General features: G+C 66.4%; 50 protein-coding genes, 4 tRNA genes and 1 pseudogene (2 of these 55 only partly in view). 35 read left to right on the top strand and 20 right to left on the bottom strand.

All coding sequences use genetic code 11. The features are described from left to right. Nucleotides 1-1,212, top strand: the final stretch of a protein-coding gene (locus tag H7A87_RS10815; RefSeq protein WP_115676950.1) for an efflux RND transporter permease subunit. The gene continues 1,875 nt to the left of window position 1, outside the view; the window shows 1,212 of its 3,087 coding nt (coding positions 1,876-3,087); the start codon falls outside the window, past its left edge; its stop codon occupies nt 1,210-1,212. 611 nt (nt 1,213-1,823) lie between these two features. On the opposite strand, the gene H7A87_RS10810 is transcribed toward H7A87_RS10815, so the two are convergent. The 5 genes from H7A87_RS10810 to zwf form a co-directional block, all read right to left on the bottom strand. After that, nucleotides 1,824-2,483, bottom strand: a complete 660-nt coding sequence (locus H7A87_RS10810) for a bifunctional 4-hydroxy-2-oxoglutarate aldolase/2-dehydro-3-deoxy-phosphogluconate aldolase (protein WP_104650443.1) — start codon at nt 2,481-2,483, stop codon at nt 1,824-1,826. A gap of 52 nt (nt 2,484-2,535) precedes the next feature. Next, nucleotides 2,536-4,452 carry a phosphogluconate dehydratase gene (gene edd, locus H7A87_RS10805; RefSeq protein WP_104650444.1) on the bottom strand — a complete coding sequence of 639 codons (1,917 nt, stop codon included), beginning with the start codon at nt 4,450-4,452 and terminating at the stop codon, nt 2,536-2,538. A gap of 197 nt (nt 4,453-4,649) precedes the next feature. Beyond that, on the bottom strand, nt 4,650-5,369 hold the full coding sequence (gene pgl, locus H7A87_RS10800; RefSeq protein WP_104582556.1) for a 6-phosphogluconolactonase: 720 nt from the start codon (nt 5,367-5,369) through the stop codon (nt 4,650-4,652). Beyond that, the gene (glk, locus tag H7A87_RS10795; RefSeq protein WP_104533472.1) at nt 5,366-6,373 is read right to left on the bottom strand and encodes a glucokinase; all 1,008 of its coding nucleotides are present in this window, start codon (nt 6,371-6,373) and stop codon (nt 5,366-5,368) included. Before glk ends, pgl begins: the two co-directional genes overlap by 4 nt. Further along, nucleotides 6,370-7,800, bottom strand: a complete 1,431-nt coding sequence (gene zwf, locus H7A87_RS10790) for a glucose-6-phosphate dehydrogenase (protein ID WP_104582557.1) — start codon at nt 7,798-7,800, stop codon at nt 6,370-6,372. Before zwf ends, glk begins: the two co-directional genes overlap by 4 nt. A 421-nt stretch (nt 7,801-8,221) precedes the next feature. Here zwf and ugpC point away from each other — a divergent pair, with 421 nt between their 5' ends. Continuing rightward, complete coding sequence (gene ugpC, locus H7A87_RS10785) at nt 8,222-9,310, top strand: sn-glycerol-3-phosphate ABC transporter ATP-binding protein UgpC (protein WP_115676952.1); 1,089 nt, start codon at nt 8,222-8,224, stop codon at nt 9,308-9,310. On the opposite strand, the gene H7A87_RS10780 is transcribed toward ugpC, so the two are convergent. Then, nucleotides 9,307-10,197 carry a folate-binding protein YgfZ gene (locus H7A87_RS10780; RefSeq protein ID WP_119128724.1) on the bottom strand — a complete coding sequence of 297 codons (891 nt, stop codon included), beginning with the start codon at nt 10,195-10,197 and terminating at the stop codon, nt 9,307-9,309. The genes ugpC and H7A87_RS10780 overlap by 4 nt on opposite strands. Between H7A87_RS10780 and H7A87_RS20995 the strand changes: the two genes are divergently transcribed. The 10 genes from H7A87_RS20995 (at nt 10,099) to lolD (ending at nt 16,850) form a co-directional block, all read left to right on the top strand. After that, a complete protein-coding gene (locus H7A87_RS20995; protein WP_338121599.1) occupies nt 10,099-10,407 on the top strand; it encodes a DUF1674 domain-containing protein in 309 nt (102 codons plus the stop codon). The two genes, H7A87_RS10780 and H7A87_RS20995, sit on opposite strands and share 99 nt — an antisense overlap. A 55-nt stretch (nt 10,408-10,462) precedes the next feature. After that, nucleotides 10,463-10,858 (top strand): succinate dehydrogenase, cytochrome b556 subunit, encoded by a 396-nt coding sequence (gene sdhC, locus H7A87_RS10770; RefSeq protein ID WP_104582560.1) that lies wholly within the window; start codon nt 10,463-10,465, stop codon nt 10,856-10,858. Further along, nucleotides 10,855-11,241: a succinate dehydrogenase, hydrophobic membrane anchor protein gene (sdhD, locus tag H7A87_RS10765; RefSeq protein WP_016902592.1), complete on the top strand. Its 387-nt coding sequence runs from the start codon at nt 10,855-10,857 to the stop codon at nt 11,239-11,241. Before sdhC ends, sdhD begins: the two co-directional genes overlap by 4 nt. A gap of 33 nt (nt 11,242-11,274) precedes the next feature. After that, nucleotides 11,275-13,065 carry a succinate dehydrogenase flavoprotein subunit gene (gene sdhA / locus H7A87_RS10760; protein WP_104650447.1) on the top strand — a complete coding sequence of 597 codons (1,791 nt, stop codon included), beginning with the start codon at nt 11,275-11,277 and terminating at the stop codon, nt 13,063-13,065. Between the two features lie 3 nt (nt 13,066-13,068). Continuing rightward, entirely contained in the window at nt 13,069-13,278 is a 210-nt protein-coding gene (locus tag H7A87_RS10755) for a hypothetical protein (RefSeq protein WP_115676954.1), read from the top strand. A gap of 16 nt (nt 13,279-13,294) precedes the next feature. Continuing rightward, a complete protein-coding gene (locus tag H7A87_RS10750; RefSeq protein WP_024938686.1) occupies nt 13,295-14,077 on the top strand; it encodes a succinate dehydrogenase iron-sulfur subunit in 783 nt (260 codons plus the stop codon). A 108-nt stretch (nt 14,078-14,185) separates the two neighbouring features. Next, entirely contained in the window at nt 14,186-14,434 is a 249-nt protein-coding gene (locus H7A87_RS10745) for a succinate dehydrogenase assembly factor 2 (protein ID WP_119128725.1), read from the top strand. Further along, a complete protein-coding gene (locus H7A87_RS10740; RefSeq protein ID WP_119128726.1) occupies nt 14,385-14,837 on the top strand; it encodes a hypothetical protein in 453 nt (150 codons plus the stop codon). The genes H7A87_RS10745 and H7A87_RS10740 overlap by 50 nt, the downstream gene beginning before the upstream one ends. Before the next feature lie 23 nt (nt 14,838-14,860). Continuing rightward, nucleotides 14,861-16,102, top strand: coding sequence for a lipoprotein-releasing ABC transporter permease subunit (locus H7A87_RS10735; protein ID WP_104582565.1), 1,242 nt, complete (start codon nt 14,861-14,863; stop codon nt 16,100-16,102). After that, nucleotides 16,095-16,850, top strand: a complete 756-nt coding sequence (gene lolD / locus H7A87_RS10730) for a lipoprotein-releasing ABC transporter ATP-binding protein LolD (RefSeq protein WP_180496627.1) — start codon at nt 16,095-16,097, stop codon at nt 16,848-16,850. The genes H7A87_RS10735 and lolD overlap by 8 nt, the downstream gene beginning before the upstream one ends. A 226-nt stretch (nt 16,851-17,076) precedes the next feature. Here the strand turns inward: lolD and H7A87_RS10725 are convergent, their stop codons facing one another. Further along, nucleotides 17,077-18,141 carry an SDR family oxidoreductase gene (locus H7A87_RS10725; protein ID WP_119128728.1) on the bottom strand — a complete coding sequence of 355 codons (1,065 nt, stop codon included), beginning with the start codon at nt 18,139-18,141 and terminating at the stop codon, nt 17,077-17,079. Nucleotides 18,142-18,397: 256 nt separating this feature from the next. On the opposite strand from H7A87_RS10725, the pseudogene H7A87_RS10720 reads away from it, so the two are divergent. The 13 genes and pseudogenes from H7A87_RS10720 to H7A87_RS10660 form a co-directional block, all read left to right on the top strand. Next, nucleotides 18,398-20,944, top strand: a pseudogene (locus H7A87_RS10720) (DNA internalization-related competence protein ComEC/Rec2); the annotation flags it as partial. Continuing rightward, the gene (locus H7A87_RS10715) at nt 20,838-21,500 is read left to right on the top strand and encodes a MotA/TolQ/ExbB proton channel family protein (protein WP_119128730.1); all 663 of its coding nucleotides are present in this window, start codon (nt 20,838-20,840) and stop codon (nt 21,498-21,500) included. The pseudogene H7A87_RS10720 and the gene H7A87_RS10715, both read left to right, overlap by 107 nt. Nucleotides 21,501-21,503: 3 nt before the next feature. Further along, complete coding sequence (locus H7A87_RS10710; protein WP_104582570.1) at nt 21,504-21,968, top strand: biopolymer transporter ExbD; 465 nt, start codon at nt 21,504-21,506, stop codon at nt 21,966-21,968. Further along, the gene (gene msbA, locus H7A87_RS10705) at nt 21,965-23,734 is read left to right on the top strand and encodes a lipid A export permease/ATP-binding protein MsbA (protein ID WP_104582571.1); all 1,770 of its coding nucleotides are present in this window, start codon (nt 21,965-21,967) and stop codon (nt 23,732-23,734) included. Before H7A87_RS10710 ends, msbA begins: the two co-directional genes overlap by 4 nt. Further along, nucleotides 23,731-24,774, top strand: a complete 1,044-nt coding sequence (gene lpxK, locus H7A87_RS10700) for a tetraacyldisaccharide 4'-kinase (RefSeq protein ID WP_119128731.1) — start codon at nt 23,731-23,733, stop codon at nt 24,772-24,774. Before msbA ends, lpxK begins: the two co-directional genes overlap by 4 nt. Before the next feature lie 551 nt (nt 24,775-25,325). After that, complete coding sequence (gene kdsB / locus H7A87_RS10695) at nt 25,326-26,105, top strand: 3-deoxy-manno-octulosonate cytidylyltransferase (protein WP_119128733.1); 780 nt, start codon at nt 25,326-25,328, stop codon at nt 26,103-26,105. Further along, nucleotides 26,102-26,566, top strand: coding sequence for a low molecular weight protein-tyrosine-phosphatase (locus H7A87_RS10690; RefSeq protein ID WP_119128734.1), 465 nt, complete (start codon nt 26,102-26,104; stop codon nt 26,564-26,566). The genes kdsB and H7A87_RS10690 overlap by 4 nt, the downstream gene beginning before the upstream one ends. 23 nt (nt 26,567-26,589) lie before the next feature. After that, nucleotides 26,590-28,008, top strand: coding sequence for a hypothetical protein (locus tag H7A87_RS10685; protein ID WP_180496625.1), 1,419 nt, complete (start codon nt 26,590-26,592; stop codon nt 28,006-28,008). Continuing rightward, entirely contained in the window at nt 28,005-29,861 is a 1,857-nt protein-coding gene (gene uvrC, locus H7A87_RS10680) for an excinuclease ABC subunit UvrC (RefSeq protein WP_119128735.1), read from the top strand. Before H7A87_RS10685 ends, uvrC begins: the two co-directional genes overlap by 4 nt. Further along, nucleotides 29,861-30,493, top strand: coding sequence for a CDP-diacylglycerol--glycerol-3-phosphate 3-phosphatidyltransferase (pgsA, locus tag H7A87_RS10675; RefSeq protein ID WP_016902574.1), 633 nt, complete (start codon nt 29,861-29,863; stop codon nt 30,491-30,493). Before uvrC ends, pgsA begins: the two co-directional genes overlap by 1 nt. A 36-nt stretch (nt 30,494-30,529) precedes the next feature. Further along, a tRNA-Gly gene (locus H7A87_RS10670) sits at nt 30,530-30,605 on the top strand. A gap of 68 nt (nt 30,606-30,673) precedes the next feature. Further along, nucleotides 30,674-30,747, top strand: a tRNA-Cys gene (locus H7A87_RS10665). 80 nt (nt 30,748-30,827) lie between these two features. Beyond that, nucleotides 30,828-30,903 (top strand) — tRNA-Gly (locus H7A87_RS10660). Between the two features lie 345 nt (nt 30,904-31,248). On the opposite strand, the gene H7A87_RS10655 is transcribed toward H7A87_RS10660, so the two are convergent. After that, nucleotides 31,249-31,332, bottom strand: a tRNA-Leu gene (locus tag H7A87_RS10655). A 142-nt stretch (nt 31,333-31,474) separates the two neighbouring features. On the opposite strand from H7A87_RS10655, the gene H7A87_RS10650 reads away from it, so the two are divergent. Further along, entirely contained in the window at nt 31,475-32,767 is a 1,293-nt protein-coding gene (locus H7A87_RS10650; RefSeq protein WP_119128736.1) for a nucleotide sugar dehydrogenase, read from the top strand. On the opposite strand, the gene H7A87_RS10645 is transcribed toward H7A87_RS10650, so the two are convergent. Together H7A87_RS10645 and H7A87_RS10640 are read right to left on the bottom strand one after the other, a co-directional pair. After that, entirely contained in the window at nt 32,751-34,013 is a 1,263-nt protein-coding gene (locus H7A87_RS10645) for a TIGR03862 family flavoprotein (protein ID WP_119128737.1), read from the bottom strand. The two genes, H7A87_RS10650 and H7A87_RS10645, sit on opposite strands and share 17 nt — an antisense overlap. A gap of 11 nt (nt 34,014-34,024) precedes the next feature. Further along, nucleotides 34,025-34,456: an FKBP-type peptidyl-prolyl cis-trans isomerase gene (locus tag H7A87_RS10640; protein ID WP_164739046.1), complete on the bottom strand. Its 432-nt coding sequence runs from the start codon at nt 34,454-34,456 to the stop codon at nt 34,025-34,027. Nucleotides 34,457-34,517: 61 nt separating this feature from the next. Here H7A87_RS10640 and H7A87_RS10635 point away from each other — a divergent pair, with 61 nt between their 5' ends. The 3 genes from H7A87_RS10635 (at nt 34,518) to H7A87_RS10625 (ending at nt 36,537) form a co-directional block, all read left to right on the top strand. After that, the gene (locus H7A87_RS10635) at nt 34,518-34,883 is read left to right on the top strand and encodes a DUF6164 family protein (RefSeq protein WP_119128738.1); all 366 of its coding nucleotides are present in this window, start codon (nt 34,518-34,520) and stop codon (nt 34,881-34,883) included. 35 nt (nt 34,884-34,918) lie between these two features. Further along, nucleotides 34,919-35,680: a sulfurtransferase gene (locus H7A87_RS10630; protein WP_119128739.1), complete on the top strand. Its 762-nt coding sequence runs from the start codon at nt 34,919-34,921 to the stop codon at nt 35,678-35,680. Between the two features lie 209 nt (nt 35,681-35,889). Further along, complete coding sequence (locus H7A87_RS10625) at nt 35,890-36,537, top strand: response regulator (protein WP_016904564.1); 648 nt, start codon at nt 35,890-35,892, stop codon at nt 36,535-36,537. Between the two features lie 185 nt (nt 36,538-36,722). On the opposite strand, the gene H7A87_RS10620 is transcribed toward H7A87_RS10625, so the two are convergent. Then, complete coding sequence (locus H7A87_RS10620; RefSeq protein WP_180497013.1) at nt 36,723-40,463, bottom strand: Rne/Rng family ribonuclease; 3,741 nt, start codon at nt 40,461-40,463, stop codon at nt 36,723-36,725. 410 nt (nt 40,464-40,873) lie between these two features. On the opposite strand from H7A87_RS10620, the gene H7A87_RS10615 reads away from it, so the two are divergent. Further along, complete coding sequence (locus H7A87_RS10615) at nt 40,874-41,860, top strand: RluA family pseudouridine synthase (protein WP_104582583.1); 987 nt, start codon at nt 40,874-40,876, stop codon at nt 41,858-41,860. 208 nt (nt 41,861-42,068) lie between these two features. Here the strand turns inward: H7A87_RS10615 and zupT are convergent, their stop codons facing one another. From zupT to H7A87_RS10600, 3 genes are all read right to left on the bottom strand, one after another. Next, complete coding sequence (zupT, locus tag H7A87_RS10610; protein ID WP_104582584.1) at nt 42,069-42,887, bottom strand: zinc transporter ZupT; 819 nt, start codon at nt 42,885-42,887, stop codon at nt 42,069-42,071. Nucleotides 42,888-43,164: 277 nt separating this feature from the next. Next, nucleotides 43,165-43,587 (bottom strand): energy transducer TonB, encoded by a 423-nt coding sequence (locus H7A87_RS10605; RefSeq protein ID WP_104582585.1) that lies wholly within the window; start codon nt 43,585-43,587, stop codon nt 43,165-43,167. Continuing rightward, nucleotides 43,584-43,940, bottom strand: a complete 357-nt coding sequence (locus H7A87_RS10600; protein ID WP_046342783.1) for a 4a-hydroxytetrahydrobiopterin dehydratase — start codon at nt 43,938-43,940, stop codon at nt 43,584-43,586. The genes H7A87_RS10605 and H7A87_RS10600 overlap by 4 nt, the downstream gene beginning before the upstream one ends. Nucleotides 43,941-44,028: 88 nt before the next feature. On the opposite strand from H7A87_RS10600, the gene H7A87_RS10595 reads away from it, so the two are divergent. Together H7A87_RS10595 and H7A87_RS10590 are read left to right on the top strand one after the other, a co-directional pair. Beyond that, nucleotides 44,029-44,628 (top strand): NfuA family Fe-S biogenesis protein, encoded by a 600-nt coding sequence (locus tag H7A87_RS10595; RefSeq protein WP_039815233.1) that lies wholly within the window; start codon nt 44,029-44,031, stop codon nt 44,626-44,628. 13 nt (nt 44,629-44,641) lie between these two features. Beyond that, nucleotides 44,642-46,441 carry a transmembrane repetitive protein gene (locus H7A87_RS10590; RefSeq protein WP_119128741.1) on the top strand — a complete coding sequence of 600 codons (1,800 nt, stop codon included), beginning with the start codon at nt 44,642-44,644 and terminating at the stop codon, nt 46,439-46,441. Between the two features lie 359 nt (nt 46,442-46,800). Here H7A87_RS10590 and H7A87_RS10585 read toward each other — a convergent pair whose 3' ends face one another. The 5 genes from H7A87_RS10585 to H7A87_RS10565 form a co-directional block, all read right to left on the bottom strand. After that, entirely contained in the window at nt 46,801-47,604 is an 804-nt protein-coding gene (locus H7A87_RS10585) for an SDR family oxidoreductase (protein WP_119128742.1), read from the bottom strand. Between the two features lie 43 nt (nt 47,605-47,647). Next, entirely contained in the window at nt 47,648-49,168 is a 1,521-nt protein-coding gene (locus tag H7A87_RS10580; protein WP_119128743.1) for a GMC family oxidoreductase, read from the bottom strand. After that, complete coding sequence (locus H7A87_RS10575; protein WP_119128744.1) at nt 49,165-50,523, bottom strand: alpha/beta fold hydrolase; 1,359 nt, start codon at nt 50,521-50,523, stop codon at nt 49,165-49,167. Before H7A87_RS10575 ends, H7A87_RS10580 begins: the two co-directional genes overlap by 4 nt. Before the next feature lie 289 nt (nt 50,524-50,812). Continuing rightward, nucleotides 50,813-51,457 (bottom strand): response regulator transcription factor, encoded by a 645-nt coding sequence (locus H7A87_RS10570; protein ID WP_104582609.1) that lies wholly within the window; start codon nt 51,455-51,457, stop codon nt 50,813-50,815. Further along, on the bottom strand, nt 51,450-52,889 hold the full coding sequence (locus tag H7A87_RS10565; protein ID WP_104582610.1) for a PAS domain-containing sensor histidine kinase: 1,440 nt from the start codon (nt 52,887-52,889) through the stop codon (nt 51,450-51,452). The genes H7A87_RS10570 and H7A87_RS10565 overlap by 8 nt, the downstream gene beginning before the upstream one ends. A 217-nt stretch (nt 52,890-53,106) precedes the next feature. Between H7A87_RS10565 and H7A87_RS10560 the strand changes: the two genes are divergently transcribed. Further along, nucleotides 53,107-54,015, top strand: coding sequence for a bestrophin family ion channel (locus H7A87_RS10560; RefSeq protein WP_104582611.1), 909 nt, complete (start codon nt 53,107-53,109; stop codon nt 54,013-54,015). A gap of 14 nt (nt 54,016-54,029) precedes the next feature. Next, complete coding sequence (locus H7A87_RS10555) at nt 54,030-54,944, top strand: universal stress protein (RefSeq protein WP_104648761.1); 915 nt, start codon at nt 54,030-54,032, stop codon at nt 54,942-54,944. Nucleotides 54,945-54,987: 43 nt separating this feature from the next. Here the strand turns inward: H7A87_RS10555 and H7A87_RS10550 are convergent, their stop codons facing one another. Beyond that, a complete protein-coding gene (locus H7A87_RS10550; RefSeq protein WP_104648760.1) occupies nt 54,988-55,863 on the bottom strand; it encodes a LysR family transcriptional regulator in 876 nt (291 codons plus the stop codon). A 143-nt stretch (nt 55,864-56,006) separates the two neighbouring features. Between H7A87_RS10550 and H7A87_RS10545 the strand changes: the two genes are divergently transcribed. Further along, a protein-coding gene (locus tag H7A87_RS10545; protein ID WP_119128745.1) for an NmrA/HSCARG family protein crosses the window boundary here: on the top strand, nt 56,007-56,696 show its 5' portion. 180 nt of this gene lie beyond the right edge of the window; only the first 690 of its 870 coding nucleotides appear in the window; the start codon lies at nt 56,007-56,009; its stop codon lies beyond the right edge, outside the window.

Raw genomic sequence — 56,696 nt, 5'->3', positions numbered from 1 at the left:
TTGCCGCGCTCGGCACGTGCGGACTACAGCATCGGCAACCAGGGCGATGGCGGCAGCGGCAATCAAGGGGTGCAGGTGCAGCTGGTCGGCGACTCGACCCAGGCCCTGCAGGCCTTGGCCGACGAGGTAATCCCATTGCTGGCGCAGCGCAAGGAATTGCGCGATGTGCACGTGGATACCGGCGATCGCACCAGCGAGTTGGCGATCCGGGTGGACCGCGAGCGTGCAGCGGCCTTCGGCTTCAGTGCCGAACAGGTGGCAAGCTTCGTGGGCCTGGCCTTGCGTGGCACGCCATTGCGCGAGTTCCGCCGCGGCGACAACGAGGTGCCGGTGTGGGTGCGCTTTGCCGGCGCCGAACAGAGCAAGCCGGAAGACCTGGCCAGCTTCACGGTGCGCACCAAGGATGGCCGCAGCGTGCCGTTGCTCAGCCTGGTCGATGTGCAGATTCGCCCGGCCGCCACGCAGATCGGTCGTACCAATCGGCAGACCACGCTGACCATCAAGGCCAACCTGGCCAGCAAGGTCACCGTACCGGAAGCACGCGCGGCAATGGAAAAGCCGCTCAAGGCAATGAGCTTCCCGGCCGGTTACAGCTACACCTTCGACGGCGGCGATTACCAGGACGACGGCGAAGCGATGGGCCAGATGGTGTTCAACCTGGTGATCGCGCTGGTGATGATCTATGTGGTGATGGCGGCGGTGTTCGAGTCGCTGCTGTTTCCTGCGGCGATCATGAGCGGCGTGGTGTTTTCGATCTTCGGGGTGTTCTGGCTGTTCTGGATCACCGGCACTTCGTTCGGGATCATGTCCTTCATCGGCATCCTGGTGTTGATGGGCGTGGTGGTGAACAACGGCATCGTGATGATCGAGCACATCAACAACCTGCGCCGCCGCGGCATGGGCCGCACCCAGGCGTTGATCGAAGGCTCACGCGAGCGCCTGCGGCCGATCATGATGACGATGGGCACCGCCATCCTGGCGATGGTGCCGATCTCGCTGACCAGCACCACGATGTTCAGCGACGGCCCGCCGTACTTCCCGATGGCCCGCGCGATTGCCGGCGGGCTGGCATTTTCGACGGTGGTGAGCCTGCTGTTCCTGCCGACGATCTACGCGATTCTCGATGACATGAGCAATGGCGCAGCAGCGCTGGTACGACGTGCGCGCGGTGTGCCGAAGATGCCGCCGGCGAGCGTTGCGCTTGAGTCTTGAACGTTACGCGCTGCCTGAGCCCCTCTCCTGTCGGGAGGGGGTTGGGGTGAGGGTACGGGTGCCCCGGGCACTGCCAATCAAGCGGCTGTCAGTCGCTGGCTTCGGTGAGGGCGGCAGCGCGTCCGCGGACTGGCTCCTCGGCTCGGTCAGACATCCTGTCTGACTCGCCGCCGCGGCACATCCCTGTGCCGCTCTCCGCCAATCCCCGGCCACGCTGTCGCTTCGGCGAGTCGTTTCCGCGACGTTGGGCGACGAAAAACGGCAGCCGGTTCAGTGCTCGATTTTGATGCGTGCCAATCTGCTCTCCGTTCCGCCAACGCAGGAACATTCGAGAGTGGTCCGCGGGCGTCGGGGCAGGACCTTACACGACATGGCGCGTGTAAGAGCCCCCTTGGATGGGTTCACGGCATGTCCTGCCCCGGCGCCCGCGGGCCGCTCCTGCGCGCAGAATCAAGGCGCCAGCCAACCACGCTTTTCTCAACCGAAATCAAAGCGCCGGCAAACCGGGCTTTCCTCATTCAAAACCAAAGCGCCAACTGATCAGCTTTACCTCAGCCATCCAGCTTCCCGGCAACCTGGGTTCCAAGCCGCTGGATACGGCGGCTGGAAAATCAGCCAGCCCGCACCTGCCGCACGATCGCTGCAGCCTTGGCCGAGCTTTCCTTGACCTTGTCCCACTGGCCCTGCGCCAGCCAGTCCTTGGGCACCATCCAGGAGCCGCCGATGCACAGCACGTTCGGCTGCGACAGGAACTCGGCCGCGTTGGCCTCGCTGATGCCGCCGGTGGGGCAGAGCTTGAGTTCGGACAGCGGACCGGCCAGGCCCTTGAGCATCTGCAAACCACCCACGGCGGTGGCCGGGAACAGCTTGCAGACGCGGAAGCCCAGGCCCATCAGGGTCAGCAGTTCGGTCGGCGTGGCCGCGCCAGGCACTGCGGGAATCGGCGCGTCGGCCAGCAGGCGCGCCAGCGGTGCCGGCGTGCCCGGGGTGACCAGGAAGTCCGCACCGGCATCCACCGACTGACGCAGTTGCAGCTCGCTCAGCACGGTGCCGGCGCCGATCACGATGTCGGGCAGCTCGCGCTTGAGCATGGCCAGTGCGTCGATCGCGACCGGAGTGCGCAGGGTCAGCTCGATCGCGGGCAGGCCGCCTTCGAGCAGCGCATCGGCGACGCGGCGGGCCTGGTCCAGCGTGTCCACGGTGACCACCGGCAGGATGCCGGCGTCGCGCAGCAGCTGTTCGGCGGTGTTCTGGGTCTGGGCAATCGTCATTGCAACTCCGGTAGACGGCGACCGCAGGGCGGTCGCGCAGAGGGAAGGGGAATCAGGCGTCCTTGGACTCGTGCGGTGCGGCGGCGGCCTCGGCATCGGCACCGAGTTCGTACTCGGCGTCGTAGCTCCACAGTGCGCCGTCCGGACGGGTCGGGCCGCAGGAAATCGAGATGGCGCCCTGGTCGGCTGGGCCAACCACCTGGCGGTTGATCGCGAACAGGTTGCGCCCCAGGTCGTTGCCGGCCACCGAGGTGTTCGGCGCGACCTCGCGCGATGCCCACTCTTCGGCCGACACCAGCACTTCCAGCGTGCCGGCTTCGCCGTCCAGGCGCACGATGTCGCCCTCGCGCACACGCCCGATCGGACCGCCGCGTGCGGCTTCCGGGGTCATGTGGATCGCCGCCGGGAACTTGCCCGAGGCGCCGGACAGACGGCCGTCGGTGACCAGCGCCACGCGCCGGCCCTGGTTCTGCAACAGGCCCAGCAGCGGTGCCATCGAGTGCAGTTCCGGCATGCCATTGGCACGCGGACCCTGGTAGCGCAGCACCACCACGAAATCGTGCGGCAGCACGCCGGCGGCATGCAGCTTGTTGAGCACCTGCGGCGTATCGATCACCACCGCCGGCGCCTCGATCGTGCGGTGCTGCGGCTTGACCGCCGACAGCTTGATCAGCGAACGGCCCAGGTTGCCGCGCAGCAGGCGCAGGCCGCCCTGCGACTCGAATGCGGCGCTGACCGGGCGCGCCACGCTGTCGTCGGCTGTGGTCGCGGTGCCGGGCACGTACACGATCTTGCCGTCCTGCAGGCGTGGCTCGTTGGCATAGGCGCGCATGCCGCCCTCGACCACGGTGGGCAGGTCGTCGTGCATCATCCCGGCGTCCATCAGCTCGCGGAACACGAACGCGGTGCCGCCCGCAGCCTGGAAGCGGTTCACGTCGGCTTCGCCGTTGGGATAGATGCGGGTCAGCAACGGCACGGTCTGCGAGATCAGGTCCATGTCGTCCCAGGTCAGCACGATGCCGGCCGCGCGCGCCACCGCAATCCAGTGGATGGTGTGATTGGTCGAACCGCCGGTGGCCATCAGCGCGACCACGGCGTTGACGATGGCGCGCTCGTCGATCAGGCGACCGAACGGACGGAAGTCCTGGCCCAGCGCGGAGATTGCCAGCGCACGCGCGGTGCCCTCGCGGGTCAGCGCATCGCGTAACTGCAGTTCCGGGTTGACGAACGAGGCGCCGGGCAGCTGCACGCCCATCGCTTCGAGCAACACCTGGTTGGAGTTGGCGGTGCCGTAGAAGGTGCAGGTGCCGGGCGAGTGATACGAGGACGATTCGGCTTCCAGCAATTCGGCGCGGGTGGCTTCGCCAGCGGCGTAGCGCTCGCGCACTTCGGCCTTCTGCTTGTTCGGAATGCCCGGCGTCATCGGGCCGGCCGGCATGAACAGCGCCGGCAGGTGCCCGAACGCCAGCGCGCCGATCAAAAGGCCCGGCACGATCTTGTCGCACACGCCCAGGTACACCACGCTGTCGAACATGTCGTGGCTCAGGCCGATCGCCGTGGCCTGGGCAATGTTGTCGCGCGAGAACAGCGACAGCTCCATGCCCGCGCGGCCCTGGGTCACCCCGTCGCACATCGCCGGCACACCGCCGGCAACCTGCGCGGTGGCGCCGAGCGTACGCGCGGTCTCACGGATCAGCTGCGGGTAATGCTCGAACGGCTGATGTGCCGACAGCATGTCGTTGTAGGCGGTGATGATGCCCAGGTTGGGCGTGGCCGCACCGCGCAGGCGCGACTTGTCGGTCGGCTCGGACGCAGCGAAACCATGCGCAAGATTGCCGCAGCTCAGACGGCTACGGAACGGACCCTCGCGCAGGGCGGCATCGAGACCGGCCAGATACGCCGCGCGCGATGGCGCGCTGCGCTTGCGGATACGGTCGGTGACAGCTTGGATGTTCGGATGCAGGCTCATTGGCTACCGGCTATGAGAAACGGGGAAGAAAGTAATCACGCTTTTTTAGATCCCCGCACATGGATGTGCGGGCTGTTGCGAGGGACTCGCACGTTTGAATCCCCGCACATGGATGTGCGGGCTGTTGCGAAGGAGTCGCACAAAATCGGCTGTTGCGAAGGACTCGCACAAAATCGGCTGTTGCGAGGGACTCGCACTCAAGCACACCAGTGAACCCGCAACTTCGGGCCCGGCTGTTGCAGCGCCACCCGGATCGGATACTCGCTGACATCATCGCCCGCCAGCGCAGCCTGCAACACGTCAAGCTTCTGCTTGCCGCGCAGCAGCAGCAAGCGGGTCGGGATGGTGGCCAGCCCGGCCGGTGTCAGCGTGATCCGCAGCGGCCACTGATTCGAACCGGGGCAGCCGGTGGCATCCAGCGACGCATAGGGCTGCGGACTGGACAGCGCCTTGCTCAAATCGGTCGAGCCCGGAAACAACGAGGCGGTGTGGCCGTCGCCGCCCATGCCCAGCACTGCCAGGCATGCGGGTTCGGCATGCCTGGCCTGCAGGTTCGCGGTGTGCACGCACTCGGGCAACTGCTTGCCCGGGCGCACCAGCGGAATGAAGGTCGCCGCCGGTGCATGGGTCAAGAAGCTGTGATTGACCAGCCAGGCGTTGCTGTCCTGATCTTGCGGCGAGAGCCAGCGTTCGTCGACCAGGCCCACTTCCACCCGCGACCAGTCCAGCGGACGGTGGGCGAGGGATTCGTACACCGGCGCCGGTGTGGTGCCACCGGACAGCAGCATGCGCGCCTGGCCGCGGCGCGAAATCTCCTGTTCCAGCAGGTCGGCCATCTCGCTGGCGACCGCCTCGGTCCATTCGGCCGGGTCTTCGTAGCGCACCAGTGTGATGCGCGGGTTGTCCTGCAGGTTCATCGCTGTTCCCCTGGATGCTGACGCTGTGCATCCACCGCATAGGCGGCGGCGCCGAGCAGGCCGGCATGCGGATGCATGACTGCCAGCGACGGCACCCGCGACATGATCGCGGAGAAGCGTCCCTTGTGTTCGAAGCGCTGGCGGAAGCCGGAATGCTGTAGCGAATCCAGCACCTTGGGCACCAGCCCGCCAGTGAGGAACACGCCGTCCCAGGCGCCCTGCATCAGCACCATGTCGCCGGCGATCGCGCCGAAGATGGCGCAGAACAGATCGATGGTGCGCGACGAGCGCGGGTCGCCCGCCGCCGCACGTGCGGTGATGTCCTTGGGCTGCAACGGACCCGGGTCGACTCCGGCGATCTCGCTGAGCGCGCGGTGGATGTTGACCAGGCCGGGGCCGCAGATCAGCCGCTCGTTGGAGACCCGGCCGAACTGCTCGGACAGGATCTCCAGGATGCGGATCTCCTCCGGCGTGCCGGGCGGGAAGCTGACGTGGCCGCCTTCGGTTTCCAGCGGGAAGCAGCGTCCGTTGCGGATGATCAGCCCGCCCACGCCCAGCCCGGTGCCCGGGCCGATCACGCCGTAGTTGCGCGCCTGATCGATCGGCGCCGGCCGCCAGCTGGCGCCGCCGACCTGGACCACGTCCTGCGGGCGCAGCAGGCTGATCGCCATGGCCTGCGCGGCGAAGTCGTTGATCAGGTGCAGGGTGCTGAAGCCCAGCATCGCCGCGGTGCGCGAGCGCGAGATCACCCACGGATGGTTGGTGATGCGTGCCTCGTCGCCATCCACGCGGCCGGCCACGGCAAACACGCCCTGGGTGGCCTGCACGCCGATCTGGTCGAGGTAGTAACGCGCGGCTTCGCCGAGCGAGCCGAAATCGACCACCGCAAATTCGCGCGAGGTGTCATCCAGCAGCGGTACCGAGGCGTCGACGTCGGCCAGCGCGAAGCGCGCATTGGTTCCGCCGATATCGGCAACCAGCACCGGCTTGGAAGGAGCGGTCATGCGGTGTGTCCCTGTGCGTCGGTGGCGGGGGGCAGGAAGGGGGCCGCGGCATCGGGGCCCCAACTGCCGGCCGGGTAGGGCTGCAGTGGCAACTGCGCGTCTTTCCATGCATCGCTGACGCTGTCGATCCACGACCAGGCGGCCTTGACCTCGTCGTCGCGCACGAACAGCGCCGGGTTGCCATTGAAGGCATCCACGAACAGGCGCTCGTAGGCGATGCGCCGGTGCAGGCCGGTTGGCACCGACAGTTCCAGTTCCAGCGGCTGCAGCTCGATCGCCCCCCATTCCGGGCCGGCCAGGCTGCTCATCAGGCCGAGCTCGATGTTTTCCTGCGGCTGCAACTGGAAGGTCAGGCGGTTGGGCACGGCGTTCTGCCGGTCCGGGCGCTCGAACAGCCAATGCGTCACCGGCTTGAGCGTGACCACGATGCGGGTGGAGCGCTCGGCCAGACGCTTGCCGGTGCACAGATGGAACGGCACCCCGGCCCAGCGCCAGTTGTCGATATGCGCGGTCACCGCGACAAAGGTTTCCACGTCGCTGCCTTCCGGCGGGTGATAGGCCTGCGCCGGCTGGCCATTGATGCTGCCGGCGGTGTAGCGGCCGCGCACGCTGTCATGGGCGGCATGCTCGGCGGTCATCGGGCGCAGGGCGCGCAGCACCTTGACCTTCTCGTCGCGGATGCGGTCGGCTTCCAGCGAGGCCGGCGGCTCCATTGCCACCAGGCACAACAGCTGCAGGATGTGACTCTGCACCATGTCGCGCAGCGCGCCGGAGCGGGCGTAATAGGCATCGCGCCCGTCCACGCCTTCGCTTTCGGCCACCAGGATCTGTACCGACTCGATGTAGGTGCGGTTCCACACCGCTTCCAGCAGCGTATTGCCGAAGCGCAGCGCGATCAGGTTCTGCACCGCCGCCTTGCCCAGGTAATGGTCGAGGCGGAACACGCGGTCTTCGTCGATCAGCGCGCCGATCGACTGCAGGATCTCGCGGGCGCTGTCCGAATCGTGGCCGATCGGCTTTTCCAGCATCAGCCGGTGCGGCGCGGCCAGCGCGCCGCCCAGCGCCAGGCCCTGGCAGGTGCTGATGTACAGGCCCGGCGGAATCGCCAGATAGCTCACGCACTGGCGGCTGGCCAGCTCGCGCACGGCATTGGCCACCGACTCGGCATCGCGCAGATCCACCGAGCGATAATCGACCCGCTGCAGCAGCGTCTGGATCTGCTCGGGCGTGGCGATCGGCAGCGCGGCGGCCAGGCGCGGGCGCAGGACCTCGCGGAAGGCCTCGGTATCGTGCGGCGACAACGCCAGCGCACGGATACGGAAATCCTCCGGCAGCAGGCCGTCGACGAACAGTCGCAGCAGGGACGGGAAGAGATAGCGCTGGGCGAGATCGCCGGTGGCGCCGAACAGGATCAGGGTGTTATGCATGGACCGAATTTCAGATTCTGGAGACATCGTGATCAGCAGCTGGTCGGAAAGGCGCCGGACAGCCGGCGGTCGGTATGTCTGTTCCTGAGCGTCACTGGCGTGCGCGCAGCGGGGGATGGACGCGCGCGCCCAGTCCCCGATTGTTGCAGCAAGTGGCCGTCAGCGGTTAGCGCCGCGGCGGTAGACCTGCCCATGCGTGGCCGGATGCCGGCCCTTGCACGGTAGGCTGCACCGCTTGAAACAGCGGCTTGGGTTGGTGGCGGCATGGTCCCTCCCGAGATCGATGTTGCCATGTGAAAACGATTACATGTCAGAATAAACCAATGCATTCGTTTGCAGGAGATTTCCTTGCAGGCGCATGTGGCGTCACCGCCGTCGGGAGGGCCGAGGGCAGGGCGCACAACTTACGTTGAGGCCGAAGATGGCGAAAGTGCAGTTGGAAGGTGTCCGCAAGGTCTACGAGAACGGCCAGGTCGCGGTGCAGGGTGCGAGTTTCGAGGTCGCCGATGGCGAGTTGATGGTGCTGGTCGGTCCGTCCGGCTGCGGCAAGTCGACCCTGTTGCGCATGATCGCCGGGCTCGAGGACATCAGTGCCGGCACGTTGAAGATCGGCGAGCGTGTGGTCAACGACGTGGCTCCAAAGGACCGCGACATCGCCATGGTGTTCCAGAGCTATGCGCTCTACCCGCACATGACCGTGGCCGAGAACCTGGCCTTCGGGCTCAAGTTGCGCGGCCACCCCAAGCAGGTCATCGCCGAACGGGTCAACAACGCCGCCGAGCTGCTGGGGCTGACCCCGATGCTCGACAAGCTGCCCAAGGCGATGTCCGGCGGCCAGCGTCAGCGCGTGGCGCTGGGACGGGCGATGGTGCGCGAGTCGTCGGTGTTCCTGCTCGACGAGCCGCTGTCCAATCTGGATGCCAAGCTGCGCCACAGCGTGCGCACCGAGATCGCGCAGCTGCATCGCAAGCTGGGCACCACGATGATCTACGTCACCCACGATCAGGTCGAGGCGATGACGCTGGGTCAGCGCATCGTGGTGCTCAAGGACGGGGTGATCCAGCAGATCGACAGCCCGATGGCGCTGTACGACCGCCCGGCCAATCTGTTCGTGGCCGGATTCCTGGGCAGCCCGGCGATGAACGTGCTGCAGGGGCGCCTGGATGAGCAGGACGGCCTGCATCTGGTCATGGCCGATGGCTGGCGCGTGCCACTGGGTGCGGCCCGCATCGATCGCAGCTGGTTCGGTCGCGACGTGATCGTCGGCGTACGCCCGGAGCACCTGCAACCGTCAAGCGATGCCGCACTGGGCTTCGATGCGCGTATCGATGTGATCGAGCCGGTCGGCAACGAGATCTTCCTCAACCTCGACCGTGGTGGCCAGCCGCTGGTGATCCGTGTCGCACCGCAGGCCTTGCCGGCGGTAGGCGAGCCGCTGCGCCTGGCGCTGCGCAGCGAGGCGCTGCACTTCTTTGACCCGGCCAGCGGCGAACGGCTGGCGCCGGCCTAACGCGCCAGACCCTGCACGAACGCAAGCGGGCGGGCGGTATGCGCGCCCGCCTGCAGCACGGCGTCGGCCTCCAGGGTCAGCTCCAGCGGCAACACCGCCAGTGCGAGATCGCCCGCCACGCTGACCAGCGTGCCGACGATGGTCTCGCCCAGCAGCACGGCCTGGCCCGGTTCTGCCGCGGCATCACCGACGGCCGCCTCGACCTGCAGCAGCTGTAGCGCACGCTTGGCCTTGCCCAGGAAATGCGTCCGCGCAACGATTTCCTGGCCCGGATAGCAGCCCTTTTTGACGCTGAAGGCGTGCAGGCGATCCAGCGCCAGCTGTTGCGGCGTCCATTGCTCGCGCTGCGATTCGGGCAGGCGCGCCAGCCCCAGTTGCAGGTCCGCACGGCGCCAATCGGCGTCCATGCGGGCAGATTCGATAGGCGCGGCCAATGCCTGCTGGTCTGACAGCAGCACCAGCGTGCGCGGCAGGGCAGGGCTGCCCATGTCCAATTCGATACGCTGCGTTCCGATATCGGCCTGCGCGCCATGCGCGCACGCAGGTGTGGCGAAGCCGCCATAGGCCGAAAGCGCCGCCACGCCGATCTTGAGCTTGCGTCGGAACACAAAACGGCCGAGTTGCGCCGCGATCCCGGCCGCATCGCCGTCGGGCAGCAGCAGCAACAGGTGCGTGTCGTCCTCACGCAGGAGTGCGAAGATGGCGATCACGCGCCCCTTCGCTGTCAACCACGCATTCCATTGCCACTGCCCGATCGCCAGCGCCTGTACGTCGTTGGCAAATTGCGCATGCGCGAACGCCACTGCATCCGTCCCGGTCAAGCGGACGTATTGCATGTCATGCAGGGAGCCAAAACCCTGCGGAATAAGATTCAGGTTGTCAGCCACGGAAGGGGAGGACTAAAATCGCAATGTTGTGAGACCACTATGATAGGCCATCCAACCCCCACCCCAGCGCAGGATTCCGAGACGCAGCCTTCTCCTCAGGAGCATATTCCCGAGAAGCAGCCACTGCCCAAGGAAATTGGTGGACGCGACGGCCCTGAGCCAACGCGCTACGGCGACTGGGAAAAAAATGGACGCTGCATCGATTTTTGAGCAGCCTTTAGCCACAGCGGCCTAGTGCCGCCCAGCCGAGATACGAGCCCAGCGAATGGCGATCCGCGAACGTCCTCTTTCCCCGCATCTCCAGGTGTACCGCTGGCAGATACAGATGGTGACCTCGATTCTCAATCGAGCCACCGGCATCGTACTGTCCATCGGCGCTCTGGCGATTGCCGCCGCCCTGCTGACGTTGATGCTCGGCCCCGACCACTGGAATTGTTTCCGCGCGCATGCCGGCGCCTGGTACGGGCAAGTGTTCCTGTTCGGCTGGACCTGGTGCTTTGCGTTCCATCTGTTTGGCGGCCTGCGCCACATCCTGCAGGACTTCGGGCAGGGCTATGCAGTGCGCTCGTTCGTCAGCCTCGGCTGGCTGTCGCTGATCCTGAGCTTCGTGCTCACCGCTGCCATCTGGGCATATGTGCTGCTGGCCGGAGGTGCCGTATGAACCGCTACCGTACCCCGTTGAAGAACGTGCGTGGCCTGGGTGCCGCCAAGACCGGTACCGAACACTTCGTGGTGCAGCGCCTGACCGCCACCGCCCTGGTGCCGCTGTCGATCTGGTTCCTGATCTTCGTGCTGAGCCTGATCGGTGCCGATCACGCCGCAGCCAGTGCCGCCGTGGCCAAGCCGTGGAACGCGATTCTGTTGGTCGGCTTCCTGATCGCCTCGTTCTGGCATGCACAGCTGGGCATGCAGGTGGTGCTGGAAGATTACGTGCACAACTCGCTGCTGGCGCTTGCGGCGCAGACGATCGTGCGCTTCGTCGCCGTGCTGGGCGCCATTGTCAGCGTGTTTGCCGTGGCGCGTATTGCGCTTGGCATCAGCTGAGTCGTCCGCGACCAAACAGGAATCCATAATTCGATGTCCGCTTACAAGATCACAGAACACAAGTACGACATGGTCGTGGTGGGCGCCGGCGGCGCCGGCCTGCGCGCCACCTTCGGCCTGGCCCAGAAGGGCTTGCAGACCGTCTGCCTGACCAAGGTCTTCCCGACCCGCTCGCACACCGTGGCGGCACAGGGCGGTATTTCGGCCGCGCTCGGCAACATGGGCGAAGACGACTGGCGCTATCACTTCTACGACACCATCAAGGGCTCCGATTGGCTGGGTGACCAGGACGCAATCGAGTACATGTGCCGCGAGGCGATCCCGGCCATCATCGAGCTCGAGCACTACGGCGTGCCGTTCTCGCGTACCGAAGATGGCAAGATCTACCAGCGCCCGTTCGGTGGCATGACCACCAAGTACGGCGAGGGCCCGTCCGCGCAGCGCACCTGCGCGGCGGCCGACCGGACCGGTCACGCGATGCTGCATACGCTGTATCAGCAGTCCTTGGCGCACAACGCGCGCTTCATGATCGAGTACTTTGCGCTCGACCTGATCTTCGACGAAGAGGGCGTCTGCCGCGGCGTACTGGCGCTGGACATGGCCGATGGCAGCCTGCATCTGTTCCGCGCCCATGGCGTGGTGCTGGCCACCGGCGGCTATGGCCGCGCCTACTTCAGCGCCACCTCCGCGCACACCTGTACGGGTGACGGCGGCGGCCTGGTGATGCGTGCCGGCCTGCCGGTGCAGGACATGGAGTTCGTGCAGTTCCATCCCACCGGCATCTACGGCGCGGGCTGCCTGATCACCGAGGGCGTGCGTGGCGAAGGCGGCATCCTGCGCAACAGCAACGGCGAGCGCTTCATGGAGCGCTATGCACCGCATTATAAGGACCTGGCATCGCGCGACGTTGTCTCGCGCTCGATGACCGTGGAGATCCGCGAAGGCCGCGGCGTGGGCGAGCACAAGGACCACATCCTGCTCGACCTGACCCACCTCGGCCCGGAAGTCATCAACGAAAAGCTGCCCGGCATCGCCGAGAGCGCGCACATCTTTGCCGGTGTGGACGTGACCAAGCAGCCGATTCCGGTGCTGCCGACCGTGCACTACAACATGGGCGGCATTCCGACCAACTTCTACGGCGAAGTCGTGCGCAAGCAGGGCGACAACCCGGATGCGGTCGTGCCGGGCCTGTATGCGATCGGCGAAGCCGCCTGCGTGTCGGTGCACGGCGCCAACCGCCTGGGTTCCAACTCGCTGCTGGATTTGGTGGTGTTCGGCCGTGCGGTGGCCAACCGTTGCGCCGAGACGGTCAAGCCCAACCAGCCGCACAAGACGCTGCCGTCCGATGTCTGTGACAAGGCGCTGGGCCTGCTGGACAAGTTGCGCTACGCCAACGGCTCCACGCCGACCTCGGTGATCCGCGACAACATGCAGCGCACCATGCAGTCGGACGCGGCCGTGTTCCGTACCAGCAAGACGCTGAAGGAAGGCGTCGACAAGATGGCCGAGATCTTCGCCAGCTTCGAGGACGTCAAGGTCTCGGACCGCTCGCTGGTGTGGAACTCGGACCTGATCGAGACCTACGAGTTGAACAACCTGCTGCTCAATGCAGTGGCGACGATCAACTCGGCCGAGCAGCGCCACGAAAGCCGCGGCGCGCACTCGCACGAAGACTTCCCGGACCGCGACGACGTCAACTGGCAGAAGCACACCCTGGTCACCGTCGACGACAAGGGCAAGTGCGAGTTCGAATATCGTCCGGTGCACATGTACACGCTGAGCAAGGACGTGGACGTGGTCCCGCCGAAGCCGCGCGTTTACTGATCGATGCGCATGGATCGATCTGCTTTCGCCCTGCATCTGCTGGCCGGCCTGTCCGGGTACCGCAGCCATGCACCGCGCCAGCCGGATCGCGTCATGACGCAGGGGCAACGCCGGCACGCCGCCGGCGGTTGCGCCACCGCCTCGGCGGTGGCATCCGTCATCTTTACCTTCATGCGCACGGTGCGGTTGTCGTCCGCACCGCGCATCGCCTGAGCCAACGAGAGCAGCTATGGCAGAGTTCACCCTCCCCAAGAATTCAAAGATCGGCAAGGGCAAGCATTACCCTGCGCAGGGCGCCAAGAACACGCGCACCTTCAAGGTCTACCGCTGGGATCCGGATGGCGAGGCCAACCCGCGTACCGACAGCTACGAAATCGATCTCGACAAGTGCGGCCCGATGGTGTTGGACGCGCTGATCAAGATCAAGAACGAGATCGACCCGACGCTGGCGTTCCGTCGCTCCTGCCGCGAAGGCATCTGCGGCTCGTGCGCGATGAACATCGACGGCACCAACACGCTGGCCTGCACCAAGGCGATTGCCGCCTGCGGCAAGGCCGAGGTGCCGATCTATCCGCTGCCGCACATGAGCGTGATCAAGGACTTGGTGCCGGATCTGACGCATTTCTACGCGCAGTACGCATCGATCAAGCCGTGGATCCGCACCCAGACCCCGCCGCCGCCGGACCGCGAGCGCCTGCAGTCGCCGGAAGACCGCCGCAAGCTCGATGGTCTGTACGAGTGCATCCTGTGCGCCTGCTGCTCGACCAGCTGCCCGAGCTACTGGTGGAATGGCGAGCGCTATCTGGGCCCGGCGATCCTGCTGCAGGCGTATCGCTGGATCATCGACTCGCGCGACGAAGACACCGGTGCGCGCCTGGACGACCTGGAAGATCCGTTCAAGCTGTATCGCTGCCACACCATCATGAACTGCGCGCGGACCTGCCCGAAGGGCCTGAATCCGGCGCTGGCCATTGCCGAGATCAAGAAGCTGATGATGGCGCGTCGCGCCTGATCGCAGGTAGTGACGTCCCGCCTTGGCGGGGAGAGGGTTCACAGCGGCACCGGCCCTTGGTCTGGTGCCGCTGTCGTTTTCGGCGCCGCGTCAGGCGAGGAGAGTGAGATGGATGAACAAATCCTGCTGAAGAAACTGCGCTGGCGTTGCCGGCGCGGCATGCGCGAGCTCGATCAATTGTTCGGGCGCTATCTGGATCAGCGCTGGGCGCAGGCTTCCGAGTCCGAGCGCGCGGTTTTCCTACAGCTGCTGGATTGCGAAGACGATAAGTTGTGGCGCTGGTTCATGGGATACGAGACCTGCCCCGATGCCGCCAACGCCGCGCTCATCGCCGATATTCGCGCCATGCCGGCTTGAATGGCGCCCCTCGCGCGGGCTGGTCTGCGCACTGGGCGTGCTGAGTGCACTCGCGTTGTGGGCGCTCTGGCGTAGCGGGGTGCCGCCGTGGTTGGCAGTGTTGTTGGCGGTCCATGCAGTGGTGGCGGGCGGCCGATCGTTATGCGTGCTGTTGCGTTCGCCAACACGCGAGGTGATCGTGCCGTGGGGCCAAACGCCCGCCAGCGTTGACGGCAAGCAGGTGCAAGGCCTGCAGGTGGCATGGCGCGGCCCGATCGCGGTGGTGTCGTGGACTGGCCCGGATGCACGTCGCCGGCGCCTGCATTTCTGGCCGGATACCTTGCCGGTGGCGCAGCGACGTGAACTGCGTCTGGCCGCTCAGGCACACGCCATTTCGTCCGGGCAGCCGCAAGTGGCACCATAGCGTCCCTTTCCTGGTTGAACCGCATGTTCAAACCTATCCCGGTTGCCATCGGCTTGCGCTACCTGCGTGCCAAGCGGCGCAATGGCTTCATCTCGTTTATCTCGATGGCATCGATCCTGGGCATCGCCCTGGGCGTGACCGTGCTGATCACCACGCTGGCGGTGATGAGCGGTTTCCAGAAGGAGATCCGCGACCGTCTGCTGCAGATGGCCGCGCATGCCACCGTCAGTGCGGACGGCGCGCCAATGCACGACTGGCAGCATGCGGTCGAGGTCGCCATGGCCGATCCGCGCATCGCCGGTGCCGCGCCGTATATCGAAACCGAATCGCTGTTGCAGGGCCCGCGCAAGCAGCCGGCAATCGTGCGCGGCATCGTTCCTGCCGAAGAAGGCAAGGTGTCGGTACTGGCCAAGAAGATGCAGCAGGGGTCGGTCGACAGCTTGACTCCCGGCTCCTACAACATTGTCATCGGCAAGGAGCTGGCGCTGTGGCTGGGCGTGGACGTGGGCGACAGCATCGTCGTGCTGCTAAGCGATACCCAGGCCACGCCGCTGGGTGCGATGCCGCGGCTCAAACGCTTCACTGTCAGCGGAATCTTCGAGGCGGGCTACAACGAGATCGACCGCGGCCTGGCCGTGGTCAACATGCAGGACCTGGCGCGCGTGCTGCGCATGGACGGTGTCACCGGCGTGCGGCTGCGCCTGCACGACATGGACCAGGCCTGGCCGGTTGCGCGCGATCTGGCGGTGAAGTTGCATGGTCCGTACCGGGTCAGCGACTGGACCCAGGAGAACGCCAATCTCTACCATTCGTTGAAGATGGAAAAGACCGTGATGGGCATCCTGCTGTCGCTGATCGTGGCGATGGGTGCGTTCAACCTGGTGTCCTCGCAGGTGATGCTGGTCACCGACAAGCAGGCCGATATCGCCATCCTGCGCACCCTGGGCCTGTCGCCTGCGGGCGTGATGCAGGTGTTCATGGTGCAGGGTTCGTTGATCGGCTTCATGGGCACGATCATGGGCGTGATCGGCGGCATCGTGCTGACGCTCAATCTGGAACGCATCCTCGGGGTGATCGAGACGATCTTCAGCGTCAAGCTGCTGCCCGAGGACGTGTATTACATCACCGGGTTGCCGACCGACATGCAGACCCAGGACGTGGTGGTGATCACCGTCGTCGCGCTGGTGATGAGCTTCCTGGCGACCCTGTATCCGGCATGGCGCGCGTCGCGGACCCAACCGGCGGAGGCGCTGCGTTATGAATGAGATCAGGGAATCGGGATTCGGGAATCGGGAATCGGCCGTGCAGACGTCAAGCCACGCAGAAGCAGTGATCCGCGCCGAGGGTCTGGGCAAGACCTATGCCGAAGGCAAGATGCGCACACCGGTGTTCGATCGCTTGGATCTGACCGTGGCGACCGGCGAGACCGTGGCCATTGTCGGTGCCTCCGGTGCGGGCAAGAGCACGCTGCTGCATCTGCTCGGCGGGCTGGATGTTCCGACCTCGGGCGAGGTGTATGTGGCCGGCCGGCGCATGTCGGCGTTGTCCGATGGCGAGCGCGGCAAGTTGCGCAATCAGGCCCTGGGCTTCGTGTACCAGTTCCATCACCTGTTGCCGGAATTCACCGCGCTGGAAAACGTGATGATGCCGGTGCTGTTGTCCGGAAAAGATGTCGCGCTTGCCCGGGCGCAGGCCTTGCAGCTGCTGGAATCGGTGGGGCTCGGACATCGCATCGAACACAAGCCCAGCGAGTTGTCCGGTGGCGAGCGCCAGCGTGCGGCCGTGGCGCGTGCGCTGGTGAACAAGCCGGGCTGCGTGCTGGGCGATGAGCCAACCGGCAACCTGGACGACAAGACCGCCGAGACCGTGTTCGAGCTGATGCTGGAACTCAATCGTGCGCAGCGCACCAGCCTGGTCCTGGTGACCCACGACCGCAGTCTGGCGCGGCGTCTGGACCGCGTACTCGAATTGCACCAGGGCAAGCTGCGCGAGTTGGCGCCGTCTGCGGTGTAGGACGCACTGCCTGGCCGTCGGGCCAGTCCCTGACGGCTAGAGGGTGGTGAACCGCGGGTTTCCGATCGAAGATCCCGCATCCGGTTACCGGTGCACCTGTGTGATGGGCGATCGGATGCTGCCATACCCTGATTGCTGTGCATGCAGCGCCCGCGAGCATCGTCGCGTCGATGCGCGCTTTGGCAGGAAACGGTCGCCGTCACGTGGGTGACGGCGACCGGGTGCATCAGGGAATGATGCGCTGCGCGCGCAGGCGCGTGAACAATTCCAGGAACGATGCACGGCTGTCGTAGAAATCTTGAAAGCCCAGCTCGCGGCTCTTGGTCATGTCGTTGACGCACTCGATCTCGCGGCCCAGGTCGGCATCGGTGTGCCACCAGGATGCCAGCCGGTTGACGTCGGCTTCCACCAGGCCATGCTGCTTGGCGATCTCGCTCCACACCGCCGGGGCGGTCTCGCTCAGGCGTGCCTCCAGCGGCATCGGGGTCTCGGGGCAGGGCGCAGCTTCGAGCCCGAAGAAGTCGGCAATCTGGCTCCACATCCAGCGCCAGCGGAACACATCGCCATTGACGGTGTTGAAGGCCTGATTGCGCGCGGCCGGGCTCAGGCCGGCCCAGGCCAGCTGCTTGCCGAGCAGGCCGGCGTCGGTCAGGTCGGTGAGGCTGTTCCACTGCGCCTGCGATCCGGGAAACACGAACGGCTGGCCGGTGTGCTTGCACAGCGACGCGTACACCGCCAGCGTCACGCCCATGTTCATCGCATTGCTGCCGTTGGCCATGCCGATCATGGTGTGCGAGCGATGCACGCTCCAGCCGAAGCCATGCTGCTCGGCATGCGCGAACAACAGGTCTTCCAGCGTGTAGTAGAAATTCTCGCCGGGCTGGCGCGGTTCGCTTTCGCGGAACGGGGTTTCGGCCTTGCCGCTACCGTAGTTCTCGAACGCGCCCAGGTAGTGCTTGGTGCCGGTGACCAGCGCCATGTGCTGCAGCGGCGCATCGCTCAGCGCTTCGCACAGATGCCGCATCATCGCGCCGTTGGCTTCGACGTTTTCGCGCTCGGTGTCGCGCCGGGTCCAGGTGCAGAAGAATACGTGGGTGATCGGCAGGCCACGCAGCGCCTTGCTGGTGCTCTCGGCATCCAGCAGATCGGCCGCAAGCGGGATCACGCCATCCTGAGGCAGCGGGCGCCGTGCCAGGCCGTAGACGGTCCAGCCGTCGGCCACCAGGACATTGGCGAGGTTGTAACCGGAAATGCCGGTGACGCCGACAATCAGTGCAGTGCCTTTACGCATGGGGGAAACTCCTCGAAAACAGTGGCGAACATAGCGCGGCGGCCATGAAATCGAGGCGAATGCAGGCCGATACGGTCGATGTGCGGCCCGTACACACTGTCCTGCCCAGCGTGTTGCGCGTCTGTCGGGGGACGTTCCCCCGGCCGGATGTACCACGGCAGGCGCCGCCTTTTTCCTACCAGGCACAGCACCGATCGCTGCTGTGCCCGACACGGGCGCTGGCCTAACCTGAGTCGGTGGATGGACCACGGCCAGGATGGCGACCGACAGCATGCATGCGTCAGCACAGGCATCGCCTTCGCCGCAGCGCATATCGACGATAACGATCGCAGCGGCATTGTTGCTGGGCATCGTGGTGTGCGCATGGTCGCCTGCGCTGCTGTCGCGTGCGGTCTATGCGGCCTGCCTTGGTGCAGCGGCGCTGGGCATCGGTGTCAGCACATGGCTGCGTTTGCGGCCAAGGGTGCTGGTGTGGGCGCTGGCCACCGCCGTTTTCGGTTTCGGGCTGATGGGCTGGCAGGTCGCCGGTGTCCTGCAGGCACAACTGCGTCCGCAGGATGAAGCGCAAGAACTGACGGTGCGCGGTCAGATCGTCGAGTTGCCGGTCGCCGAGCCACGACGCACGCGCTTTCAACTGCGTGTGGATGACGATCCCGCGCAGCCTGCCGCACTGCGCGGCCAGCTGCTGCAGCTGGCCTGGTATGACGATTTCGGTGCCGAGCGGATGGGGCCGCGTAGCGCGCTGCGCGCAGGCGCAGGCTGGCGGCTGCGGCTCAAGCTGCGGGCGCCGCGTGGCTTGCGCAATCCTGGCGGGTTCGATGCCGAGCGGCATGCGCTGGCACAGCGCATTGCCGCGACCGGCTATGTACGGGTGCCGGCCGCTGCGCAGCAGGTCGCGGCACCGCGTGGGGTGGATGCCTGGCGCGAAGGAATGTCGCAGCGCATTGCCGAGCGCGTGCCCGGGCCGTCGACGCCTTACCTGCGCGCGCTCGCGTTGGGCGACACGCGCGGGCTGGACGACGCGGCCTGGGCCACGCTGCGCGCGACCGGGCTCAGCCATCTGATTGCGATCTCGGGGTTTCATGTGGGGCTGGTCGCTGCGTTCGTCGCCGTGCTGGTCGCCGGGCTCTGGCGTTGCTGGCCAGCGCTTGGCACCCGGATTCCGCGTGCCCACGCGGCGGCAGTCGCCGCCTCGCTCGGTGCGGCTGGTTATGCGGTGCTGGCGGGTCTGGCGCTGCCCACGGTGCGCACCGTACTGATGATTGCCGTGGTCGCGTTGGCGCGGGTGGTACGGCGCCGTGCCACCACCGCGCAGATCCTCGCGCTGGCGATGTTGGCAGTGCTGCTTTGGGATCCGCTGAGCGTGCTGGTGGCCGGCTTCTGGCTCAGCTTTGCCGGGGTGGCCTGGCTGGTGTGGTGTCTGCCAGCGGACGATCGCGCGATCGTGCGGGGCTTCCTGTCCGCCCAGACCGTGGCCACCGTCGGCCTGCTGCCGTTGACCGTCAGCCTGTTCGGGCAGGCATCGTTGGTGGGGCCATTGGCCAATCTGGTCGCCATTCCCTGGTGGACCTTCGTGGTGGTGCCACTTGCCTTGCTGGGGACTGCGCTGGAAGCACTTCATCCGGGCCTGGGCGTGTGGGCATGGCGATTGGCGGGCTGGTGCTTCGAGCTGTCCTGGCCGGGCCTGGTCTGGCTCGGGCAGACGTCGGTGGCGTTGTGGTGGGTGCCCGAGTCCGATGCGACCGCCTTGGTCGTGGCCCTGCTCGGCGCGTTCTGGTTGTTGCTGCCGCGCGGCACGCCCGGCAAATCGCTGGCGGTGCTGCTATGGCTGCCGCTGCTGTGGCCGGACCGCGAACTGCCCGCGGCTGGCGAGGCCGACGTGCAGGTGCTGGACGTGGGGCAGGGCCTGGCGGTGCTGGTGCGCACGCAACGGCATGCGCTGCTATTCGACACCGGGCCGGCGGTGCGCGATGGTTTCGATGCCGGTGAGCGGGTGGTGCTGCCGGCATTGCGCGCGCTCGGCTTGCGCCGCCTGGATGCCATCGTGCTCAGTCATGCCGACGCCGACCACGCTGGCGGCTATGCGGCAGTACGTGCGGGATTGCCCGTTGCAATGACGGCGGCGCCGCCACAGGCGCCGCTGGACGTCAGCACGCGCTGCCTTGCTGGCCAACAGTGGTCATGGGACGGGGTGCGCTTTCGCTTCCTGCATCCCAGCGCCGGTTTTCCGTATCTGCGCAATCAATCCAGTTGCGTGCTGCGTGTCGAGACGCGCCATGCAAGCGCGCTGTTGCCGGGCGATATCGGCGAGATCGTCGAGCGGCGCCTGCTGCGGCAGCATGCCCCGGAGTTGCGTGCCGATCTGGTGGTGGTCCCGCACCATGGCAGCGCCGACGGCTCGCATGCCGGCTTCATCGCCGCCACCGGCGCGCGGCTGGCGCTGGTGTCTTCCGGACACGGCAATCGCTTCGGCCACCCGCGTGCCGAGGTGGTGCAGCGCTGGCAGGGCAGTGGCGCGGAGCTGCTCGACACGGCCCAGGCCGGGGCGATCCGGGTCTGGCTGGGCGCCGACGGCCTGCAGGTACGCGAGCGACGGCGCTGGCAGCCACGGCTGTGGGATGCTGCGGAACGGCGGCGGTCGGCTGCTATCCTATCGACCAGCGAATAGGCGGCCGCGTCGCCGGAGGAATCGAATCGTGTTGGAGCTGGTCAAGGCAGGCGGTTGGCCGATGGTGCCGTTGCTGTTGCTGGGCGTGATCGCCCTGGCGATCGTGCTGGAGCGCCTGTGGAGCCTGCGCCGCAACGAGGTGGCCCCGCCAGGCCTGGGCGAAGAGGTCCGCAACTGGGCTGCGCGCGGCAAGCTGGATCCCAGCCACATTGAATCGCTGCGTCGCAATTCGCCACTGGGCGCCTTGCTGGCCGCAGCGCTGGACGTGCGTGGGCGTCCGCGTGAGTTGATTCGCGAGCGCATCGAGGACACCGGCCGGCACGTGGTGCACCGCATGGAGCGCTATCTGAATGCATTGGGCACGATCGCCTCGGCCGGGCCGTTGCTGGGACTGCTGGGCACGGTGGTCGGCATGATCCAGATGTTCCTGGGCATCCTCGATCACGGCGTGGGCGATGTGAACCAGCTGGCCGGCGGCATCGGCAAGGCGCTGGTGTGCACGGCCACCGGCATGATCATCGCGGTGCCGGCGTTGATGGCGCATCGCTTCTTCAAGGGCCGCATCGCCGGCTACATCATCGAGATGGAGCAGGAAGCCACCTTGCTGCTGGACACCATGGACGGCCGCTCGGTGCCGGCCGCCGCGGCGCCGCTTGCGGCAGCTGGCAAACCCGTCATGGCAAAGGGCTGACGGATGCGCATCGGCAGTGACCGACGCCAGGACGAGCCGCATATCGATCTGGTGCCATTGATTGACGTGATCCTTGTCCTCATCATCTTTTTCGTGGTGACCACGACCTTCGACGCACGCTCCACGCTGCAATTGCAGCTGCCGACCGCCAGCGACCAGCACACCAGCGCGCCGCCGCGTTCATTGAGCGTACTGGTCAATGCCGACGGGCGTTATTTCATCAACGATCAGGAAGTGCTGCGTTCGGATGTGGATTCGCTCAAGCAGACCATTGCCCAGATCGCCGGTGACGACCGCGAGCAGACGGTGTTGATGCGCGCCGATGCGCGTACACCGTATCAGGCGGTGGTGACCGCCCAGGATGCGCTGGGGCAGCTCGGCTTCCGCCGCATCGCGATCGCCACAGCGCCGCAGGCCGGCACCACACCCACACCCGGCCACACACGCACTAACGGAACCCGCCAGTGACCACCTCCAACGACCGCCCGGCGCCAGTCTCGTCCTGGCGCACGTACCGTCGCCTGCTGGCCTTCGCCAAGCCGTATCGCCTGTTGCTGGTCGCCGCGCTGATTGCCGCGCTGATCGAGGCGGCAGGTACGACCGGCTTTCTGGCGTTGATGAAGCCGATCACCGACGAGACCTTCATCTACAAGAATGCCGAGGTCAGCCGCTGGCTGCCGGTGCAGATCATCCTGTTGTTCGTGGTGCGCGGGGTCGCCGGCTATATCACCGATATGGCGATGGGCAAATCCGCGCGCAGCATCGCGCGCGACCTGCGCGTCAAGGTGATGTCCAAATACCTGCGTCTGCCGGGGTCGCGCTTCGACTCCGAGCCGGTCCCGTCGATGCTGATCCGCCTGGGCTCGGACTCGGATCAGGTGGCGCAAGCGGCGGTGGATGCGGTCAAGGTGATGATCCAGCAGTCGCTGCAGGTGATCGGCGCGTTGGCGCTGATGCTGTGGCATAGCTGGCAGGTCACGCTGACCATCCTGGTGCTGGCACCGGTGCTGGCCTGGGTGATGGACAAGGTGGCGCGGCGCTACCGTCGCATCAGCCACAGCATCCAGGAAAGCGGCGCGCATCTGTTGCAGGCGGCCGACCAGACCTTGTCCAGTCACCAGGAGGTCAAGATCTACGGCGCCCAGCAGACCGAAATGGAGCGCTATGGCGCGCTGGCCGACCGCAATCTGCGGCTGGCGATGAAGGTCGAATCCACGCGCGGCATTTCCACCGCCACGGTGCAGATGATCGGCGCGATCGGTCTGTCGGCGCTGCTGTTCGTGGCTGGTGCCCAGGCATTGGCCGGGCGGCTGACCGCCGGTGATTTCGTGGTGCTGATGACATCGATGCTGACGATCATTCCCGGGCTCAAGCAGCTTACCAATGTGCAGAACATGGTGCAGCGCGGCCTGGCCTCGGCCGAGCGCCTGTTCTCGGTGCTCGACAGTGCCGACGAGCCGGATCAGGGCACGGTGCCGCTGACGCGCGCCAAGGGCTTGATCGAGTTCCGCAACGTCACTGCGCGTTATCCGGGGCAGGTGAATCCGGCCCTGGCCGAGGTCAGTTTCGTGGCGCAGCCGGGCACGGTGACGGCGATCGTCGGGCGTTCCGGCAGCGGCAAGTCCAGCCTGATCAAGTTGATTCCGCGCTTCTACGAGGCAGAGTCCGGGCAGATCCTGCTCGACGGTCACCCGGTGCAGGCGTACGCATTGGCCGATCTGCGTCGGCAGATCGCCCTGGTCGGCCAGCAGGTGATGCTGTTCGATGGCAGCATCGCCGACAACGTCGCCTATGGCGAAATGCGCAGTGCCGACGCCGGCCAGCTGGAACGCGCGATCCTGGGCGCCAATGCGATGGAGTTCGTCGCGCAGCTGCCCGAAGGCCTGCAGTCGCACGTGGGCACCAAGGGCGGGCGCCTGTCCGGTGGTCAGCGCCAGCGTCTGGCGATCGCGCGCGCGATGCTCAAGGACGCACCGATTCTGATCCTGGACGAAGCCACTGCGGCGCTGGACAACGAATCCGAACGCCTGGTGCAGGACGCCCTGCATAAATTGATGCCGGACCGTACCACCCTGGTGATCGCGCACCGCCTGTCCACGATCGAGCATGCCGACCAGGTGCTGGTGATGGACCAGGGTCGCATCGTCGAGCGCGGCACCCATCGCCAATTGCTGGAGCAGGGTGGCTTGTACTCGCATCTGCACGGCATGCAGTTTCGCGAACGTCAGGCATGAGCAAGCGCGGCGCCCGCACGCCGGGCTACTGGTACGACAATGCGCCGATTCCGCTGTCGGCGCGCCTGCTGGCGCCGGTCTACGGTGCTGCCATCGCGCTGCGACGCGCGCTGTATCGCCGCGGCTGGCGCAAGCGCCACGGCGTGCCGGTGCCGGTGATCGTGGTGGGCAACGTCACCGCCGGCGGCACCGGCAAGACCCCGTTGACGATTGCCCTGGTCGCCAAGTTGCAGGAGGCCGGCTGGACGCCCGGCGTGGCCAGCCGCGGGTATGGCCGTGACGAATCGGGCACGGCGCGCTGGGTCGAGGCGGACACGCCGGTGGCGCTCGGCGGCGATGAGCCGGTACTGATCGCCTGGAAAACCGGCGCACGCGTGCGCGTGGACCGCGATCGCCTGGCCGCGGCGCGCGCCCTGGTCGAAGCAGGCTGCGACATCGTCGTCTGCGACGACGGGCTGCAGCACTACCGGCTCGCCCGCGATGTGGAGATCGAAGTGGTCGATGGCCAGCGCCGTTACGGCAACGGGCGCCTGTTGCCGGCCGGGCCGTTGCGCGAGCCGGCGGCGCGTGCGCGCGACTGCGATTTCCGCGTGGTCAATCTGGGCCAGGCCAGCGCAGCGACGACGACACCCGTGCCCGCGCCCGATGACGCCGGATTCGGCGAATGGCAGATGCGCCTGAGCATCGACAGCGTGCAACCCATGGATGGCAAGCGCGCTCAGCCATTGAGCAGGCTGGCCGGCCAGCGCGTGCATGCAGTGGCCGGGATTGCGCATCCGGAACGCTTCTTCGCGATGCTGCGCGCGCGGGGCATCGGCGTGGTGCCGCATGCCTTTCCCGATCACCACGTCTATCGCGCCGCCGACTTCAGTTTCGGCAGCCGCCTGCCGGTGCTGATGACCGAAAAAGACGCGGTCAAATGCCGGCCCTTCGCCGACGAGTGGCTGTACAGCGTACCGCTCAAGGCAGAGTTGCCGGCGGCGTTCTGGGTGAGTCTGCTGGATCGCCTGGACAAGTTGGCGAGTCGGCAAGGCGTGTAAGCGCGGCGCCAGCAATGGCGCCGTGGATGGACCCTTCAGCGATCTAAAGCGCTGGGCACTTTCCGAGCTGTCCTGAAGTGCTGGGTGCGACAATCGGCTTTGATGCCTGGCTTGGCTGCAGGGTCCTTGCCCACCCACCATCGCAGGACACGCCGCAAGTACGTCCGTGTAGGCTCTGGCGCGGCATCCATGCCGCTCAAGGTCCCGCGACGGTGGGCGGGCAAGGACCAGTCGGGATGGTCGGTGCGCACAGTTTAAAAAGCAGTGCGAGAGGTGCGTTGTCCGACACTGATACGCTTTCTCGACGTCCGGTGCAGATCAAGCGACAACCAGCTTTTCACGTGGCCAGCGACCAACTCTCTGGTGCGGTGAGGACACCGCGCCCTCGATTCACTTAAGCTTTTGCTTAAGCATCGAACCGCGTTTCCGCGATGCAATGGTTCGAAGTCGTGGATGCTTTATGCGTAAAAACTTCAAGCATCACGCGGGTGCATGATGCGATGTGGTCATCTCGTTTCCTCACACATTCCAGTTTTCCAGAGCGCGCACGTATGACTAACTCAACGCCTGCAGATTTCGTCGTCGCCATTCCCGCGCGCTACGCGTCCACGCGCTTGCCGGGCAAGCCGCTGCAATTGATCGGCGATCGCCCGATGATCCAGCATGTGGCCGAGCGGGCACTGCTGGCCGGGGCGCGCGAGGTCTGGGTGGCCACCGACGATGCGCGCATTGCCGAGGTGATCGACGGCCTGCCCGGCGTGCATGTGGCGATGACCGGCAATGCGCACGTATCGGGAACCGACCGGCTTGCCGAATGCGCGCGGATCGCCGGCTGGGTGGCCGACACCTGCGTGGTGAACCTGCAGGGCGACGAGCCGTTCGCGCCGGCGGCCGGCATCCGTGCGGTGGCCCAGCTGCTGCTGCACTCCGGTGCCGAGATGGCCACGCTGGCCGCGCAGGTCGACGACGCGCACGAGCTGTTCGATCCGAATGTGGTCAAGCTGGTGCGTAGTGCTGGCGGCGACGCCTTGTATTTCAGCCGCGCGCCGATTCCCTGGCATCGCGACAGCTTTGCCAGTCAGCCCGACACCTTGCCCGGTGACGGGCAGTGGCTGCGCCACATCGGGATCTATGCCTACCGTGCGGGGTTTCTGCAGCGCTTTGCCGCAATGCCGCCCGGCATGCTGGAGCGCATCGAGTCACTGGAACAACTGCGCGTGATGGAGGCCGGCCACCGCATCGCGGTGGCAGTGACGCCCGAGCAGTTTCCGCCGGGCATCGATACCCCGGACGATCTGGCGCGCGCGCAGACGCGCCTGGCGTCGGCATGAGGGTGCTGATCGTGTGCCTGGGCAACATCTGCCGCTCGCCAATGGGCGAGGGCGCCCTGCGTGCGCGGCTGGACGAGGCGCGTCTGTCGCGGCGGATCGAGGTCGATTCGGCCGGTACCGGCGACTGGCATGCCGGCGACCCACCCGATCCGCGCGCGATTCGCTGTGCACGCGGCCATGGCGTGGACATCTCCGGATTGCGCGCGCGCCAGGTGCGTACGGCAGACTTCGAGCACTTCGACTGGCTGCTGTGCGCCGATGGCAGCAATCTGCGTGATCTGCAACGCCTCGCCCCGGCGCCGCTGCGCGACAAGCTGGCCTTGTGGCTGCCCTGGGCGGGTGTGGAAGAGCGCGACGAGATCCCCGACCCCTACACCGGTGGCATGGACGATTTCGAGCGTGCCTGGCAACTGGTCGATACCGCTGCGCGCCAGACCGTGGCCAGGCTCACCCGCCGCTAATCGGGCTTGGGCATAATTACGATATGACTGCCCAGCTCACCCAGGAACTGCCGGAATTTCCTACCTGGCTCAACGCCAGGCCATCCACGCTGCAGGAGCATCGCGGGCGTGCACTGGTGTTGGCATTCGTCAATGCCAGCTCGGTATGGTGCGCCGAGCGCCTGGCCGAGCTGGCGCACTGGCAGGCCCGCAGCCCCGGCCGGCTGCAGATGATCGTGGTGCAGGTGCCGCGCTTTGACAGCGAACGCGAGCCGCAACGCGCACTCAAGCAGCTGCGCGGTCATGGTGTCAGCGCCCCCATTTTGCTCGACAGGGACTGGGAGACCTGGCGCCGTTTCGGCATCGAATCCTGGCCCACGCTGGTGCTGCTCGATGCCTACGGCCGCGAGCGTCAGCGCCTGGTCGGCGTGACTGGCGATCTCGACAAGGCACTGGCCGCATTATGTGAAGGCCAGCAGCTGCCATCCGATGCCGACCTGCATGGGGTCGCCGAGCGCGACCCCGAGCCGCGCCTGGAGCTGCGGTTTCCAACCGGTCTTGCCGCCACCGAGGACCGCTTGTACATCGCCGACACCGGTCATCACCGCGTGCTCGAATGCACGCATGGTGGCCGCGTGCTGCGCCAGTTCGGTCATGGCAATGCGGACTTCATCGATGGTGGCGTCGGTGAAGCGGCGTTCCGGCGTCCGCAGGGCCTGGCGCTGGAACGCGATCAGCTGTATGTCGCCGACACCGGCAATCACGCCTTGCGTCGCATCAACCTGCGCAGCGGGCAGGTCGACACCTTGTGCGGCACCGGGCGCTCCGGCGAGCCGGTCGAGGGGCCGCTGGCGTTCGCCGGTGCCTCGGCGCTGCATTACCCGCAAGGGCTGGCGGTTGCCGACAATCAGGTATTGATTGCCATGGCGGGCGACAACCGCATCTGGAGCTATGACCTGGGTCGCGCAGCATTGAGCGCACGCGCCGGTACCGGCGCGCTCGAGATTCGCGATGGCAGCGGGCATCTGGCCGCGTTCGCACAGCCGGCCGGGTTGGCCGCGGTGCAGCAGGTAGCCTACGTCTGCGATGGCCTGGGCTCGTCGATCCGCACCATGCAATTGCGCGGCGATCTGGTGCAGACCCTGGTCGGCGGGCAGGGCACCTGGCAGTTCGGCGACGAGGACGGGCCGCGCGGCACGGCGCGCCTGCAGTTTCCGCAAGCCATCGCCCTGGCTACCGATTCGCCGATGCTCTGGATTGCCGACACCGGCAACGGCCGCCTGCGTTGCCTGCGTCTGGGCGGCGGCGAACTGACCACCGTCTTGCTGCCACGCCGCCTGCATGGCCCGGCCGGGCTGGCAGTTACCGCCGGCGCGGTATGGATTGCCGAGACCGATGCCCATGCCGTGTTGCGCTACGACCTGGCGAGCGGCGAACTGCGCGATGTTTCGATAGAAGAATGAACGCAAGGCCCCAAGCCGATTTCGATGGAAAGGCGTTTGCTGCCCAACTGAGCACTGCGCCCGGCGTCTACCGCATGTACGCGAGCGACGACACCTTGCTGTACGTCGGCAAGGCCGGTGCGCTGCGCAAGCGGGTGGGCAGCTATTTCAACGGCACGCCGAAGAATGCGCGGCTGACCTCGATGCTGTCGCAGGTCGCGCGGATGGACGTCACCGTGACCCGCAGCGAGGCCGAAGCGTTGCTGCTGGAAAACCAGCTGATCAAGTCGCTGTCTCCGCGCTACAACGTGTCATTGCGCGACGACAAGAGTTATCCCTACGTGCTGCTGACACGCGAGCAGTGGCCGCGCATCGCCCTGCACCGTGGCCCGCGCGCCGTGCAGGGGCGCTATTTCGGCCCCTATACCGGCGTCACCGGCGTGCGCGAAACGTTGAGCCTGATGCACAAGCTGTTCAAGCTGCGCAGTTGCGAGGACAGCGTGTTCCGCAATCGCTCGCGGCCCTGCCTGCAATATCAGATCGGTCGCTGCAGCGCGCCCTGCGTGGAGCTGGTCGCCGCTTCCGACTACGCCGAATCGGTGCGCCGCGCCACCATGTTTCTGGAAGGCAAGAGCGACCAGCTCGGCGAAGAGATCATGCACTCGATGCAGCAGGCCAGCGAAGCGCTCGAGTTCGAGCGCGCTGCGCGTCTGCGCGACCTGCTGTCCTCGCTGCGCAGCATGCAGAACCGCCAGTACGTGGACGGCCGCGCGGCGGATCTGGACGTGCTGGCCTGCGCCACGCAAGCCAGCCAGGCCTGCGTGCTGCTGCTGAGTTTTCGCGATGGCCGCAACCTGGGCACGCGCTCGTTCTTTCCCAAGACCAATGGCGAAGACAGTGCGGACGAAATCCTGGCTGCATTCGTATCCCAGTACTACGCAGAGCATTCGCCGCCGCGCGAGATCCTGCTCGATCGCGAAATTCCCGATGCCGAACTGATCGAGGCCGCACTCGGCAGCGCCGCCGAGCACAAGGTCACGTTGAAGTGGAACGTGCGCGGCGAACGTGCCGGCTACCTGCTGCTGGCCACCCGCAATGCGCAGCTGACCCTGGTCACCGAACTCACCAGCCAGAGCGCGCAGCACGCACGCAGCGAGGCACTGCGCGAGATGCTGGGGCTGGCCGAGCAGGTCAAGCGGGTGGAGTGCTTCGATATCAGTCACACCATGGGCGAGGCGACGGTGGCCTCCTGCGTGGTGTTCGATGCCAATGGGCCGGTGCGGGGCCAATACCGGCGCTTCAATATCTCCGGGATCACGCCAGGTGACGACTACGCCGCAATGCGTCAGGCCATCGAACGGCGTTTTCGACGCGCGGTGGAAGAAAACGGCGTGCTGCCCGACGTGCTGCTGATCGATGGCGGCGCCGGTCAGCTGGCGCAGGCCAAGGGCGCGCTGGCCGATCTGGGCATCGAGAACGTGCTGCTGGTCGGCGTGGCCAAGGGCGAGGAACGCAGGGCAGGGCATGAAGCGCTGATCATGGCCGATGGCCGCGAGCTGAGGCCGGGCGCGGCATCGCCGGCACTGCAGTTCATCCAGCAGGTGCGCGACGAAGCGCACCGTTTTGCGATCACCGGTCACCGTGGCCGTCGCCAGAAGGCGCGCATGACCAGCAAGCTCGAGGATATCCCCGGCATCGGTCCGCGCCGGCGCGCGAGCCTGCTCAAGCATTTCGGCGGCCTGGTCGGGCTCAAGGCCGCCGGCGAGGCCGAGATTGCGCGGGTGGAGGGCGTCAATGCCGCACTTGCCGCGCGAATCTACGCTAACCTGCACGGGCTGGCGCTTCCCGATGCGGCAGGCGAGTCGAGTCCGTAATGAAGTTGACCATCCCCACGTGGCTGACACTGCTGAGGATCGTGATGATCCCGGTGTTGGTCGTGGTGTTCTACCTGCCGTACACCTGGACCAATTTCGCGTCCGCCGGCGTGTTCGCGCTGGCCGCCATCACCGACTGGCTGGATGGCTGGGTCGCGCGGCGTTATCACCAGTATTCGGCCTTCGGTGCATTCCTGGATCCGGTGGCCGACAAGTTGATGGTCGCAGTGGCATTGTTCCTGATCGTGCAGGGCCACCCCACACCGTGGATGGCGTTCTGGGCGGCGGTCATCGTCGGCCGTGAAATCGCGGTGTCGGCGTTGCGGGAATGGATGGCCGAGATCGGCCAGCGCGCCAAGGTGCGGGTGGCGGTGATCGGCAAGGTCAAAACCACCGCGCAGATGGTCGCGCTGCTCTGCCTGCTGTATTCGGTCACGCCGGGGCAGATGCCCACGCACGAAATCTGGTTCGGCAACCTGATCTTCCGCGCCGGTTACTGGACGCTGGCGATCGCCGCGCTGCTGACGCTGTGGTCGGGATTCCAGTACCTGCAGGCCGCCTGGCCGAGCCTGCGTGCCGACGAAAAAGCCGCGATCACCAGCAAACCGAAAAAAGTCGAAAGCAATAGTTGACAGCGATGCTGTTCGCTGTAGAATTTCGCCTCCCAAGCGGGAATAGCTCAGTTGGTAGAGCGCAACCTTGCCAAGGTTGAGGTCGCGAGTTCGAGTCTCGTTTCCCGCTCCAGATGTAGACAAGGCCCCTTGCCCGAGGTCTCGTTGTTTCAAGGCAGGATGCCTTGGGTTTGATGTTTCGGCCTGGTGGTAGAGTGGTTATGCAGCGGACTGCAAATCCGCGTACGCCGGTTCAATTCCGGCCCAGGCCTCCACATTGCATGCGTTTTTCATGCGTCGGCAACGACGACAGGACTGGCGCAACGAAGTAACAAGCTGTACAATTTTGCTCCACGCGGGAATAGCTCAGTTGGTAGAGCGCAACCTTGCCAAGGTTGAGGTCGCGAGTTCGAGTCTCGTTTCCCGCTCCAAATTCAGGCCCCGGATATCAAACGATATTCGGGGCTTTTTATTGGTTGATCGTCTGGTACGCAGGAGCGCGCAGCTCCATCTCGTTCAACGCAGTTTTGCATCACTGTCGACGTCGGCGGTAGCGTCGATCCATGGTCTGCTCGCGATCTTCCACGTCGGGCCGGGATGCATTGACGCATGCGATCATTTTCGGGGGCAGGGAGCTGCCTGAGGGCGCGCAATACATTGCCCAAGCACGACGCACAGGTGTGACTGATCGCCATGCGACATGGCTGCAACAACGCAACTGGGGAGACTTGTCGGTGCGTGCATGGCGTTGCGCGATTCGCAACGCGATAAGCGTGTGCCCGGGGCGGGAATCGAACCCGCATAGCCTTGCAGCTGAGGGATTTTAAGTCCCTTGCGTCTACCAGTTTCGCCACCCGGGCATTGCGATAGCGTGCCTGATTGCGCGCCGATTGTGAATCGCCGCGTCGCAGTCGCGCTGCACTGATGGCCCGATGGTCGGCTGCGCTATGCTGCCACCGCGCAGGCGCGCAGCAACCGGCTGCGCACGATTGAAGGAACCGCATGTCCAGCACCACGTTACTCGCTCCGTTGCAGGCCCGCATCGCCGTGATCGGGTTGGGCTATGTCGGCCTGCCGCTGGCCGTCGCCTTTGGCGAACAGCGCGACACCTTAGGCTTCGACATCGATGCGCAACGGGTCGGGCAATTGCGCGATGGCCATGACGCCACGCTGGAGCTGGACGACACCGAGCTGGCCGCCGCCACCTGCCTGCGCTACACCGCCAACGCTGCGGACCTGGCCGCGTGCAGCATCTTCATCGTCACCGTGCCGACGCCGATCGACAGCTTCGAGCAGCCCGACCTGGAACCGCTGCGCAGTGCCACCACGCTGATCGCCGCCGCGCTCAAACCCGGCGACCTGGTGATCTACGAATCCACCGTCTACCCGGGCACCACCGAAGAAGTCTGCGTGCCCTTGCTCGAAGCTGCCTCGGGTTTGCGCTTCAACGACGACTTCTTTTGTGGCTACAGCCCTGAGCGCGTCAATCCGGGAGACCGCCAGCGGCGCCTGCGCGATATCCGCAAGATCACTTCCGGCTCCACCGCCGAAGCCGCCGATGCGGTCGACGCCTTGTATGCCAGCATCATCACTGCCGGCACCTGGCGGGCACCATCGATGCGCGTGGCCGAGGCCGCCAAGGTGGTCGAAAACATCCAGCGCGACGTCAATATTGCGCTGGTCAACGAGTTGGCGTTGATCTTCGACAAGTTGGGCATCGATACGTTGGATGTGCTGGAGGCGGCCGGAACCAAATGGAATTTCCTGCCGTTCCGGCCCGGCCTGGTCGGTGGCCACTGCATCGGAGTGGATCCGTATTACCTGATGCACAAGTCCGAAAGCGTGGGCTACCACCCGGACCTGATCCACACCGCGCGCCAGGTCAACAACCGCGTCGGCCGGCACGTGGCCGAGCGTGTCTGCGGCATGCTGGCCACGCGTGGCGTGGTGCTTGCGCAGGCGAGGGTGCTGGTGCTGGGCGCCACCTTCAAGGAGAACTGCCCGGACCTGCGCAACAGCCGGGCGCTGGAACTGGTGCAGCTGCTGCAAGCTGCGGGCGTGCAGGTCGATACCTGCGACCCGTGGGCCGACCCTGCAGAAGCGCTGCATCATGCCGGCGTGCAGTTGTGCGAGCTTGCAGACGAAGGTGCCTACGACGCCGTGGTGCTGGCAGTGGCGCACGCGCAATACCGTGACTACGACGCGCAGCGCATCGCAGCGCTGGGCAAACCCGGTGCGGTGATCTATGACGTCAAATCGGTATGGCCGCGCAATGCGGTCAGCGATCGCTTGTAGCGCGGTCGCCCGGTCGCTGCAGCCACTGCACCGCGCCATGCGCGGCACGTAATCCGCTGGCAAAGCAGGCAGTCAGCAGATAGCCACCGGTCGGTGCTTCCCAGTCAAGCATTTCGCCGGCACAGAACACGCCGGGGTGCGCGCGCGCCATCAGTTGCGCATCCAGCGCCTCCAGCTGCACACCACCGGCCGAGCTGATTGCCTCGGCAAGCGGGCGCGGTCGCAGCAGACGTAGCGGCAATCGCTTGAGCGTGCGCGCTGCCAGCGCAGGATCGTCGCCCGCCTGCTTGCCCAGATGTTCGTAGAGCAAGGCGGCCTTGACGCCATCGATGCCGAGCTGACGGCGCAGATGCTCGCTGAAGCTGCGTCCCTTGCGCGGTTTTTCCAGCTCGGCGTTGACGCGTTCCAGCGTGCGCCCGGGCAGCAGGTCCAGCACCAGCTCCGCCACGCCATCCGCATCGATCTGCGCGCGAAGATCCGCAGCCAACGCATAGATCAGGCTGCCCTCGATGCCGGTGGACGTCGCCACGCACTCGCCCTGCAACTGATGCGGTGTGCTGTGGCGGTCCTGCCAGTGCGCAACCACGGGTTTGAGTGGCGCACCGGCATGTCGCTGCACGAAATGCGCACTCCAGGCGATGTCGAAGCCGCAGTTGGCCGGTACCAGCGGTGCCACCGCAATGCCGCGTTCCTGCAGCACCGGTTGCCAACGACCATCGGAACCGAGCTGCGGCCAGCTGCCACCACCGAGCGCCAGCACCACGGCATCTGCAGTGCGTTCGACGTCGCCGGTGGGCGCATGGAAGCGCAACGCGCCGTCGTCGCTCCAGCCAAGCCAGCGATGCTGCACATGAAATGCCACACCCTGTTCCTTGAGTCGGCGCACCCAGCCGCGCAACAACGGTGCGGCCTTGCGATCCATCGGGAACACGCGTCCGGAACTGCCGACGTAGGTTTCCACGCCCAGGTCGCGCGCCCAGGCACGCAGCGCGTCTGCATCGAACGCCTGTAGCCACGAGGCGACTGCATCGGTGCGCTCGCGATAGCGCTGCGCAAACACCGGCATCGGATCGGAGTGGGTGAGGTTCAGCCCGCCCTTGCCGGCAATCAGGAACTTGCGTCCCACCGACCCCTTGGCTTCGTACAGGTCGACCGCCAGGCCCGCCGCACACGCCGCTTCTGCAGCCATCAGACCGGCCGGCCCACCACCGATCACCGCCAGCCGCCGCTTGCTCGCATCCGTCATTGCTCAGGCCTTCAGCGCGGCTGCACGCCAAGCAATTCCACGTCGAACACCAGCGACGCGCCGGGCGGAATCACCCCACCTGCGCCGTTGTCGCCATAGCCGTACTCGGGTGGAATCATCAGGGTACGCTTGCCGCCCACGCGCATGCCGGCCACGCCTTCGTCCCAGCCGCGGATCACCTGACGGCCGCCCAGCGCGAACTGGAATGGCTCGGCGCGATCAAGCGAGCTGTCGAACTTCTTGCCGTGCTTGTCGGCGGCTTTTTCGTCGTACAGCCAGCCGGTGTAGTGCACGGTGACCATCGCGCCCGGCGTGGCTTCGGCACCGGTACCGACGTTGCGGTCGATCCGCTCGAACGCGGCGATGGTGCCGCCGGACGGCGGCAGGGCGGGCGTGCAGGCTGCGAGCAGCAGGGCAGCACAAAGCGTCAACAGAAGGCGCATGGGAGGGTCCGGCAAGGGAAGTGCGCCATTATCGCATCCGGCTCCCGGTATCATCCCGCCCATGGCCAAGCTGCTGCTCAATCTGCGCAATGTTCCCGATGACGAGGCCGACGAGGTACGGGCGCTGATGCGCGAGCATCTCGTGCCGATCTACGAAACCCGGCCCAGTAACTGGGGCATTTCCGCCGGTGGCATCTGGCTCAGCGACGATGCCGATTACCCGCGCGCCAAGGCGGCGATGGATGCGTACCAGGCGCAGCGGGGTGCCCTCGCGCGCGCACAACGCCAGGATGCGCTCGCTGCCGGCACCGCCGAAACCTTCGGCGCGCTGCTGCGCAAGCGCCCGCTGTTCGTGATTGTCACGTTGATCGGCATGCTAATTGTCGCCTCGCTGGTGCTGCTGCCGTTCCTGCTGCTGCGCGGCTGATCGCACCTGCGGCCGCATCGGCTTAAAATGGCCGCATGATCACCAATACCGCTGCCTACCAGTTCGTCACCATCCAGGATCCGCAGTCGCTGGCCGACAGCGTCCTCGCGCAGGCCGGGCAGCAGGCCTTGAAAGGATCGGTGCTGGTGGCCGAAGAGGGGATCAACCTGTTTCTGGCCGGCGAAGCGGAACAGGTCGGCACGTTCTACGCGTGGCTGCAGGCCGATCCGCGTTTTGCACAGATGCGCATCAAGTACAGCCTGAGCGCGTCGCAGCCGTTTGCGCGGCTCAAGGTGAAGGTCAAGCCGGAGATCATCAGCTTCCGCCGCGACGATGCCTCGCCGCTGCAGGGCCGTGCGCCGGCAGTGACGCCCGCCACGCTGCGCGCGTGGATGCAGGAAGGGCGCGACGATCGCGGCCGCCCGTTGGTGCTGCTGGACACGCGCAATGCCCAGGAAGTCGCGTACGGCACGTTCCAGGGAGCGTTGACGCTGCCGATCGACAAGTTCACCGACTTGCCGGCTGCGCTGGAACCGCATCGCGCTGCATTGGCCGATGCCACCGTGGTCAGCTTCTGCACCGGCGGCATCCGGTGCGAGAAAGCTGCGCTGTGGATGCAGGCCGACGGCATGGACAACGTGCTGCAGCTTGAAGGCGGCATCCTCGGCTACTTCGAGGAGGTCGGTGGCGAACGCTACGACGGCCGCTGCTTCGTGTTCGACGAGCGCGTTGCACTCGATGCGCAACTGCGCCCCCTGGTGGACGCCGAGCGCAGCACCGAAGCAGGAAAAATCTGACCGGGGGCGAATGAATTGCCCGATGTTCGCGCATTGGGGGCGCTCGCATCATCCGATCACGCCGCGATCGTGCATTCAATGCCTGCCATGACACGCGGCGGCAGAGTGCGTCGCATTCTTACTCAAATGTAATACGTCGCATCGAGCTTGCCCTGAATTATTCACGGAGATAGGCTGCATCAGCCAGCCGCACAGCGAGGACAACAAGGATGACCATCAGAGTTTTTCTGATCGACGATCATGCACTCGTGCGTACCGGCATGAAGATGATCCTGTCCAAGGAAGTGGACATCGATGTGGTGGGAGAAGCGGAGAGCGGGGAGGCGGCCTTGCCGCAAATTCGCCAGCTCAAACCCGAGATCGTGCTCTGCGACCTGCATCTGCCCGGTGTCAGCGGCCTGGAAATCACCGAGCGCATCGTCAAGGGCGATTACGGCACCCGCGTCATCATCGTGTCGGTGCTGGAAGACGGCCCGTTGCCCAAGCGTCTGCTTGAAGCTGGCGCATCTGGCTATGTCGGCAAGGGCGGCGATGCGCAGGAACTGCTGCGTGCGGTGCGCGAAGTCGCACTGGGCCGGCGCTATCTCGGCAATACCATTGCGCAGAATCTGGCCCTGTCCAATCTGGAAGGGGGCAGCTCGCCGTTCGATGCGCTATCGCCGCGCGAACTGGAGGTCGCCCTGTTGCTGACCCAGGGCCTGCGCCAGGAAGACATCGCCAAGCGCCTGAACCTCAGCGCCAAGACCATCAACACGCACAAGGCGCGCCTGTTCGAAAAGGTCGGCATCCAGGACAACATCGCCCTGGCGCGTCTGGCCAATCAGTACGGCCTGACCGACCCGGCGCGCACCCTGTAAGCCAAGTTCCTCGGGTCCGATCTTGCAGATGCGGCGGTCGGATGCTGCCGCATAAGGTGCTGTTGCCGGGAGCCGGAATGCCGGCATGACACTGCTGCACGCAAAAACAAGGCGGCCCGAAGGCCGCCTTGTCTGACGCCACCTGCCCGGATTTACCCAGGCAGGTTCAACCGGCCGGGAGACGATCAGTGATCGCCGCGCGGCTTGTTGGTGTCGTCTTGCTGCGCCTGGGCGTCATCGCCGTTAGGCGATGCATCTGCCGGCTTCACCGCCTCGGACACGACGACGGTCGGCTTCGGCTTGTCGGCAGTCGGCTCGGTGGCGTCTGCAGGCACCACGGGTGCGACCGATGCCGGCCGCTCGGGCGCCTTGTAGGGCACCGGCGTTTCGGCCTGTGGCAGTGTCGCCGCGGTTGCATCGGCCGGAGCCAAGGCGTCCAGCAGCGTGGTCTGCACCGGAGCGTACGGCTTGCGTGCCGGCGCAGCGTCGGCAGACGGGGAGGTCTGCGGCACCGTGGTGGTGGACGTCGCGGCAACATCGGTTGCCGGGCTTTCCACTGTTGACGGCTCGGCATGCGGCGGCTTGGATGTCACCACGTTCGCCTGGGCGCTCGACGGCGCAGCAGCGACCGGCTTGGGAACGCTGCCAGCTGCCGGCGTTGCGTCGGTCTTCGCCGGCTCCGCTTGCGTTGCTGCCGCGGCGGCCACCGGTGCTGCCTGTTCCTGCCGGGCAACTTCCTGCCGAGCAACGGCCGGCGCTGCAGCGTCGGCCGATACCGACGCCGCCGGTGTTGACCGCATCGTCGGCTTGGACGAAGGCTCTGCCAAGGAAGCAGCACTCTCGACAGGCGAAGCTGCAGCAGGCGCCGCCGCCGACGTCGCAACCGGAGCCGAGGCGGCAACCGGGGTCGACGCAGCGGACGGAGTCGACGCGGCAACCGGAGGCTGGGCCTGCGGGTTCGCCGATTCCTGCGCAACGACCGGAGCCTGAGGCGCTTGCGGACGCGGTGCATTGGCCGGAGCCTGCACAGCCGGTTGCGCTGCAGCTGGCGCCGCGTTGCCAGCCGGGGCCGTTGCAACCGGTGCCGGAGAGGCCGACGGGGCATCGCCACGTGCCTGTTCGGCTGCGGTCACTGCAGGGCTCGCAGCTTGCTGTTCGAACGACGGCGTGGCGTTGGAAACCGGCGCCGTGGTCGACGTCGTGTCGGCCGCCAGCGGGGCTTCCGCACGTTCCTTCGGTACCGGGCGCGGCTTCACTGCGGCCGGAGTGCTGGACTCCGGCTTGGTGCGTGCCGCTACCGCGGGCGTGGTCGCGTCATCGTCGAAGTCGAACTCCGGCTGTCCGGCGCGCGGGGCAGCCGAGGTGTGGACCTGCGCACCGGCATCGTCGCTCTCGGTGTCGCCATCGAGATCGCCCTCGGCATCGCCGTCCAGATCGTCCGTTTCCAGACCATCGACGCCGCTACCGCCTTCACCGTTTGCACCAGCGCCGCGACGGCGACGACGGCCACCGCGACGACCGCGACGACGACGGCTGCCGCCTTCGCCATTGGCCGCATCATCGCCTGCCGCCTCCGGTGCCTGGCCGTCCGCATTCGCGTCGGTGCCGCGATCGGCCTGCGACTCGGTCACGATGACCTCGACCGGGTGTGCCGGTGCAGCCTCATGTGCCGAGGCCTGCGTTGCCGGTGCCGCGGTTTCGGCAATCGCCGCGACCACGGTCGCAGTCGTGGCGGTTGCGGCCGTGGAGGTCAGCGTCTGCGCCGAGGCAGTGCCTTCGTCCTGACGCGCAGGCCGCTGCTGCCGCTCGGACGGCGCGCCGTCCTGCTGCTGTGCAGCTGCACGCGGCGGGCGCGGTGCCTGGTTCTGCGGCTTCTGCTTCTGCTGCTGGGCCTGCTGCGGCTGCTTGGGTTGCTGTGCCTCGCCGCGGGGCGGCTTGGGCACCTGCACCTGCTGCGCCTGCCCGCCGTTCTGCGCAGCCTGGCCATTGGCCGGCTGACGACGCTCGTCACGACGTTCCTTGTTGGCGCCATTGCCGTTGCCATTGCCGCGGTGCTGACTGCCACCGTTGCCACCATTGCGGGCATCACGGCCGTCGCGACGCTGACCGCCACGGTCGCTACGCTCGTTACGGCTGCTGCGGCCGGCATCGTTCTGACGCGGACGCTGGGTCGACTCGGGCGCAGGCGCGACTGGCTCGACGCCACCGAAGATGCGCTTCAGCCAGCCGACCACACCGGTCACCGGCGCGGGCAGCGGCAGTGCCGCGACCGGAACCGGAGCCGGTGCAGGTGCGGCGGCAACCGGGGCAGGGGCCTCTTCACGCAGCGGCGCCGGTTGGCTCGGCTTGATCGAGGTCACTGCCGGCGCAGCCGGGATATTCAACTGTGCCTTGGTCAGCGCATGTACCGGCAACTTGCGCGGGGTGCCGCGCTGGTAGCTCGGCTTGCCGCTGTCTTCGCCCAGCTCGTTCTCACGCAGGCGGGTGACTTCGTAGTGCGGGGTATGCAGCTGTTCGTCGGCGACGATGATGATCGGCGACTCGTGACGCTGCTCGATCTCACGCAGCGCGCTGCGCTTTTCGTTGAGCAGGTAGTTGGCGATCTCCACCGGGGCCTGCACCAGCACCTGTCCGGTGTTTTCCTTCATGGCGTGCTCTTCGGCCACGCGGATGATCGACAGCGACAGCGACTCGACGCTGCGCATGCGGCCATGGCCGTCGCAACGCGGGCACACGATCTGGCTGGATTCGCCCAGGCTCGGACGCAGGCGCTGGCGGCTCATTTCCATCAGGCCAAAGCGGGAGATGCGGCCCAGCTGCACGCGCGCGCGGTCGTACTTGAGCGCGTTCTGCAGCTTGTTTTCGACTTCGCGCTGGTGCTTGGTCGAGGCCATGTCGATGAAGTCGATCACCACCAGGCCGCCCAGGTCGCGCAGGCGCAGCTGGCGGGCGACTTCCTCGGCCGCTTCCAGATTGGTCTGGAAGGCGGTCTCCTCGATGTCGCTGCCCTTGGTGGCGCGCGAGGAGTTCACGTCGACGGCGGTCAGCGCTTCGGTCTGATCGACCACGATCGAGCCACCCGAGGGCAGCCGCACGTTGCGCTCGTAGGCGCCTTCGATCTGCGATTCGATCTGGAAGCGGTTGAACAGCGGAATGTCGTCGGTGTAGTGCTTGAGCTTGCGCAGGCTCTGCGGCATCACCTGCTGCATGAACTCCTGGGCGTCGGCGTACAGCTCCGGCGTATCGACCAGGATCTCGCCGATGTCGGCGCGCAGGTAGTCGCGCAGGGCGCGGATGATCAGGCGCGATTCCTGGTAGATCAGGAACGCGGCCGGCTTGCTCAGCGCCGCCTCGGCGATCGCCTTCCAGGTCTGCAGCAGGTAGTCCAGGTCCCACTGCAGCTCTTCGGCGTCACGGCCGACACCGGCGGTGCGGATGATCACGCCCATGTCGTCGGGGATGTCGAGCTTGTCCAGCGCTTCCTTCAGCGCGGCACGGTCTTCGCCTTCGATCCGGCGCGAGACGCCACCGGCGCTCGGCGAATTGGGCATCAGCACCATATAGCGGCCGGCCAGCGAGATGAACGTGGTCAGGGCGGCGCCCTTGTTGCCACGCTCTTCCTTGTCGACCTGCACCACGATTTCCTGGCCTTCGCGCAGCAACTCGCGGATGGTCGACTTGTTGTGGTCGACGCCAGCCTGGAAATAATCGCGGGAGATTTCCTTCAGCGGCAGGAAGCCATGGCGCTCGGCGCCATAGTCCACGAACGCCGCCTCCAGCGAGGGCTCGAGCCGGGTGATACGGCCCTTGTAGATGTTGGACTTCTTCTGTTCCTTGGACGGCTGTTCGATGTCGATGTCGTACAGGGTCTGGCCGTCCACAATCGCCACGCGCAGCTCTTCGGCCTGCGTTGCGTTGATCAGCATTCGCTTCATTATTGCGTTCCTCTCGCGCTCTACCGCGCGGAACGCCGTGACGTTTCGCCTCTGGAACAGCTTGTCGGCCCTTCGCGCAACGCGCGGACAGGCCTGACCAGGGTTTCCAGCGCTGCAACACCACGGCAGGCCGCGGGAGCGCTTGTCTTAAGTTTTATAGGTGTTTCAGGGCCGGCAGCCGCGTCCGGAAGAACCGGGGCAGCGCACGGGACATGTTCAGCGCAACGGTCAAAAACCGCTGGCGATGGCCGGGCAGGCCGGTGAGCCGCTAACATGGCCGCCCCGGGGGCGGTGGTCGCGCACTGTGCCGGAATCATCGGAAGGCAGGCTTCTGGCCAATCAACTTCCAACGAAATCAAACCCTTATCTCGCTCGCCGAGTGTAACAGAATAAAGAGCCGGATGACCGACCCCCAGCCCCCCAAGCCGCCTGCCGACCGTGTGGGCGTGCGTATTCTCAAAGTTCCGCAAGACCGTGCTGGGCAGCGGCTGGACAATTTCCTGCTCGGCCAGCTCAAGGGCGCGCCACGCAGCCTGATCTACAAGCTGGTGCGCAGCGGCCAGGTGCGCGTGAACGGCGGGCGGGCCAAGGCCGAGCGCAAGCTCGAAGGCGGCGAAGAAGTGCGGATTCCGCCGGTGCGCGTTGCCGAAGAGGGCGACAAGGCCGCGCCACCGTCGTCGTTCCTGGCGCGGCTGGAAGCGGCGATCGTGTTCGAGGACGCGCGCCTGCTGGCGCTCAACAAGCCATCCGGGGTCGCCAGCCATGGCGGCAGCGGGATCAGCTTCGGCGCCATCGAGACCCTGCGGGCGCTGCGGCCGAACCAGACCCTGGAACTGGTGCACCGGCTCGACCGCGATACCTCCGGGCTGTTGATCGTGGCGAAAAAGCGCTCAGCGCTGACCGAGATGCAGGCCTTGATGCGGGAGGACGACCGCGTCGAGGGCCGCGGCATCACCAAGCGCTATCTGACCTTGCTGGTCGGTCGCATGCCGGACGGGGTGATGACGGTCGATGCGCCACTGCACATCGGGCTGCGCCAGGGCGGCGAGCGGCATGTGCAGGTCAATGCGATCGGCAAGCCGTCGCTGAGCCACTTCACGCTGCTGGAGCGGCGCGGCGGGCACTCGTATTGCGAAGTCCGCATCGAAACCGGCCGCACCCACCAGATCCGCGTGCACGCCCAGCACCTGGGGCACCCGGTGGCCGGTGACGACAAGTACGGCGAGGCGGAGGTCAACAAGCGGCTGCGCGACCAGCTCGGCCTGAAGCGTTTGTTCCTGCATGCCGCGTCGCTGGAATTCACGCTGGACGGCGGCAAGACGCCCTACGTCTTGAGCGCGCCGCTGGCGCCGGAGCTGGCCGAGGCACTGGACCGGCTGGGGCGCTGACGCAGCCAGGGCGGGCAGGGAGGCTACATCGGCGCGGATGCTGGGGCCGCACCCGCGCCATGTGCGGCTGTGCGGGTCACGATCCTGCCGGTAGAGCGGAACCCGCGCTCGTCAGGGGAATGGCGATCCAAACCTGGCATCCGAACGCCACCGATCGCACAAGGCAATCGCGTCTCGCTGCCACGTCGCGTGGTCGTCGCAGGCCGCGCTAGGGCGTGGCGAAGCGGAACAACACCAGGCTGATCGCCAGCGTGCCCATGCCCGCGACCAGGCCGTAGACCGTCTCGTGGCCCTGCGCGTAGCGCTTGGCGGCCGGCAGCAATTCGTCCAGTGCCAGGAACACCATGACCCCGGAAATCAGGCCGAAGACGGTGCCGAACACCGCTTCGGACAGCACGCTGGACAAGGCAAGATAGCCGATGCCGGCGCCGATCGGTTCGGCCAGTCCGCTGAGCAGGCTGGCGCCAAAGGCGTAGAACTTGTTGCGGGTGGCGAAGTACACCGGCACCGCAATGGCGATGCCCTCGGGAATGTTGTGGATGGCGATGGCGAACGCGAGCGGCATGCCGACCGCGGGGCTTTCCAGCGTGGCGAAGAAGGTTGCCAGGCCTTCGGGAAAATTGTGCGCGGTGATGGCGATGGCCGTCATCAGGCCGACCCGGCGGATATAGGCCCGGTTGTCGTCGCGGAACAGCGGATCGTCACTGGACAGGCTCTGGTGCGGGTTGGGCACCAGGCGGTCGATCACCATGATCAACAGCATGCCCCCCAGAAACGCCAGCGTGCCGAAGGTGAAGCCGAGCTTGTCGTTGTAGGCGTTGGAGAACGAAGCGATCGATTTGTTGAGAATCTCCGACAGCGATACGTACACCATCGCGCCGCCGGCGAATGCCAGCCCGAACGCCAGCAGGCGCGGATTGGGCTTCTTGGAGAACACGACCATCAGGCTGCCGAGTCCGGTCGCCAGGCCAGCTGCCAGCGTGACCGCAAATGCGGTCCAGACATTGTGGGATGACACTTCGAGCATGTGACGCACGACCTCGTGGAATGGAACCGACCTGCGGGGAGCGTGGCGACTGCTGCTGCGCACTTTGCGCATGGCCACGCTGCGCCTGCAGGATGGCCATGCCTGGATGACGAACACGTGGTGTCTGACGCGGCAGGCCTGGCGCGTGCACGCTGACAGCTGGCGAACACTGCTGTGCCTGGCGCTGCTGCAGGCCTGCGCGGTGCTCGGCGTTGGGGGGCGGCGCGCCGGCGGGTTACCGCCGCCGCGTCTGTTCGCGCAACGTATCAACAGCGGCTCAGCCGCCTCGACGCGCCCGCTCTTCGATGGCAAAGCATTCGTCCGGGCGCGGCACCGGCGGCTTGAAGGCGACCGGCACCTGGATCGTCTGCGGCACCGCCTGGCCATTGCGCGTGGCGGCCCGGAATTTCCATTCGCGCACGCGTTTTTGCGCAGCTTCGTCCAGCACCGGCTGACCGCTGCTTTGCGCGACCGATACGTCGGTCGGGGTGCCTTCGACACCGACCACCACCCGGAGCACGGCAGTGCCGCCGATGCCGGCACAGGCCAGTTGCGGGGAGTATTCCGGCGGCGGCGTCTTCAAGGCGGCCAGTTCGGTTGGAGCCACCGCCGGGGCGGCCGGCGGCTGCGACGACTTGCCACAGCCGCTGATGCCGACGGCAATGAACAGGCCGGCGAGGGCGGTGCGAGACGGGGTCATGGGGTGGCTCCTTGGTCGTAGAGCTGGGCGGCCTTGGCCGCGCAGATGAAGTCGTTTTCGCTCAATCCGCCGACGTCGTGGGTGGAATAGCGCACCACCACGCGGTCGTAATGCACGCCCAGGTCGGGGTGGTGGTCTTCGCGGTGGGCGATCCACGCCAGCGCGTTGACGAAGGCCAGCGTGCGGTAATAGTCGGCAAAGCGGAACGTGCGGGTGATCGCCGTGCCCAGTTCGGCCAGCTCCCAGCCTGGCACCTGCGGCAGCAATTCGGCCAGGCGCGCTTCGCCGAGCTTGTGGTCGCTGCCCTTGCGCGGCAGGCAGTGGGCCTGTTCCAGGGGAATCAGATCGGTCATGACAGTCTCGCAGGGGTGGCGGACAGCGCGTTCACTCAGGATCACGGTGTTCCATGAGCGCAGGCGCATTGAGCGGTAGAATAACCCCATGATCCAGATATCCGACAAAGCCCAAACCTATTTCCGCAAGCTCATCGAACGCGAGGGCGTGCCCGGCATGGGCGTGCGCCTGAGTGCAGTGGACGCCGGCACCCCGCGCGCCGACGCCCGGCTCGAGTTCGCCGAACCGGCCGATCTGAGCGGTGACGAATGGGCGATCGACTGCGACGGCTTCACCTTGTATATCGTCGCCGCCAGCGTGCCCTGGGTGGATGGCGCCGAAATCGACTACGTCACCCAGTCCACCGGCAACCAGCAGCTCACCATCAAGGCGCCCAAGATCAAGGGCGAAGCGCCGGCCGACTCCGCATCGATGGTGGAGCGCGTGCGCTGGGTGGTGGAGAATGAGATCAACCCGCAGCTGGCATCGCATGGTGGCCGTGTGGCGGTGCAGGAGGTCTCGGCAGAGGGTGTCGTGCTGCTGCGCTTCGGCGGCGGTTGCCACGGCTGCGGCATGGCCGATGTGACCTTGAAGCAGGGCATCGAGAAGACCTTGATGGGGCGCGTGCCCGGCGTGATTGCGGTGCGCGACGCGACCGATCACGCCACTGGCGACGCGCCATATATTCCGCGCGACAGCGCGGCCTGATTCCGCGCCACCGGTGACCACGGCCGCCGATCTGCTGCAGGCACTGCGTGCGCGCATGCCGGGCAAGCTCATCCTGGATCGGCGCACCGGCCTGCCTTACGGATGGGCAACCTGGATGAGCAGTCGCATCGGGCCGGCGGCTGCGTTCGACGATGACCAGGTGATGGGCGTGCTGCTGGCACGGCCAGCGTCGCCTGCAGGTGCTGGCATGGCGTTGCTGTTGTCGCCGTTCCAGGCATTTCGCAGCCTGTGGTGGCAGCACTGGGAGCCGCGGCCGAAGGACCAACGGCCGCAACACTGGCTGGCGCTGCTCGCTAGCCTGTTGATCCATCTCGGTTTCATCGCACTGCTGATCTGGGTCGTCACGGTGCGCTGGGCGCCGGACGACACCAAGACCGGCGACGAATCGCGGGTGCGCATGACCTTCATTGGCAACGGAGCGGCGGAGCAGGGCGGTGGGCAAGGGCAGCCCGCTGACGCGGCGCAGGCCGCCTCGGGCGATGCGGCTTCAGCGCCGCAATCCGCTGCGTCCGTTGCAACCGGCAGGCCAAGCAAAGCGAGTGCAGCACCGTCGGAGCCTGCGCCCGCCGAGCCACCAGTCGATCCTTCAAGTACTGCCCAGGAGCAGGACATCGCGCCGGAACCGGTGGCTGCCGCTGCCAGCGAACCGGTGGCGCCTGAGGTGCCACGTGTGAGCGTGCAGGTGCCGCCGGTGATGATTGAATCGCCGCTGCAGGTCACCGAAACACCGGTGGCTACGAACGACTTCGTCGTGCCGCCGCCGCCCACGATCACGGTGGCTCCGCGTCCGGTTGCCCCGGCCGCGCCGCAGATCGAGGTGCGCCAGCGCGATATCCAGACCGTCACCGAACAGCCGCAACTGCGCGAATTGCAGCGTCCTGCAGCCACGGTGGCGGTGCGCACTGCCAATGCGCCAACGGTGCGCGAGCGGGAAGTCGTCGTGCCGGACCGGCCACAGGTCGTTGCGCCGTCCGTACGCAGTCGCGAGATCACGCCGACGGTTCGCATGCCCGATGTCGCCGTTCGAACGGCCGAACTGCCAAGCGTGCCGGACCCGGCGCCCCAGCCGGCACCGGCCCAACAGACGCCGGTGACTCCGTCGCCGGCAGCATCCGCGTCGGCTACTGCAGCGACGCAGCCATCGGCAGCTTCCACGCAGCCCAGCCAGGCGCAGGCGAATCCAGCGCGATCTGCGCAATCCAGCAGCACTACTGCAGCAGCCTCATCCGCAGCCAAGCCGGCGACCAGCAATGCCGGCCCGGCGCCAGCAGATCGCAGTGGCGGCTGGGATGTTGCGGCCAATGCAGACGACTGGAGCAAATCCGACCGTCGTCGGGCCGGCGAAACCACAGGCGCCAACGGAACGCGCAATGGCATGTTCAACGCAGACGGCAGCGTCCACGTCGCCGCTGGAACCGGCGATGCCGGCAACGGTGCTGGCGACCGCGGGCCGCCAGGCAGCGAAACCGATACCTGGACTCGCGACCAGATCGCCCAGGGCGGCACCTGGCTCAAACGTCCGCCGTACGGTTACACGCCAACCTCGCTGGACAAATACTGGATGCCGAACCAGTCGCTGCTGCAGGAATGGGTGCGCCGCGGCCTGAAGAAGATCGAGATCCCGATCCCGGGAACGACCACCAAGATCAGTTGCGTGGTGTCGTTGCTGCAATTCGGCGGCGGCTGCGGCTTGAGCGACCCGAATCTCAACGATCAACCGGCAACCGCAAGACCGCCGCCGGATGTGCCATTCAAGCGGGAGCTGCAGGAAGACAATGGGGCTGTTAAGTAGTCAGCTACCGGGCTGGTTCTGACATAATATACATTATGCGAAATGAGCGGGCTGCATCGACTTGCAACCGCCGAGTTTGACGAAGGCTGATGATTGCCGACACTGAGTAGCCCACTGGCAGCCAGAAAATGCCCCAATGTCGATAGGCCTCTGACAAATCGCCTCGTTTTCAGAGCTCTATCAGCAGCAACCTGCACCAATTCAATGACAGAATTCTATGCGGTTAGTGATATGCAATATGGCAGGCGTGACTGCTGGGCCTGATGGGCACACTCTCTTGATCTGATACAGGCGCATCGGATGCCGCTTTTGCGCCTCCCTTTGCAATATCCAGCAAAGGAAGGCGCCTCGGCAATCGCTCAACCCGCGATGGTGAAGACCGACCCCGAATCCACCCGGATCCCGGCGCCGTTGATGAAGCTGGCGCGCTCGGAGCATAGGAAGGCAACGGCCGAGGCCACTTCCTCCGCGCGGCCGCGTCGCTTCAGCACCATGCCGGGACGCTCTTCGTCCAAAAACGATTCGATCGCCTGCTCGAACGTGGTTCCGTTTTCGCTTGCGCGCTTTTGCATCATCTTGTCGGTCATCGGGGTGGCGATGAATGCGGGCGACACCGTATTGACCAGCACGTTGTCCGGGCCGTAGGCCTTGGACAGGCCCTTGGCCAGGCTCAGGATGCCTGCCTTCGACGCGCAATAGGCCAATTCATCCACATAGGGCTGCACGGCGTCTTCCGATGCGAACAGCACGATCCGGCCCCATTGCTTGCGGCGCATTGCGGGAATGGCCTGGCGACACATGCGCACCGCGCCCATCAGGTTGATGTCCAGCGTTTCGAGCCAGCCAGCATCGCTGACCTCCAGGAAATCGCCGGTTGCGCCGGTCACGCCCGCTGCGTTGATGTAGATGTCGGGGTCACCCAGTTGTTCGCGTACCTGCTTCCAGATGGCGGTGACGTCCTGCTCGCGGGTGACATCGCCCTCGATGGCGATGATCTGCCCCAGGCGCGACAGCTCCGCCACGGCCTGGTCGAGCGTGCCGTCGGGCAGATCGGTGATTGCCACGCGCACGCCGGCTTCGAGCAGCTGCCGCGCGGTTTCCTTGCCCATTCCCGAGTCGCCGCCACTGATGAGGGCGATCCGATTGTTGATTCCGAGATCCATGCTGAACTCCTGGTGGTAGGGATTGGTGGTGGTATGCGCGCCACTAGCGGGCCAGAAAGCGCTCCGCCGTGCGCAGGCCGAGTGCCATCTGCGTCAGCGCGGGATTGGCTGCCAGTGCACTTGGAAAAATCGAGTTGTCGCAGATGTAGAGGTTGGCGATGTCGAAAGCGCGGCCGTCCGGGTTCACTACCGCCTGCTCTGGATCGGTGCCCATCCGGCAGGTGCCCAGCGTGTGCGCGGAGCGGGCGGCGGCGAAGATGCGTTGGGCACCTGCCGCCTCCCAGATTGCGTGCAGCGATGCGCGGGCATGCGCATCGAGTGCGCGTTCGTTGGGCCCGTAGCTGAAGTCGATACGCGCCTTGCGCTGGCCGAAGGCATCGCGCTCGTCGGACAGGCTCAGCCGGTTGCCGTCCTGCGGCAGGCATTCGCCATTGATGCCGATGCCGGCCAGGCGGTTGTAGCGCGCCATGGTCGATACGAGTTCCCTCCCCCAAAGGCCTGCGCCACGTGCCAGGGTGTTGGCCAGGGTGATCGGCTGCACGCCCAGGCTCTGCACCAGATAGCCGCCGACGAAATCGGCATTGGCCGGGCGCAGCATGTCCTCGGTGATCAGCGACGAGGGGTAGCCACGGTTCATGCGCATGTCGGCATCGAACTCCCCCCACACCTGGGTGGCGACATGCGCCATGAAATTGCGCCCCACCTGGCCGCTGGAGTTGGCCAGGCCCAGGTTGAGCAGCAGGCGCGGTGTCTCCACGCCGCCTGCGCACAGGAACAGGCTCGCGCACCGCTGGCGCAGTTCGCGCCCGTCCTGTTGGTAGACCACCGCGCTGACCATGCCACGGGCGTCGCGCTCGATAGCGATGACCCGGCAATCGGGTCGCAATTGCGCGCCGTGCGCGCGCGCCAGCGGCAGCCAGGTGGTATCGACACTCACCTTGGCGCCGTTGCTGCAACCCTGATGGCATGCGCCGCAGTTGTTGCAGGCCGCGCGCCTGCCGTGGTGCGGCTGCTCGTGCGCCCTGGTCACCAATGCGGCAGGCGCATCGGTGGCGGTGATGCCAAGCATGCGGCAACCGCGTTCCATCGCGCCGGCCGACGCATTGCGCTGCGCCGGCGGATACGCGTATTTGCGCTCCGTATCCCAGGGATAGTGCGCCGGCCCGGACACGCCGATGAACTCCTCGACGCGGCGGATGTAGGACAGCAGTTCTTCATGCGCGATCGGCCAGTCCATGCCGCGCTGCCCGGTCTGCGTTGCCAGGCTCAGGTCGCGCTTGTCCGGACGCGGGCAGAAGGCGCCCCAATGCAGGGTCGAACCGCCCAGGCCCGACCCGGAATTGTTGGCACCAAATGCGGTGGGCGTCTGCCCGCCGCTGAGGCGTTCTTCCATCCAGTAGATGCCGGTCGTCAGCTCATCGGGCAGATGGGACGCAGGGCTGAAGGCCGCACCCGCCTCCAGCACCACCACCGAAAGACCTCGCTGCGCGAGCCGTGCAGCCAATGGGCCGCCCCCTGCCCCGCTCCCCACCACCACCGCATCGACCGAAGCGTCGGGACTCATCGAAGACCCTTGGCAGGAAGCTGCCAGGCTTCCTGCCGGTCGGCTGCGGTCTGCTGATAACCCGGGCTGTCGATACCAGCGCCGCCAACCGCGAAGCCGTCGTATCCCATTGCCGCCATCGTGGCGGGAAGGCTGACCCAGGTCCGCGCGGCTTCGGCGCGGATGTCCTCGAACCAGTGCGCCAGCTGCGCTGCATCCAACCCGTGTGCCGAGGGATCACCGGCCGTCGCGAGCGATACCGCACGCAGCCAGTGATCCTGGATCTCGGCAGGCAATCCAGCGAAGCCGTTGCTCAGCGCGTCGAGCGCGTCGAGCCCCAGCGGCACCGCAAGCCGGTCCGGTGGCAACGCCGCATGGCGCCAACCATCGCCGGCGCCTTCGGCAAGCTGGACATCGATGCGCCGTGCAATCGCGCGCGCATCGCCGGCCCCATCCAGGACACGCGCGACCACTGCGCCGAGGAGTTCCAGCTGATGCTGGCTCAGCACGCCCTGCGCACTGGCGGGCGGGCCCGCATGCCGGCGGAGCAGCAGCTTGCGCATGCGTGGGGAAACCCTGTCCGCGTTGAGCAGCGTGATGAAGTCCTCGGGCAGGTGCATGCCCACGCAGTGATCCGCGTGCGCTGCGATCAGCTGCGCGAGATTTTGCGGTTGTTCGTAAGGGATCAGGTGCGCGGCATCGGCCACCACGGCGATGCGCGCATCGTGATAGTGCGGCGCGTTCAATGCTGTTTGCGCCGCTTCGCCGAGGTCGCCGTCGTCACTGCCGGCGATGATCAACGCCGGCACGTCCATGCAGCCGGCCTGTGCGCTGCAATCCTCACGACTTGCATGCGCGAGCCAGGCGATCCACGCGTTGGCGTTGGTTCGCAACACATCCTCGACAGCGGCAGTCCTGACCGGCGCTGGCAACGTCGCCGCACAGTTGTCGTCGATGAACTGCTCCGCTTCCTGCCGCGAGGGGTGGCCCTTCTCGAACCAGGCCAGCATCGTGTTTCGGCGCGCTTCGTCCATCGGCTCGGGCGCCGGCGGTGACGCCGCGACCAGGATCACGCCGGCCAGGCCGGCAAGCCCCGCCACGCCCTCGCGTGCCTGCGCTGCTGCCAGGCTGGCGATCTTTCCGCCCATGCTGTGTCCGATCGCGAGCCAGCACGTCGGTTGCCGCCGAATCACCTCGTCGACGAACCAGGCAACCAGTGCGGCGGTGTCGAGATGCGGTAGCGGCGGCGCGTCCCCGAAACCGGGAATATCCATTGCCACACAGTCGAAACGCGCCTCCAGTTGCTGGATGACCCCAGACCACTCGTTGCTGCTGGACCCGAGGGCATGCAGGAAGAACAGCGTCGGCTTCGCCATGTAACACCTCAATCCATCAGGCGCGCATGATGACCGGCGCTTCGTCCACGCCTCGTGCAGATGAGTCCGACACGGTGTGATGGCTCCAGGCCCCACGGCTGGCGGTCAACACCGCCCGCAGCATCCTGGTTGGCGTGCTTGCCGGGTGGTAGCCCGGCGTCACATTTGCTGCCCTGTTGCACGGGCCAATACGTTCCCGTGCCACTGCGACTGCATTGGCTTCAATCGCTAAGCGTCTGTATCTGCATCTGCATCGCTCGCGCGGCATTGCCCAAAGCGACACGACGCCTCACACCAGGTCGCGATAATCCTGCAGGATCACCATCACCAACTGGCTGCGCGAGCGCACGTCGAGCTTGTTGAACAGCTGCTGGAACGTCGCCTTGATGGCACTCTCCGAACTGCCCAGTTGGCGTGCGATCAACTTGTTGGACTGCCCACGCAACAAGCCACGTAGCACTTCGCGCTCACGGTCGGTGAAGCTGGGCCGGCTTTCCTGGGTGCCCTGGGCAACCAGCGACTGCAGGTAGCGCTGGTCGATCAGCACCCGGCCCATCGCCACCGCATGGATGCTGTCGATCAGTTCGTCGGTGGAGACATCCTTGCGGCAGATGCCGGACACGCCGAGCCGGATCAAGGCCAGTGCGTCGCGCTCGGGCAGGCCGGCGGTGACGACCAGCGTGGCTGGGCGGCGCGCCTGCTCGGCCTGGCGCCGCATGTAGTCCAGCGCGTTGTACTCGCCCATGTCGTAGTCGAGGATGACCACGTCCGGCGTCAGCGACGCGATCTGGACGATGGCCTGCGCCAAGGTGCCGGACTGCCCCACCACCTCGAAGCGGGCGTCGGCACCGAGCAGGCGCAGCAGGCCCTCGCGGAACAGCGTGTGGTCGTCCAGCAGGTAGAGGCGCACCGGTTCGCGCCGCGACTCATCCATCCAGCGCCTCCGCATATGGTGCATGCGCCAGCGGCAGATGCAGCTCGAAACAGGCACCTTCGCCGCCGGGCGCATGGCGCAGCAGGCCGCCCTGGTTGGCCATCAGCGCACGCGAGATGTACAGGCCAAGCCCGGAGCCGTCGCTGTCGCTGCGGAACGGCTGGAACAGGCGGCCCGGCTCGGCGATGCCAGGCCCGGTGTCGCGCACGCTCAGCACCGCACGCTGCTGTTCCAGGCGTGCGCTGACGATCAACTGGCGGCGTTGCGGGGGCAGCGCCTGCACCGCGCGCAACGAATTGCGTGCCAGGTTGAGCAGCACCTGGAGCAGCGCATGGCGGTCGCCATGCACCGACGGGAACTCGGCCGGGATCTGGATCACCAGCTGGCCGTCGACGTCCTCCCAGTCCGAGCGGATGATCACGTCCAGTTCGCTGCACAGCGTCTGCAGCCGCGTTTCGTGCGCCTCGTCGGGCAGCTGCCGACGCAGGTTGAAGGACGCCAGTTCCATCAGTGCCGCCACCAGGCTGCGCAGTGCGGCCAGGTCCGGATCTGCGCCAATGGCCGGATGCCGCGCCAGGTTGGAAGTGACCACGCCCGCCGCCGAACACAGGTTGCGGATCTCGTGCGACACCGCGCCGGCCAGCAGGCGATTGTTCTTGAGCACATCGTCGAAGTGCGCCGATTCGCGCGCGCGCACTTCCTCGCTGGTGTCGACCAGGATCGCGGCCAGGTGCCGCTCTTCACTGTCCTCGTAGACCGAGAACCAGGTGGTGGCCGGGAAGCGGGTGCCATCGCTACGGCAGCCCCAGGTGCTGGCCGAGGTGCGCATGCCATCCAGGTTGGCGCTCATGCTCAAGGCGTCGTCCAGCAGCGGCAGGAACTCACGCACCGCGCGGCCCTCCAGCCCACCCTCCTCGGCCATGTCCAGGATCTCGTGTGCGGCGCGGTTGGCCGCCACGATGCGGCCGTCGCCGGCCACCGTCAGCAAGGCGGCCGGGCTGCTCTCGGCGAGCAGCCGCAATTGCCGCTCCAGCCGCCGGCGCAGCCGCTGTTCGGCGCGCAGCTGCACGTAATGGGCCAGGATCACCCGGCGGGTGCGGCTGATCTCGGCCACGAGCAGGCCGCAGCCGGCATAGGCGATCGTGGCCATGAAGAAGCGCAGCGCCTGTTCGACCAGGGTTTCGTCGGTCACGAACAGGCCGCGCAGCACCGCACAGGCAATCGCGGCGATGACGATGTCGCGCCGCGACAGCACCGTGGCCGCCAGTACCACCGGCAGGATGTAGAGCAGCCCCAGCGATACGCCCAGGTGCGAGTACCACTCCGCCCACACCAGCGAGGCCAGCATCGCCAGCGACGCCCACAGCGTCGGGCCGCGATTGAGCTTGACCACCTGCCCGCGCCACTTGAATGGCAGTCTCAGTCTGTCCATTGCCACCCCATGCACCTGCGCTGCAATGCCGCTCCTCTCTCGCTGTGGTTGATGCCACAGCATCGTGGCCAGGCCTGCGGATTTCACCCTATCGAAAGATAGCCCGCCCGCATCGTTCGGACGGTGCGTGCACTGTCCAACGCTGGCGCAAGGATGGCAGACACGACCGTGGAGGCTGGGTGTAATGCCCCTACCCCACGTCCATGTTGCCCTTCCCATGATCACCCGCGATACGTTTCCGTTGCGACGCATCTGGCCCAAGACCTACAAGCGCCTGCTGGTACTGCTGGCGTTCGATTGCGCGGTGGCCGTGCTGTACACCTTCTTCGGCTGGCAGTGGCTGTCGATCGAAGCCCTGCCGCTGGCCCAGCTTGGCTCGGCGCTCACCATCTTCCTGGCGTTCCGCGCCAATGCGGCCTATGGCCGCTGGTGGGAAGCGCGCCAGCTCTGGGGCACGCTGGTGAACACCTCGCGCGCCATCGCACGCCAGGCCCTGACCGCGCTGGATGTGGATGCTGCCGACCCGCGCCAGGCCACGCTGCGCGACGACATCGTGGTGCACCAGGTCGCCTTCGTGCACGCCCTGCGCTGCCATTTGCGCCGACAGAATCCGTTTCCCGAGCTGGCCGGGCTGCTCGGCCAGGCACGCGCCGACGAGCTGCGCGGCTACGCCAACATCCCCAACGCGCTGACCCTGCGGCTGGGCCAGCAACTGCAGCAGGCGCGCGACTGGGGCATGCTCGACAGCCTGCGCTGGTCGTCGCTGGACGCCAACCTCACCACGCTGGCCAATATCCAGGGCGCCTGCGAACGCATCAAGAACACCCCGCTGCCACGGCAGTTCTCCTCGCTGCCGCGCACGCTGGTGAACATGTATTGCTGGCTGGTGCCGCTGGGCCTGATCGCCGGCATGGGCCTGGCCATGCCGATCGCCTCGGTGCTGATCAGCTTCACCCTGATCGCCATCGACAGCGCCAGCAGCGCCATCGAAGACCCGTTCGAGAACACCGTGCACGACACCCCGATGACCGCTTTGTCGCGCGGCATCGAACTGACCCTGCGCGAGATGCTGGGCCAGCGCGTGCCACTGCGCGAGGTGCGCGCCATCGACGGTTTCATCTACTGACCACGGAGCCCGCCATGCAGACCACCCCCACCCAGCTGATCTTCGCCACCAATTTTTCCGAGACCTGCCATGCCGCCATCCCGACCGTGGCGCAACTGGTGGACCGCCTGCGCGCGCGCCTGACCATCCTGCACGTGCACGCCAAGGGCAAGCGTGCACAGGCCCAGCAGTCGCTGGATTCCTTCTTTGCCGAGGCCTCCAACTACCCGGGCTGCGAGCGCGCACTCGCCGGTGGCCCTGCCGCCGCCGGCATCGTCTCGTTCTGCCGCAGCCGCGAGGACGCGCTGCTGATCATGCCGCCGTCCGAACGCACCGGCCTGCCGCGCCCGCTGCACGTCTCGCTGCGCGCGCGCGTGCTGCAGCGCGTGGCCACGCCCATGTTGACCCTGCCGTATGCCGATGCGATCCCGCGCGACGGGGCGGTCGGCGGCCATGTGGCCTGCTGGATCACCGGCCGCGAAACCAGCCTGGAATCGCTGCGCGATGCCGCCGCACTGGCACGCCGCCGCGGCGCCGACCTGCACCTGCTGCACGTGGTGCCGGAGATCAGCGAAGGCCTGCTGGTGGACAGCCTGTTCCACGACAAGCCATTGGGCGAGGACGCGGCCGCCAGCTGGCTCGGCGACCTGGTCCAGCAACTGCCCGACGAGGACCTGCGCGTGCGCATCCACGTGGCCGTCGGCAACCCGCGGCGCGAGATCGCCGGCCTGCTCAAACGCGCCTGCGCCGATGTGCTGGTGGTCGAACACGACGCCGTCGTCCGCCGCGGCGTCTGGCGCTCCTCGCTGCAGTCCGCCCTGGCGAAAACGCCGTGCGTGCTGATCTGCCTGCCGCCGCCGCATCTGCGTCGCCCCATCCTCGGCAGCAATGCCGACCAGGCAGGCACAGCGCCCGGCCGTAGCCTGGCAAGGCGGCTGCTGCGCATGTGAGAGCTGGGCGAGCGCCTGGCCAGCGCAAGCGAGGTCCAGCGCCCTACCCCTTCAACACAAGCGACGCATCCGGATACCTGTCGCACATGAAGTCCACGAAGGCGCGCACCTTCGGGGCAGCCAGGCGCCTGGACGTGTGCAACACCCACAGCGCCGGCTCCACGCCGGCGATGGTGCCCCATTGCAGCAGTTCGCCACGCGCGAGCTGGTTCCATGCGATCGACTGTGGAATGAGGGCCACGCCGCCGCCGGCCATCGCTGCGTCGCGGACCATCAGGAACGAGGAAAACCGCAGTCTTGGCACGGGTTCAAGGACCAGACGCCCGTCATCGAGCGTCCATGTGGTCGGCTGGAAGCTGGACATCACCACGGCGGGAATCGGCGTGACTGCGCCGCCGGTGGGCATGGCGATCCCGGGTGCGGCCACGACCACCAGCCGATCCCTGGCGAAGCAGCGCCCGACCAGGCTGCTGTCCGGGCTCGGATTGATCCGGATGGCCACATCGAACTGCTCCTCCACCAGATCGACCGTGCGGTCCTCTGCCACCACCTCGAGCGTGATCTCCGGATAGGCCGCACAGAACTCCGCGCCAATGCGTCCCATCGCCAGTTGCGAGAACAGCACCGGCGATGCCACCCGCAAGCGCCCGCGCGGGGTCGAGAGCCCTTCGCGTGCGGCTGCCATGGCCTCGGCCACCTCGCTCAACGGCACTTCGGTGCGGTCCATCAGCAGCTGCCCGGCCTCGGTGAGCCTGAGGCCACGTGCGCTGCGCTCGACCAGCCGCACGCCCAGTTGCTCCTCCAGCTCGGCGATGCGGCGCGACAAGGTGGCCTTGGATCTGCCACTGGCACGGCTGGCCTTTCCCAGGCCCTGGTTGGCTGCGACCAGCGCGAAATCGATCAATGCATTGAGATCCATGGTGTTCCATTTTTGAAACCGGGCATCTACATCCTGGCGTCTTCGTATTGGCGATGCAACGGCCTATCGTCTCCTCACCGCAACGCCAGTCGCTGCGGAGATGTCGCGCTGATGCACCCTTCCATCCACAGCAGGAGATTCACATGAGCATTCTCGTTACCGGTGCCACCGGCACCATCGGTTCCCTCGTGACCCAGGGCCTTGCCGACGCAGGCGCAGAGGTCAGGGCCTTGGTTCGCCAGCCTGGCAAGCGCGCCTTTCCGACAGGTGTCACCGAAGTGATCGCAGATCTCACCGACGTCGCGTCGATGCGTGCCGCGTTGTCGTCGGTGCGCACGCTGTTCCTGTTGAATGCAGTCACTCCCGACGAAGTGACGCAGGCGTTGATCGCCCTGAACCTGGCAAAGGATGCAGGGATCGAGCGCATCGTGTACCTGTCGGTCATCCATGCCGACAAGTTCACCAACGTGCCGCACTTCACCGGCAAGCACACCGTCGAGCGCATGATCGAAAGCCTCGACATTCCTGCGACGATTCTGCGTCCTGCGTATTTCATGCAGAACGAAGCGGTGATCCAGCAGACGATCCAGCAGTACGGCATCTACCCGATGCCGATCGGCGCGGCCGGTGTGGCCATGATCGATGCGCGCGATATTGCAGACATCGCGGTGGTCGAATTGCTGCGACGCGACCGCGCACCTGCCGCGCTTGCGCGCATCACGCTCGACCTGGTCGGACCACATGCAGTGACGGGCGCGTCCGCGGCGAAGGTCTGGAGTACGGCGCTTGGCCGCGAGATCGCCTACGCGGGCGATGACGTGGCCGCCTTCGAA

It is taken from the genome of Xanthomonas sp. CPBF 426 (assembly GCF_903989465.1).
Classification (GTDB): Bacteria; Pseudomonadota; Gammaproteobacteria; order Xanthomonadales; family Xanthomonadaceae; genus Xanthomonas; species Xanthomonas euroxanthea.
Note: the sequence above shows the minus strand (reverse complement) of the source record. Positions and strands in the feature narration are given on the sequence as shown.

Coding starts and splice junctions, on each gene's coding strand:
- H7A87_RS10690 (WP_119128734.1), top strand. CDS start 26,102: ATGAGGGTGCTGATCGTGTGCCTGGGCAACATCTGCCGCTCGCCAATG.
- H7A87_RS10630 (WP_119128739.1), top strand. CDS start 34,919: ATGATCACCAATACCGCTGCCTACCAGTTCGTCACCATCCAGGATCCG.
- H7A87_RS10580 (WP_119128743.1), bottom strand. CDS start 49,168: ATGAGTCCCGACGCTTCGGTCGATGCGGTGGTGGTGGGGAGCGGGGCA.
- kdsB (WP_119128733.1), top strand. CDS start 25,326: ATGACTAACTCAACGCCTGCAGATTTCGTCGTCGCCATTCCCGCGCGC.
- H7A87_RS10565 (WP_104582610.1), bottom strand. CDS start 52,889: ATGGACAGACTGAGACTGCCATTCAAGTGGCGCGGGCAGGTGGTCAAG.
- H7A87_RS10595 (WP_039815233.1), top strand. CDS start 44,029: ATGATCCAGATATCCGACAAAGCCCAAACCTATTTCCGCAAGCTCATC.
- sdhA (WP_104650447.1), top strand. CDS start 11,275: ATGTCCGCTTACAAGATCACAGAACACAAGTACGACATGGTCGTGGTG.
- H7A87_RS10650 (WP_119128736.1), top strand. CDS start 31,475: ATGTCCAGCACCACGTTACTCGCTCCGTTGCAGGCCCGCATCGCCGTG.
- H7A87_RS10560 (WP_104582611.1), top strand. CDS start 53,107: ATGATCACCCGCGATACGTTTCCGTTGCGACGCATCTGGCCCAAGACC.
- H7A87_RS10645 (WP_119128737.1), bottom strand. CDS start 34,013: ATGACGGATGCGAGCAAGCGGCGGCTGGCGGTGATCGGTGGTGGGCCG.
- lolD (WP_180496627.1), top strand. CDS start 16,095: ATGAATGAGATCAGGGAATCGGGATTCGGGAATCGGGAATCGGCCGTG.
- H7A87_RS10555 (WP_104648761.1), top strand. CDS start 54,030: ATGCAGACCACCCCCACCCAGCTGATCTTCGCCACCAATTTTTCCGAG.
- H7A87_RS20995 (WP_338121599.1), top strand. CDS start 10,099: ATGCGCGAACGCCACTGCATCCGTCCCGGTCAAGCGGACGTATTGCAT.
- H7A87_RS10605 (WP_104582585.1), bottom strand. CDS start 43,587: ATGACCCCGTCTCGCACCGCCCTCGCCGGCCTGTTCATTGCCGTCGGC.
- lpxK (WP_119128731.1), top strand. CDS start 23,731: ATGAGCAAGCGCGGCGCCCGCACGCCGGGCTACTGGTACGACAATGCG.
- H7A87_RS10615 (WP_104582583.1), top strand. CDS start 40,874: ATGACCGACCCCCAGCCCCCCAAGCCGCCTGCCGACCGTGTGGGCGTG.
- H7A87_RS10685 (WP_180496625.1), top strand. CDS start 26,590: ATGACTGCCCAGCTCACCCAGGAACTGCCGGAATTTCCTACCTGGCTC.
- H7A87_RS10750 (WP_024938686.1), top strand. CDS start 13,295: ATGGCAGAGTTCACCCTCCCCAAGAATTCAAAGATCGGCAAGGGCAAG.
- H7A87_RS10640 (WP_164739046.1), bottom strand. CDS start 34,456: ATGCGCCTTCTGTTGACGCTTTGTGCTGCCCTGCTGCTCGCAGCCTGC.
- glk (WP_104533472.1), bottom strand. CDS start 6,373: ATGACCGCTCCTTCCAAGCCGGTGCTGGTTGCCGATATCGGCGGAACC.
- H7A87_RS10625 (WP_016904564.1), top strand. CDS start 35,890: ATGACCATCAGAGTTTTTCTGATCGACGATCATGCACTCGTGCGTACC.
- H7A87_RS10600 (WP_046342783.1), bottom strand. CDS start 43,940: ATGACCGATCTGATTCCCCTGGAACAGGCCCACTGCCTGCCGCGCAAG.
- H7A87_RS10575 (WP_119128744.1), bottom strand. CDS start 50,523: ATGGCGAAGCCGACGCTGTTCTTCCTGCATGCCCTCGGGTCCAGCAGC.
- H7A87_RS10620 (WP_180497013.1), bottom strand. CDS start 40,463: ATGCTGATCAACGCAACGCAGGCCGAAGAGCTGCGCGTGGCGATTGTG.
- uvrC (WP_119128735.1), top strand. CDS start 28,005: ATGAACGCAAGGCCCCAAGCCGATTTCGATGGAAAGGCGTTTGCTGCC.
- H7A87_RS10810 (WP_104650443.1), bottom strand. CDS start 2,483: ATGACGATTGCCCAGACCCAGAACACCGCCGAACAGCTGCTGCGCGAC.
- sdhD (WP_016902592.1), top strand. CDS start 10,855: ATGAACCGCTACCGTACCCCGTTGAAGAACGTGCGTGGCCTGGGTGCC.
- edd (WP_104650444.1), bottom strand. CDS start 4,452: ATGAGCCTGCATCCGAACATCCAAGCTGTCACCGACCGTATCCGCAAG.
- H7A87_RS10550 (WP_104648760.1), bottom strand. CDS start 55,863: ATGGATCTCAATGCATTGATCGATTTCGCGCTGGTCGCAGCCAACCAG.
- H7A87_RS10745 (WP_119128725.1), top strand. CDS start 14,186: ATGGATGAACAAATCCTGCTGAAGAAACTGCGCTGGCGTTGCCGGCGC.
- H7A87_RS10710 (WP_104582570.1), top strand. CDS start 21,504: ATGCGCATCGGCAGTGACCGACGCCAGGACGAGCCGCATATCGATCTG.
- H7A87_RS10635 (WP_119128738.1), top strand. CDS start 34,518: ATGGCCAAGCTGCTGCTCAATCTGCGCAATGTTCCCGATGACGAGGCC.
- zupT (WP_104582584.1), bottom strand. CDS start 42,887: ATGCTCGAAGTGTCATCCCACAATGTCTGGACCGCATTTGCGGTCACG.
- ugpC (WP_115676952.1), top strand. CDS start 8,222: ATGGCGAAAGTGCAGTTGGAAGGTGTCCGCAAGGTCTACGAGAACGGC.
- pgsA (WP_016902574.1), top strand. CDS start 29,861: ATGAAGTTGACCATCCCCACGTGGCTGACACTGCTGAGGATCGTGATG.
- H7A87_RS10725 (WP_119128728.1), bottom strand. CDS start 18,141: ATGCGTAAAGGCACTGCACTGATTGTCGGCGTCACCGGCATTTCCGGT.
- sdhC (WP_104582560.1), top strand. CDS start 10,463: ATGGCGATCCGCGAACGTCCTCTTTCCCCGCATCTCCAGGTGTACCGC.
- H7A87_RS10735 (WP_104582565.1), top strand. CDS start 14,861: ATGTTCAAACCTATCCCGGTTGCCATCGGCTTGCGCTACCTGCGTGCC.
- H7A87_RS10570 (WP_104582609.1), bottom strand. CDS start 51,457: ATGGATGAGTCGCGGCGCGAACCGGTGCGCCTCTACCTGCTGGACGAC.
- H7A87_RS10755 (WP_115676954.1), top strand. CDS start 13,069: ATGCGCATGGATCGATCTGCTTTCGCCCTGCATCTGCTGGCCGGCCTG.
- H7A87_RS10585 (WP_119128742.1), bottom strand. CDS start 47,604: ATGGATCTCGGAATCAACAATCGGATCGCCCTCATCAGTGGCGGCGAC.
- H7A87_RS10740 (WP_119128726.1), top strand. CDS start 14,385: ATGCCGCCAACGCCGCGCTCATCGCCGATATTCGCGCCATGCCGGCTT.
- pgl (WP_104582556.1), bottom strand. CDS start 5,369: ATGAACCTGCAGGACAACCCGCGCATCACACTGGTGCGCTACGAAGAC.
- zwf (WP_104582557.1), bottom strand. CDS start 7,800: ATGCATAACACCCTGATCCTGTTCGGCGCCACCGGCGATCTCGCCCAG.